At 44.4% G+C, this 57,671-nt stretch carries 45 protein-coding genes and 2 pseudogenes (1 of these 47 running past the window's edge); 10 read left to right on the forward strand and 37 right to left on the reverse strand.

Translation table 11 applies throughout. From position 1 onward, the window contains the following. Positions 1 to 628: 628 nt before the first annotated feature. Entirely contained in the window at positions 629 to 1,072 is a 444-nt protein-coding gene (locus tag DWW23_RS18890; protein WP_122355072.1) for a helix-turn-helix transcriptional regulator, read from the reverse strand. Between the two features lie 320 nt (positions 1,073 to 1,392). Here DWW23_RS18890 and DWW23_RS18895 point away from each other — a divergent pair, with 320 nt between their 5' ends. The 3 genes from DWW23_RS18895 to uxaC are packed head-to-tail and all read left to right on the forward strand — an operon-like array spanning position 1,393 to position 4,566. Further along, positions 1,393 to 2,436 (forward strand): sugar kinase, encoded by a 1,044-nt coding sequence (locus tag DWW23_RS18895; RefSeq protein ID WP_122355074.1) that lies wholly within the window; start codon positions 1,393 to 1,395, stop codon positions 2,434 to 2,436. Between the two features lie 54 nt (positions 2,437 to 2,490). Continuing rightward, a complete protein-coding gene (locus DWW23_RS18900) occupies positions 2,491 to 3,159 on the forward strand; it encodes a bifunctional 4-hydroxy-2-oxoglutarate aldolase/2-dehydro-3-deoxy-phosphogluconate aldolase (protein WP_122355076.1) in 669 nt (222 codons plus the stop codon). Positions 3,160 to 3,162: 3 nt separating this feature from the next. Beyond that, complete coding sequence (gene uxaC / locus DWW23_RS18905; RefSeq protein WP_122355078.1) at positions 3,163 to 4,566, forward strand: glucuronate isomerase; 1,404 nt, start codon at positions 3,163 to 3,165, stop codon at positions 4,564 to 4,566. A gap of 87 nt (positions 4,567 to 4,653) precedes the next feature. Here the strand turns inward: uxaC and DWW23_RS18910 are convergent, their stop codons facing one another. The 31 genes and pseudogenes from DWW23_RS18910 to DWW23_RS19060 form a co-directional block, all read right to left on the reverse strand. Then, entirely contained in the window at positions 4,654 to 7,404 is a 2,751-nt protein-coding gene (locus DWW23_RS18910; protein ID WP_147382631.1) for a hypothetical protein, read from the reverse strand. An 85-nt stretch (positions 7,405 to 7,489) separates the two neighbouring features. Continuing rightward, entirely contained in the window at positions 7,490 to 8,617 is a 1,128-nt protein-coding gene (locus tag DWW23_RS18915) for a DUF4998 domain-containing protein (RefSeq protein ID WP_122355082.1), read from the reverse strand. A gap of 27 nt (positions 8,618 to 8,644) precedes the next feature. Further along, positions 8,645 to 9,832 carry a DUF5000 domain-containing lipoprotein gene (locus tag DWW23_RS18920; RefSeq protein WP_122355084.1) on the reverse strand — a complete coding sequence of 396 codons (1,188 nt, stop codon included), beginning with the start codon at positions 9,830 to 9,832 and terminating at the stop codon, positions 8,645 to 8,647. A gap of 21 nt (positions 9,833 to 9,853) precedes the next feature. Then, positions 9,854 to 11,770: a RagB/SusD family nutrient uptake outer membrane protein gene (locus tag DWW23_RS18925; RefSeq protein ID WP_122355086.1), complete on the reverse strand. Its 1,917-nt coding sequence runs from the start codon at positions 11,768 to 11,770 to the stop codon at positions 9,854 to 9,856. 18 nt (positions 11,771 to 11,788) lie between these two features. Continuing rightward, entirely contained in the window at positions 11,789 to 15,031 is a 3,243-nt protein-coding gene (locus tag DWW23_RS18930; RefSeq protein ID WP_122355200.1) for a TonB-dependent receptor, read from the reverse strand. A gap of 454 nt (positions 15,032 to 15,485) precedes the next feature. Then, positions 15,486 to 17,450, reverse strand: a complete 1,965-nt coding sequence (locus tag DWW23_RS18935; RefSeq protein ID WP_122355088.1) for a S9 family peptidase — start codon at positions 17,448 to 17,450, stop codon at positions 15,486 to 15,488. 18 nt (positions 17,451 to 17,468) lie between these two features. Continuing rightward, the gene (locus DWW23_RS18940) at positions 17,469 to 18,959 is read right to left on the reverse strand and encodes a RagB/SusD family nutrient uptake outer membrane protein (RefSeq protein WP_122355090.1); all 1,491 of its coding nucleotides are present in this window, start codon (positions 18,957 to 18,959) and stop codon (positions 17,469 to 17,471) included. Between the two features lie 30 nt (positions 18,960 to 18,989). Next, positions 18,990 to 22,451 carry a TonB-dependent receptor gene (locus DWW23_RS18945; RefSeq protein WP_233564390.1) on the reverse strand — a complete coding sequence of 1,154 codons (3,462 nt, stop codon included), beginning with the start codon at positions 22,449 to 22,451 and terminating at the stop codon, positions 18,990 to 18,992. Between the two features lie 261 nt (positions 22,452 to 22,712). Continuing rightward, on the reverse strand, positions 22,713 to 23,681 hold the full coding sequence (locus DWW23_RS18950) for a FecR family protein (protein WP_158583211.1): 969 nt from the start codon (positions 23,679 to 23,681) through the stop codon (positions 22,713 to 22,715). A 52-nt stretch (positions 23,682 to 23,733) separates the two neighbouring features. After that, the gene (locus tag DWW23_RS18955; RefSeq protein WP_122355094.1) at positions 23,734 to 24,348 is read right to left on the reverse strand and encodes an RNA polymerase sigma factor; all 615 of its coding nucleotides are present in this window, start codon (positions 24,346 to 24,348) and stop codon (positions 23,734 to 23,736) included. 82 nt (positions 24,349 to 24,430) lie between these two features. Beyond that, complete coding sequence (locus DWW23_RS18960) at positions 24,431 to 28,060, reverse strand: tetratricopeptide repeat protein (protein ID WP_122355096.1); 3,630 nt, start codon at positions 28,058 to 28,060, stop codon at positions 24,431 to 24,433. Between the two features lie 47 nt (positions 28,061 to 28,107). After that, entirely contained in the window at positions 28,108 to 28,914 is an 807-nt protein-coding gene (locus DWW23_RS18965) for a metal ABC transporter permease (protein WP_122355202.1), read from the reverse strand. Positions 28,915 to 29,440: 526 nt separating this feature from the next. Beyond that, positions 29,441 to 29,875 (reverse strand): annotated as a pseudogene (gene mobA, locus DWW23_RS26780) (conjugal transfer protein MobA). An 815-nt stretch (positions 29,876 to 30,690) separates the two neighbouring features. Continuing rightward, positions 30,691 to 30,930 carry a hypothetical protein gene (locus DWW23_RS18975; protein ID WP_122355098.1) on the reverse strand — a complete coding sequence of 80 codons (240 nt, stop codon included), beginning with the start codon at positions 30,928 to 30,930 and terminating at the stop codon, positions 30,691 to 30,693. Positions 30,931 to 31,055: 125 nt separating this feature from the next. Then, a complete protein-coding gene (locus DWW23_RS18980) occupies positions 31,056 to 32,993 on the reverse strand; it encodes a ParB/RepB/Spo0J family partition protein (RefSeq protein WP_122355203.1) in 1,938 nt (645 codons plus the stop codon). A gap of 82 nt (positions 32,994 to 33,075) precedes the next feature. Then, a complete protein-coding gene (locus DWW23_RS18985; RefSeq protein WP_122355100.1) occupies positions 33,076 to 34,086 on the reverse strand; it encodes a fusion protein in 1,011 nt (336 codons plus the stop codon). Positions 34,087 to 34,117: 31 nt separating this feature from the next. Continuing rightward, positions 34,118 to 34,411: a hypothetical protein gene (locus DWW23_RS18990; RefSeq protein ID WP_122355204.1), complete on the reverse strand. Its 294-nt coding sequence runs from the start codon at positions 34,409 to 34,411 to the stop codon at positions 34,118 to 34,120. A 469-nt stretch (positions 34,412 to 34,880) separates the two neighbouring features. After that, on the reverse strand, positions 34,881 to 35,720 hold the full coding sequence (locus DWW23_RS18995) for an RteC domain-containing protein (RefSeq protein WP_122348859.1): 840 nt from the start codon (positions 35,718 to 35,720) through the stop codon (positions 34,881 to 34,883). Positions 35,721 to 35,722: 2 nt separating this feature from the next. Beyond that, entirely contained in the window at positions 35,723 to 36,472 is a 750-nt protein-coding gene (gene tatC, locus DWW23_RS19000; RefSeq protein ID WP_122355102.1) for a twin-arginine translocase subunit TatC, read from the reverse strand. A gap of 49 nt (positions 36,473 to 36,521) precedes the next feature. Continuing rightward, a complete protein-coding gene (locus DWW23_RS19005) occupies positions 36,522 to 36,713 on the reverse strand; it encodes a twin-arginine translocase TatA/TatE family subunit (RefSeq protein WP_182423189.1) in 192 nt (63 codons plus the stop codon). Positions 36,714 to 36,715: 2 nt separating this feature from the next. After that, positions 36,716 to 37,816: an iron-containing alcohol dehydrogenase gene (locus DWW23_RS19010; RefSeq protein WP_122355104.1), complete on the reverse strand. Its 1,101-nt coding sequence runs from the start codon at positions 37,814 to 37,816 to the stop codon at positions 36,716 to 36,718. Next, positions 37,816 to 39,228 carry an aldo/keto reductase gene (locus tag DWW23_RS19015; RefSeq protein ID WP_122355106.1) on the reverse strand — a complete coding sequence of 471 codons (1,413 nt, stop codon included), beginning with the start codon at positions 39,226 to 39,228 and terminating at the stop codon, positions 37,816 to 37,818. The genes DWW23_RS19010 and DWW23_RS19015 overlap by 1 nt, the downstream gene beginning before the upstream one ends. A gap of 14 nt (positions 39,229 to 39,242) precedes the next feature. Beyond that, the gene (locus DWW23_RS19020; RefSeq protein ID WP_122355206.1) at positions 39,243 to 40,733 is read right to left on the reverse strand and encodes a 4Fe-4S binding protein; all 1,491 of its coding nucleotides are present in this window, start codon (positions 40,731 to 40,733) and stop codon (positions 39,243 to 39,245) included. Positions 40,734 to 40,738: 5 nt separating this feature from the next. Continuing rightward, on the reverse strand, positions 40,739 to 41,875 hold the full coding sequence (locus DWW23_RS19025) for an NAD(P)-dependent alcohol dehydrogenase (RefSeq protein ID WP_122355108.1): 1,137 nt from the start codon (positions 41,873 to 41,875) through the stop codon (positions 40,739 to 40,741). A gap of 29 nt (positions 41,876 to 41,904) precedes the next feature. Further along, positions 41,905 to 42,483, reverse strand: a complete 579-nt coding sequence (locus DWW23_RS19030) for a flavodoxin (RefSeq protein WP_122355208.1) — start codon at positions 42,481 to 42,483, stop codon at positions 41,905 to 41,907. 19 nt (positions 42,484 to 42,502) lie between these two features. After that, complete coding sequence (locus tag DWW23_RS19035; protein ID WP_122355110.1) at positions 42,503 to 43,387, reverse strand: EFR1 family ferrodoxin; 885 nt, start codon at positions 43,385 to 43,387, stop codon at positions 42,503 to 42,505. Between the two features lie 225 nt (positions 43,388 to 43,612). Further along, a complete protein-coding gene (locus DWW23_RS19040; RefSeq protein ID WP_122355112.1) occupies positions 43,613 to 44,314 on the reverse strand; it encodes a flavodoxin in 702 nt (233 codons plus the stop codon). A 20-nt stretch (positions 44,315 to 44,334) separates the two neighbouring features. Next, positions 44,335 to 45,060: a flavodoxin gene (locus DWW23_RS19045; RefSeq protein WP_122355114.1), complete on the reverse strand. Its 726-nt coding sequence runs from the start codon at positions 45,058 to 45,060 to the stop codon at positions 44,335 to 44,337. A gap of 21 nt (positions 45,061 to 45,081) precedes the next feature. After that, positions 45,082 to 45,567 carry a cupin domain-containing protein gene (locus tag DWW23_RS19050; protein ID WP_122355116.1) on the reverse strand — a complete coding sequence of 162 codons (486 nt, stop codon included), beginning with the start codon at positions 45,565 to 45,567 and terminating at the stop codon, positions 45,082 to 45,084. Positions 45,568 to 45,576: 9 nt separating this feature from the next. After that, positions 45,577 to 47,268: an alpha/beta fold hydrolase gene (locus tag DWW23_RS19055; RefSeq protein ID WP_122355210.1), complete on the reverse strand. Its 1,692-nt coding sequence runs from the start codon at positions 47,266 to 47,268 to the stop codon at positions 45,577 to 45,579. A 112-nt stretch (positions 47,269 to 47,380) separates the two neighbouring features. Further along, positions 47,381 to 47,893, reverse strand: a complete 513-nt coding sequence (locus tag DWW23_RS19060; protein WP_122348870.1) for a transcriptional regulator — start codon at positions 47,891 to 47,893, stop codon at positions 47,381 to 47,383. A 159-nt stretch (positions 47,894 to 48,052) separates the two neighbouring features. On the opposite strand from DWW23_RS19060, the gene DWW23_RS19065 reads away from it, so the two are divergent. Next, positions 48,053 to 48,955 carry an AraC family transcriptional regulator gene (locus DWW23_RS19065; protein WP_122355118.1) on the forward strand — a complete coding sequence of 301 codons (903 nt, stop codon included), beginning with the start codon at positions 48,053 to 48,055 and terminating at the stop codon, positions 48,953 to 48,955. An 84-nt stretch (positions 48,956 to 49,039) separates the two neighbouring features. Here the strand turns inward: DWW23_RS19065 and DWW23_RS19070 are convergent, their stop codons facing one another. Continuing rightward, entirely contained in the window at positions 49,040 to 49,897 is an 858-nt protein-coding gene (locus tag DWW23_RS19070) for an AraC family transcriptional regulator (RefSeq protein ID WP_122355120.1), read from the reverse strand. A gap of 84 nt (positions 49,898 to 49,981) precedes the next feature. Between DWW23_RS19070 and DWW23_RS19075 the strand changes: the two genes are divergently transcribed. From DWW23_RS19075 to DWW23_RS19105, 6 genes and pseudogenes are all read left to right on the forward strand, one after another. Then, the gene (locus tag DWW23_RS19075; protein WP_187576767.1) at positions 49,982 to 50,860 is read left to right on the forward strand and encodes a glucose 1-dehydrogenase; all 879 of its coding nucleotides are present in this window, start codon (positions 49,982 to 49,984) and stop codon (positions 50,858 to 50,860) included. 17 nt (positions 50,861 to 50,877) lie between these two features. Beyond that, the gene (locus DWW23_RS19080; protein WP_122355122.1) at positions 50,878 to 51,837 is read left to right on the forward strand and encodes a DMT family transporter; all 960 of its coding nucleotides are present in this window, start codon (positions 50,878 to 50,880) and stop codon (positions 51,835 to 51,837) included. 26 nt (positions 51,838 to 51,863) lie between these two features. After that, positions 51,864 to 52,023: pseudogene (locus DWW23_RS19085) on the forward strand (helix-turn-helix domain-containing protein); the annotation flags it as partial. 514 nt (positions 52,024 to 52,537) lie between these two features. Continuing rightward, positions 52,538 to 53,170, forward strand: coding sequence for an RteC domain-containing protein (locus DWW23_RS19090; RefSeq protein WP_122348892.1), 633 nt, complete (start codon positions 52,538 to 52,540; stop codon positions 53,168 to 53,170). A 239-nt stretch (positions 53,171 to 53,409) separates the two neighbouring features. Further along, positions 53,410 to 53,574, forward strand: coding sequence for a helix-turn-helix domain-containing protein (locus DWW23_RS19100; protein ID WP_038610719.1), 165 nt, complete (start codon positions 53,410 to 53,412; stop codon positions 53,572 to 53,574). Positions 53,575 to 53,577: 3 nt separating this feature from the next. After that, positions 53,578 to 53,880 carry a helix-turn-helix domain-containing protein gene (locus DWW23_RS19105; RefSeq protein WP_038610716.1) on the forward strand — a complete coding sequence of 101 codons (303 nt, stop codon included), beginning with the start codon at positions 53,578 to 53,580 and terminating at the stop codon, positions 53,878 to 53,880. A gap of 63 nt (positions 53,881 to 53,943) precedes the next feature. Here DWW23_RS19105 and DWW23_RS19110 read toward each other — a convergent pair whose 3' ends face one another. The 4 genes from DWW23_RS19110 to DWW23_RS19125 all read right to left on the reverse strand — a co-directional run. Next, positions 53,944 to 55,173: a site-specific integrase gene (locus DWW23_RS19110; RefSeq protein WP_122355124.1), complete on the reverse strand. Its 1,230-nt coding sequence runs from the start codon at positions 55,171 to 55,173 to the stop codon at positions 53,944 to 53,946. 313 nt (positions 55,174 to 55,486) lie between these two features. Further along, positions 55,487 to 55,906, reverse strand: coding sequence for a phospholipase (locus tag DWW23_RS19115; protein ID WP_122355126.1), 420 nt, complete (start codon positions 55,904 to 55,906; stop codon positions 55,487 to 55,489). Between the two features lie 63 nt (positions 55,907 to 55,969). Further along, on the reverse strand, positions 55,970 to 57,199 hold the full coding sequence (locus DWW23_RS19120) for a 3-phosphoshikimate 1-carboxyvinyltransferase (RefSeq protein ID WP_122355128.1): 1,230 nt from the start codon (positions 57,197 to 57,199) through the stop codon (positions 55,970 to 55,972). A 122-nt stretch (positions 57,200 to 57,321) separates the two neighbouring features. Further along, positions 57,322 to 57,671: the end of a DUF4998 domain-containing protein gene (locus tag DWW23_RS19125; protein ID WP_122355130.1), read on the reverse strand. Its footprint extends 814 nt past the window's final position; 350 of the gene's 1,164 nt are visible here — the last part of the coding sequence; its start codon lies beyond the right edge, outside the window; its stop codon occupies positions 57,322 to 57,324.

Consider the following 57,671-nt stretch of genomic DNA (forward strand, 5'->3'; position numbering starts at 1 on the left):
AGCACACCGAAGTTGGCCTTCTGACGCAATAAGCGTTTGATGGCCCAATCGAAACGGATATACCGGTCCTGCAATTCTTTTCTTTCATTCTCTGCCATGGCTTTCGGATCTGAATTTTTCATAATTAAGTGTTTTATGTGTTACGTAATTCACAAAGATATACATCTTTCATAGATGAATAGACACATTCGGCCCTTTTTTATATCATAACACCTCATCCCACTCATTAAAAAACGCATCCCGTTAGCGGATATCCTACTTCCATTCGAATCTTCCTCTTACTTTTTTATCCGGAAACTATAGTCTATTTTCATGAAAGTAGTTGCTTTTTGTTGCCGGGATGCCCGTCTTAGCCCTTTTCACACCCCCATCCCAACGATGCTCACACCCGGGTGTCGAGGATATTGAGACCCGGGTGTCAAACAACATTAATTATTATATCTCTGACTTTTAACAATATAGTCATTCAAGAAAAGACACTGTCTATTCAACTTTCAAAATAGGCAATGATAGTCCTATGATAGTTGAATGATAGTTAAAAACGGGAACTATCATAAAATAACAAACTGATTATATATCACTTACACAGAATAATGATAGTATGATAGATGATATTACATTTTTCTATTTATTTCTTCTCGTTCAATAACTTCTCTAATAAGGCTACTTTCTCTTTTTCATTAGCCATCATACGTTCGTATAAGGAAGCGTTCTCTTTGGTAAGTTCGAGAATTTGTTCTACAGGATGAATCACTTTATTGTCATTCACTTCCCCATTATAGCCTACCCCAGTATTATTACTTCCACTTTCAAATTTATTATTCTCAATAACAATAGAAATCGGTGTTTCTTCCATATTCTCAATAACTTCCGGCGTAACTTTCAGGATAGCCGCAATTTTATCCATATATTCTTTTTTTATTACAGGCTGCTGTTCCAGTCGGGAAATACACTGTTGGTTGACGCCCAATTCATTGGCCAACGTCTCCTGTTTCATACCCTCATACTGACGTATCCTTCTGACATTAGTACCCTGATGAACATTCCTATCCTTTACATTTTCCGTATTCATATTATTATCTTATTTTAAGAGTGAAACAAATATATGAACAAATCTCCATATTTCGATGAAGATACAAGGATATAACAGAACGTCCCGCCTTTTTTCTCATTGCATTAAAGAGTAAAACACTCACACTCCGATAGTATTTTACAAATAAAGCCGCTATAGCCATTCAATATAAGGAACAGGAAAGGGAAATCGTTCTTAGCGCAGAATATAAACAAGACATGCCTGTTTTAATTCCATTTTGTGCAAATGTTTTCGCACACACATTGTAGGATATTAAATATAATCTACTACTTTTGCACTGGAATATAAAAGTTTATGCCATGGATAAAAAAGTAATCACCTTTGGAGAGATAATGCTTAGACTGGCCACACCAGATTATCTCCGTTTCAATCAGACAAATCAACTGAATGCTACCTTCGGAGGTGGCGAAGCAAACGTTGCCGTATCGTTGGCAAATTATGGAATCGACACTGAGTTCGTTACCCGTTTGCCGAAAAATGATATTGCACGTGCCTGCGTAATGGATTTACGTAAATACGGTGTCGGAACCTCTCACATCGTTTACGGAGGCGACCGTCTGGGTATCTATTTCCTGGAAACAGGAGCCGTAGCCCGCGCCAGTAAGGTTGTTTACGACCGTGCTCATTCTTCTATCGCTGAAATAGAACCGGGAATGATCAACTGGGAAGAAGTACTGAAAGATGCTTCCTGGTTCCACTGGACCGGTATCACTCCGGCTATCTCACAAGGTGCTGCCGATGCTTGTCTGGAAGCGATTCAGGCTGCCAATAAACTGGGCGTACCTGTATCCTGCGACCTGAACTACCGCAAAAATCTCTGGAAATACGGAAAGAAGGCTTCTGAAGTAATGCCCGAACTGGTTGCCGGTTGCGATGTGATCCTGGGCAACGAGGAAGATGCGGAAAAGGTATTCGGTATCAAGCCGGAAGGTTTCGATGTGGCACAGACTGAAGGCCAGGTGAATGCAGCCGAATTTGAATCGGTATGTACACAGCTGATGGCTAAATTCCCACGCGCAAAGAAAGTGATCATCACCTTGCGCGGTTCTATCAATGCCAACCACAATACATGGGGAGGCGTTTTATATGCGGATGGTAAACTGTATCAGTCTCGCCGTTACGATATTACCCACATCGTCGACCGTGTCGGTGGCGGTGACTCTTTCATGGGCGGCCTGATCTACGGTCTGCTTACTTATACGACTGACGACCAGAAAGCACTCGACTTTGCTGTTGCCGCTTCCTGCCTGAAACATACCATCTACGGCGACTTCAACCAGGTTACTGTCGACGAAGTGGAAAAACTGATGGAAGGCGACGGCTCAGGACGCGTTTCAAGATAGTTGACAGTTGAAAATTGACAGTTGACAGTAATATAATTAAGAATATACATAATTATGGCCAGATTTAATAAATTACAGGTATTGAATGCGATGATCAGCACCGGCATGGTACCTGTTTACTACAATAGTGATATAGAAACAGCGAAACAAGTAGTGAAAGCTTGTTATGATGGCGGTGTCCGTGCATTCGAATTTACAAACCGTGGTGATTTTGCGCACGAAGTATTTGCCGAACTGGTAAAATATGCAGCAAAAGAATGTCCGGAAATGATCCTGGGTATCGGTTCAATCGTCGATCCGGCTACTGCCGCATTGTTCCTGCAACTGGGAGCAAACTTCGTGGTAGGCCCGTTGTTCAATCCGGAAATTGCAAAAGTATGTAACCGCCGTCTGGTTCCTTATACTCCGGGATGCGGTTCTGTTTCCGAGATCGGTTTTGCCCAGGAAGTAGGATGCGACCTGTGCAAGGTATTCCCTGCCGGAAACGTAGGCGGCCCTTCCTTCGTAAAGAATATGAAAGCGCCGATGCCCTGGTCGCTGATCATGGCAACCGGAGCTGTAGAACCGACAGAAGAGAACCTGTCAGGCTGGTTCAAGGCCGGCGTTACCTGCGTGGGTATGGGTTCCAAACTATTCCCGAAAGAAGCGATCGCAGCAAAAGACTGGAAAGCAATCACAGACCTTTGTGTCAATGCATTAGAGATCATCAAAAAATACCGTTAAGTTATGAAACCATTTCTTGATTCAGATTTCCTGCTACAGACGGAGACAGCACAAAAGCTGTACCACGAGCATGCAGAAAAAATGCCGATCATCGACTATCACTGTCATTTGATCCCGCAACAAATAGCCGACAATTATCAATTTGCCGACCTGACAGAGATTTGGCTGGGCGGAGACCATTACAAATGGCGTGCCATGCGTGCAAACGGTGTTCCCGAAGAATATATTACCGGCAATAAACCGGCTTTTGAGAAATTCCAGAAATGGGCAGACACGCTGCAACATGCGATGCGTAACCCGCTTTACCACTGGACTCATCTGGAACTGAGCCGCATATTCGGTGTCGACAAGGTGTTGAATCCTTCCACGGCACGCGAAATATACGACGAATGTACCGCCAAACTGCAAACCCCGGAATTCCGTGCACAAGCCATCATGGAGCGCATGAATGTAGAGGTAGTCTGTACGACCGACGATCCGGTCGATTCACTGGAATATCACAAAGCCATCCGCAACACCCCGTTGAAGACCAAAGTTCTTCCTACCTGGCGTCCGGACAAAGCGATGGCGATCGACAATACGGTTGCCTACAACGAATATCTGGGTAAACTGGAAGCGGCATCCGACACGACAATCCTTTCTTTCAAGGATCTGCTGGGTGCTTTGCAGAAACGTCACGATTATTTTGCTGCCGAAGGCTGCCGCGTGTCCGACCACGGTCTGACCACGTTCTATGCCGCACCGTATACGAATGCCGAAATCGAAGCGATCTTCATGAAAGCACGTATGAACAAGGCTTTAACGGCTGAAGAAGTGGATAAATTCCGTTCTGCCATCCTGTATGAGCTGGCTGTTATGGATGCAAAAACCGACTGGGTACAGCAGTTCCACATCGGTCCGACGCGCAACAACAATGCCCGTATGTTCAAACTGTTAGGTCCTGATACCGGATACGATGCGATCGACGATGCACCGGTTGCGGTTCCGATGATCCATTTCCTGAGCCGCCTGGAAGAAGAAGGAATGTTGGCGAAGTCGATCTTCTACAACCTGAATCCGAAAGACAGCGCTGTCATGATGACTACAGCTTACAGCTTCAATGACGGCTCACAACCGGGCAAGATGCAGTATGGTGCAGGCTGGTGGTTCCTCGATCAGATACACGGTATGGAAGCTCAGATGAATACACTTTCCGACCTGGGCTTATTGAGCCGCTTTGTCGGTATGTTGACCGATTCACGCAGTTTCCTGTCTTATCCGCGTCACGAATATTTCCGCCGTATCCTTTGCAATATGCTGGGTAAGGAGGTAGAAAACGGCGAATTGCCTGTTTCTGAAATTCCTTTCATCGGCAAGATGGTAGAAGATATCAGCTATCAGAATGCGAAAGAGTATTTCGGATTCTAAAATCAAACATTTAAAATATGATGGAAGCGAAGGTTCGTAGAAACGAATCTTCGCTTTTTATGGGGATAAGGAATGTAAGAAATGCGGTTATTCTGTTATATCCATGTAATCTGAGTCTTTTTTCATTATCTGTATTGTTTTCGAAGCACGCATCAACTTCCCGCTGGGACTAATACCTTCTACTGTTATAGTATAATTGCCCGGAATATCCGCTGAATAAAAATCAAAGGAGACTTCTCCTTTACTCGTTTTTATACTAGGATTCCAATATATAGTCGTACGCAAATCGAAAGGTCCTTTTCTGCTATCTTCTATTGTTTCATAACGAGGTGAATAAAATTCTGTTATTATCTGGTAGCCTAAAGGAACAATTGTTTTTTTATTAAGATCATCGCGAGTAGGGAAACCTCCGTTACGAGCTTTTGTCGTAATTAATAAAGCTCCGCTTTTCACATAATCATTATCACTACTGATCATCTTGGATTGAACATAAAATGCACCTTGCGACCAAGGTTCTACTACTTCCAATTCCTCTATATATTCTTTAGGCATATTAACAATAAACTCATCATTAGCCCAATAAGGTTTGTCTTTAATTTCTTTTTTAGGTGGAGTAAAACCTATAGTAACTTCATCAACTTTATCACTTTCAGTAGACCTAAAAGCCTCTATAGGCATTCCATCTATTATTAACGGATACTTGCCCACTGAAGGCAAGGCTGTTAATAAAACAGCTAAAGATCCTGCATTAATCTTTTCTATTTTCTCTAAAGGTATTACACGCGAATCCCCTACCGAAAGAAATGATTTTCCCCGCTTTTTAGCTTTTACAACCACTTCATCCAAAAAGATCATCCGATCGCCGTACATTTTTTTATATTGCTCATTCGTATTACTCACATAATTTTCCAATTCACGATTATAGTCGTACCTCCACAACTGATGTCGGGATACAGGAGGATAAGAAACCGAATCCAACCTCAAATCCAAAGTTCTTGTTCCTTTTCCATCTTCTGTCAAGGCTTGTATCAGAAAACGTGTATTCTCCGGCATCTCCATCGATGTCAGATGAAAATGCCCCATCTCATCTGTTTCTGTTATCTCATAAGCCGCCGGAACAAATGTCGTTGCCGATACCAGATAACCACCCTTTTTACCTCGGATACCACCTCCGCCACCAACAGTTCCGGATATTTCAGGCCCAATTTCCAGTTGGCCTTTTGGATATTCGAGACTGTCTTTCAAAATTCTTCGTATATTATATCGGCCCCATCCCTGTGTCAGCATCAGGTAATCCAAATCCTCAGAACGTTGAAGATCACAACCGGAGAAATAGAATCCTGGATTCTCGATATTTCCTTTTAATTCGGATGTCAACAACATTGTCGAAATAATTGTACTTGCAGTATCCACTCTCACATCCTTATCTGAAGTAACTGATATTGACAAATCACCTTCAGGTATTATTTCGGTACCTCCTCTCAAACGAATAATAGAAGAAATCCTTTCCCTCGTTCCATAAACAGAACGATCTGTTTCTAATTCCGTATCAATCCCTTCTATTTTATTCAGATTAAAGAACAGACGCGCACTAAGAGGATTCCTATTGCTGTCGACCAGCAAAGCCTGTAGAACACCCGACGGCAGATCACTGCCTCTTATTTGCTGAAACTTCTGGCTGCCATCCCATGCTTTACAATAAAGTAGAGCTCCCCGTAATTGCAGCAATAAATATAGACCTTCCGGCACCGGTTGATCTGAAGCAGTAGCCACATAGAAATTTACTATTTCCCCTACCCGCTTAACTCCTAAAGAATAAACATTTTGCCGGGCAACTGGTAATTCAAAACGTTTTTTCATACCTGAACGATTTTTACATTCGGCATATAACCGTTCACCTGCTTGGGCATTCAACTGAAAAACTCCCATACCTAACGCATTACTATTAAAAATCGCCCTGATATTTCCTGAGGAATCTACCACGTTACCTTCGACTATTTCCCCCAGTCCGTCTGCTGATAATGATTTGAATCCAATCCGGGCATCATCCGTTTCGGCCGGAAAACTTCCCCCCTCCGGCCAAAAGGATACATCATATTCTTTCTCCGGATAAGGTACCGGCATATATTGTTTATGAAAACGACCGGAATAATCATATTCGATATATAATAAGCGATTAGACAACTCTTTTTCCGGCTGACAAGCAAAACGATATATAGAATCTTCTGACATCTTCAAAACCTTCATTTTTTCTTTACGATCCTGATACCGCATCTCTTTAGCCTCTATCTTCCGACTACTTTTTATTTCTTCCAACTGGATACGAGCATTTACTATCTCCGTCTTTTGGTCGTTAAAAGTAAACTCGGCCAACAAACGTATATCGGCAGATGACGGATTTCTTACATAAATATTCCGCCAATACATATAGTCTTCCCCCAACCCCTTCATAAAAGAGGTATAACTTCTCAAACGGTACGTGCCTTCCGGAAGTTCTTCCTGTAAACGGATATTCCCATAATAAGCACCGGAACGGGGTAATGTTTTGATACGCATCAACACTTTTCCTAAAGGATCAATCAATTCCGTGTAGACATATCGGCTGGTCGTATCCGGAATATGAGAAGTATAATCACACAAATAAGCACGAAACCAAATATTTTCTCCTCCGACATAATAGGATTTATCAGTCTGTACATATAGTTTTTCCTGCGGGTATATCTGAAGCTGTTTATTAAAGCACAAGAGAAGGCTATCTAACAATGGTTTATTTGTTGCCAATAGAGAATGAAAGATATTACAAACCAGTATAATCAAATAAAAGAACAATCGTTTCATTAGCCAGAAAAGTATTTTGGTAAAGGATGTACCAACGCAAAATGGTTGGTACATCCTAAAGTTAAATTAGTACTATGAAAAACGATCACTTGCCATAAATATACACTTCTGCAATGTTAGTAAAAGGTTCACGGTTACTATCTGGCAAGAGAATTTTAAGATAACAGCCCTGGCTTGTATCTATGGATCCGGGAATGGGTAATTCCAAACTATCACCATCACCGAACACTCCGGTTACCAACTGAACCCAATCTGTAGCATTGGCATCCTGACTATTTCCTACATAAATTTCAACACTTTTCGTATCGGTGGTACCGGAACGGCGATAAACTTCTATTTTCGACATTTCTTTCGGTGATTCCATATCTATAACAGCCCAATGCGGCAGAGGCGTATCACCATCCGTATAATTGGAGTGCCACCAGGTATCCAGTTTTCCGTCAATGATCGCGTCTTTTCCACCACCGTCGCTGGCTGTTTCATCGGAAACGGTTACCGTCCAGCCGCTACGGTCGAACTTGTATTCGGCAGGAAAAGCCTCGTCATACTTACTCCATGCCGTATAGAAAGTATCGATCGACTCTTCTTCCGGAATGAATAAAGAACGAAACTCAAATTCTTCACCCGCCTTGGCATCCGGACAGAATGTTGTATATTCTTCCGACGGCATCCGGATAATACTTTCCGTACCATCATTTTTTATGTATCTGACCTCATTGGCCAATAAGCCTTCCGCAGCGGAATACCATTCCACCGACGCCCCCTTGTCCGTAAGCGAGATATTTTTTATACGACGGTCCATTAGCGTTGCCAGATAATTCTCACCATAGGAAGTTCCAAAGTCCGTTACAGACAAAGAACGATGGTCGAAATTATCCACCAGTTGTACTGTGAATGTATATGACTTCTCTTCCATGTTATCCAATACGACCTCGATGCTGTCATAACTTGAATTAAAGGATACCGGAATAAGCAACGAATCCAATCCGTCGTTCCAATACAGATTCACCGATTTCACGTTCGGAGAATTATATGCCCTGCAAAAAAACAGAATACGCTCTTTTCCCGCAATAAACGCTATTGAATCCGGTTTAGGAGCATAAATGATCTCTCCGCCTTCAATATATTCTTTATGCACATCCATAAAATCTTCACAGGAAGTAATCAGGAGAGTGCATGCAATAAATACTAATAAACTATATATTCTTTTCATGGTTTATATATTCCTTTTTAATTTATACTATTCAACCACTTCCCCATACAGATCCACCTCTGCCGGATGAGTAAAGGCAGAGCCGCCCCAGGTACTCAATATCTTAAGACGGATATAACGTATCGGCTCCTGTGACAACTCAAAAGCAAATTCATGTCCTTCTTCAGCAGCCGTAATGTCTTCATCCGTCACTGTTCCGCTCGGAGATCCGGAAGGTTTGACAATCAGGCAATCCATCACTTTTTCCCATTCACTCCAGTCACCGCTCTGAGAAGGTGTTCCCGTTCCTTTGAACACATACACCTCGAAATCCAACGGATTTCCCCAGTTATAATACGAATCGGAATATTTACGCTGGAACATCACGACACGGCTGGGTTTCGCTACACATCCCAGATCGATAGTAAATGCGGCAGGCATGGAATTGGATGCCGAATGGCCGAAAGTATCATGGTCGTCGTCAATCAGATAGCTGTCCATCCCCTCCCAGTTGGTAAAGCTGGCATCAGATCCCAATTTCATAACGACCATTTTCTTTTTATTCAGTTTTTCTTCGAAAAGCGGTGTTATCTGACCTTCCGAAGGGAAAATAGTATCGGAAGCGTTGTCAAAGTTATCCCGCATGATCATCCCGAAATAACGAGGCTCGGCTTTATAGCCGCGCAAGCTATAACGGTTCGAATCAGCTTCCGAAGTCATAATACGCATAGTCTGCATTTGCCCCAGCGAATCCTGTGCAAGAAACTCCATCGTCAAGGGAGCTTTGTCTTCATTCCTCCAGTTATATTGGGCACCGCCAAAATCCTGTACGATCGATATTGTCTTGATGGCTTTGCTCAAAGAAGACTCCAACGGAGTAAAAGTCACTTCCACAGGATCCGACAATTCCTGAGCACGATTGATCACATAAATATTCGCTTTATTCGGGATGGTATCGTTATACCCTTCTATTTTGATCTTGTTCTCATAAAAAGAAGCGACTCTTTCCGTCTCTTTTCCATTCGTAAGCGTATAAACGGCTTTTACAGCCAGGATATCCTCCGAATTGGGAATGCGATAAGAAACGACGGCACCACCGGCTATCGGTTCCACATTTACATCGGTCACCACTCCGGGTTTTCCCAGACTTCCGGTTATAGGTTCCAGTGTCTTTTCCGAACAAGAGCAAAGCAATAGAACCGAAGTCAGCATACTGAAATAATATTTCGTTTTCATAATTCTGTATTACATTATTAATTACCACCCCGGATTCTGTACCAATTGCGGATTATTCACAATATCAGATTCTGGTATCGGGGCAAAATAGTTTTTATAAGTAAATGACTGCGTATAGACCGTAGTCAAAGTATAATAATCCACGACCTCTTTGGCATTGACATTCCAACCCTGTATCAGACGGTTCTGCTCTTTCTGGGCTGTTTTCCAGCGGCGGCTGTCCCAATAATAAACACCTTCACAAGCCAGTTCGATCTTACGTTCACGCTGAATGATTTCACGCATCCCTGCTTTGGTCGACGGTTTACTAGCCTGGTTCGAATATTTCTGCCAGCTTTCTACCACCCCTTTCAAACCGGCACGTTCGCGTACCATATCTATATACTTATAAACTTCCGCATCGGGAGCATCTTTCGACTCATTCATAGCTTCGGCGCATAGTAAGAGAAGGTCGGCAAAACGCATATCCGGGAAAGCAAAGTTTTCCCAACTGATATCATTGGCATTACGGAAACTGGAGTTGATCGAAACCAGCTTCTTCGGCCAATAACCTGTCGCATTATAATTACCCGGATTGGCTACCGATGAAAATTCACCGAACCGGTTTTTGGGATACAGACATTCTGCATCGTCATCCGGCACATTTTTATATGAGTTTCCATACCATTTACCACGGTCAAAACCTAATGTCGAATAAAAACGAGGTTCACGGTCAAAGTTCATAGCCGCAGTCTGCTCACCCTTCTGGATATAATATTTATGATCCTCGTCTCCGGTCCGTACATTGAAACGGTTCGAATAATCATAATTTTTATCCTCTTCGATGGGTACACCGTTCTTGGAATAGAACTGTTCGACCGTCGCCATCGAAACACTCATACGTGTCCCATAACTCAGAGAGGTTGCCTGTTCCAGATAACAAATACACTGTCCCTGCAGACCATCATTCAGCGGATAAGAAGAATTTCCCCATACCAACTCACAATTCCAGCGGTCACTTACAGAGCCACGCAGAGTCTGCACCAACCGGGTTTCATCCGAAAGAGTTTTAGTAGCCACATAATCGGAAGTCTGGTATAGACGGATACCGGCACTTTCACAAATATTGACTGCTTCTTTACAAGCCTCCGCTGCTTTTTGCCAACGTGTCTCATCATACGTCTGATTAAAGAACGGTTCTCCGTTATGATTACGGAAACTGTTGTAATCCGTATTCCCGTTATACAACGGACTGGCCCAATAGGTCAAAACTTTTGCTTTCAGCATATAAGCTGCCGGACGAGCAAAACGGCCTAATTCACTTGTCTGGTTTTCAATCACCAGAGGAAGCGGATCGCCTTCTATTACCTCATCCAGTAATTCCAGAATATAGGAAAAGCAATCATCGACTTTTTCACGATATACCCTGACACCTTGCGTCGATTCGTTCACCGGTATATTTTCACGCAACGGACAGATCGGTCCGTAATAGGTCAGCAGGTAGAAGTGCATATAGGCTTTGATCAGTTTCACTTCTGCAATCATACGCCTGATCTCGTACTGGTTCAGATCTTTTACACCGACAATTCCTTCCATAAAGGTATTACACTCACGAATACCTGCATACAAAGAACGGATCATGTCGCCTGTGCCGCCCCAATAATTGATCAAAGCACTGGTCGGACTATCGGTACCCAATCCGAATTTCATACCATTCTCTGTACTTCCTTCTTTATTGAAGATCATTTCCAGCGATCCGAATATTCCCGGATTTTCATTCCATCCGGCCGACTTAGGCATTCCCCAATAACAGGTAGCCAGATATTGTTCAGCTGTATACCGGTCTGAGAAAGCATTATCCAATGTCGGAACATTGTCCGGGACAACATCCAGATAGTTACAGGAGGCTATTGAAAAAGCAGTGCATATATATATTAAATATTGATATATCGATTTCATATTTTCCGTTTTATTAAATTAGAATCCTAAATTAAGTCCCACATTGATCACACGCTGAACAGGATAACCTAATCCGTTACCCGCCATTTCAGGATCCCATAGTTTGAATTTGCTCCAGCAAAGCAAGTTGGTTCCGCTCACATAAAAACGTAAGTTCTGAACCTTGAACTTCTTCACCAAATCTCTTGGCACGGTATAGCCGATTTCAACCGATTTCAACCGGAGGAAAGTAGCATCCTGCATAAACCAGGTACTTGTCTGATTGTTATTTTCAACTGTTTGATTAGCCAGACGGGGCCAGAAAGCATAAGGGTTCCTGTTGTTTTCAGACCAATAGCTATTGGCTATCACGTCCAGTACAGCATTTTGTCCCAACAAATTATCCTGATCGTTATCTCCCGCATCTCCATCCAAGAACGGAGTAATCTTTTTAAGATCCAGCCAGAAAGACTGACGTCCCGATCCCTGGAAAAAGAAAGAAGCATCTACTCCTTTATAACCTACCGACAGACCGAAACCATAGTTGATCTCCGGCGTCGTCGGATAACCGATAGGCACTTTATCCAATTCCGAGATTTTGCCGTCACCGTTTACATCACGATATTTGATATCACCGGCCATATATTCACCGAATTGGGTGGGAGAATTCCTTACCTCCTCTTCATCCACAAACAGACGTTCTGCTATATATCCCCAGGTTTGGGTCAACGATTTTCCTACTTTCGACAACCAGGGAGTCTCGCTGTAATCCGGCTCTTCCCATTCTACCGCTTCGCTCGTTGCGTAGGTTAATGTTCCGCGTCCTGTGATCCATAAATCTTTATTGAAACTCTTCTCATAGTTCAGTTCCATATCCACACCTTTTCCTTTTGCCTTTCCCAAATTAGCCTTTACATCAGGAATGATACCCATTGTATTCGGAATGATACGGTTCAGCAAAATATTTTCCCGTCGTTCCGTAAAATATTCAATATTAGCCGAAAGTCCGAATACCGTACGCATCTCCGCACCCACATTCAGCTTATAGGATTTTTCCCATCCGATTTCATCATTGGCATAGCGGTCTACAATAATTCCTCCCGGATTATAATTCAATTGAGTACCCCAATTCACTTTCCGTTTGTCGCTATTCAAAGTCACTTGCGACAGATAATAGAACCGGTCATTGCCATCCCCAATCTGATCCTGCCCTGTTAATCCATAAGATGCCTTGAATTTAAACTGATCGAACACATTCTTCAGAGGCTCGAAAAAGCTTTCTTTCGAGAGCATCCAGCCACCGGCTACAGAAGGGAAGAACCCCCAACGGTTATTTTTGGAGAAACGTTCCGAACCATTGTATCCAAAAACAAATTCACCGAAATAACGTCCGTCATAATTATAGGCTGCACGTCCGGCCAAACCGATATTACGACCAGGTAAAGATAATTGGAGGTTATCGGCTATACCGGTCTTTTTACTTTGCATCGTATAAACCAGCAAGCCATTTACTCCATGTTTGTCAAAATTACGGGTGTATTCCGCTGCTCCTTCCAGGTAGAAGTTCGTATTTACATATCTGTTTCCCGGGTTATAATTAATCCACTCCGTACCGGTACTCGGATTCAAACGATTCAATTTATACGAACTATCCAGCAGGTTATAAGATGATATGTTATAGAAGAAAGGATCATAAGCACGGTTTACCGAATATTCGGAATAACGGTCTATATTAATCTTTGCACGGATAGCAAGCCCTTCGGTCAACATATCCAACTTCTGCTTACCCTCGAACTGAACCAGCATCGTATTCTTACTGTAATCATTATATCCCTTCAAAGCCTGTGCATACGGGTTTACATAATTACCGGCACCATAGTTACCGAATAAGATATGCTTGGAATATGCGTACTGTTCATCCGGTTCATAATAAGGTTTGAACAATACGGGATTGGCCATCATCACTTCCTTGTACATGAAAGAACCGCCGCCGATAGGTCCTGTATATTCATCGAACGTTCCGCTCATACGCAATACCAACTCCGTCGTTTTTGTCAGGTTGATATTGATATTCGAACGGATCGAATATTTCATCAGGCTGATATTGGAATTAAAATTATTTCTTTTATCGACTTTCATGTTACCATTGTCTTTCGACACATTGGCAGCCACATAATAACGGGCAACCGTTCCACCACCGCTAAGGCTCAGATTGGCACGCTGGTTGGAGATCACATCGTTGAACATGGTATCGTACCAGTCCGTTGTCGGGAAGATATCGGGATATAATCCACGTTCGGTCATCGTTATTTTTTCTTCAGAATATAAAGCCAATCCCAGTGGGTCACGGGTTTTAATCGCTTCATTCTGCATCCGCATATAAGTAACAGGATTGGTCAGACCGATTTTTTTTGTCGGAGATGAGAATGAGTTTTCCACACGGGCGTTAATGGTTACTTTTCCTTCTCTACCTTCTTTCGTTGTAACGGAGATTACGCCATTCGCTCCGCGTGCACCGTATAATGCCGTAGCCGTAGCATCTTTCATGATCGAAAAGCTGGCAATATCATCTGTATTCAAACGGGCCAGGTCATCCGTACTCAATTCAATACCGTCGATTAGGATAAGCGGATCTTTCTTTGCTTCAGCACCAAAAGTCGTAATACCACGGATAAAGAAACTGGCGTTATCCTGTCCCGGCTCACCACTTGTCTGATAGGAGATCAATCCGGCAACACGACCGGCAAAAGCCGTTGTCAGGTTACTGCTCGGGATTTTTAACTCCGTCGGTTTCACTGTCGTAATGGCGGATACCACACTTTCTTTTTTCTGTTTGGCAAAAGCAACGACCGTTACTTCTTCCAGCTCGTCCGCCTTCGATTCCAGTACGACATTCAGGATTTTCTGCCCGGTATACTTAATTTCCTTGGTTTCCATACCGATATACGAAACAACCAGGGTGCTGTTAAGAGGACAATCATCAAATTCAAAGTTACCATCCATATCGGCAATAACTCCTTTCGTACTGCCTTTTATCTGTACTGTCGCACCAGGTAAAGGCTCTCCCCCCGCATCAGAGATTTTCCCTTTGAACTTTGACGTTTGTTGAACATTTGATACCACAGGGGAGATTTCGGCTTTTAGTTCCCCGGATGGTACCCACGCAATTGTTAATAAAAATACCGGTAATATCCATCCATATGAATATATTCCCGGCTTTGTGCACTGAATTTTCTGAAACAGATGGCATTTATCGCCATGCATCTTTCGCAATCTAATCATCACACTTACCAATTTAAGGTTAATAAATAAATATAGGTCTAAGAATTGTATAATGAATAAATCATTTAATCACCGCAGTTCTATGAGAACTATGGCATACAAATAACTGACTATATATTAGACTTATAAGTAAAATCAAGGAGTATGTGGAAATATATAAACCCTGTTTATAAGAATGATGATGATGATTTATGGTTAACAAATGTTATATTATTAGCTTACATTTTGCTCTAACATTATTTTTTATATAATTTTGTTTTCATAATGTGATAGATTATTTAATATGAAATAGTTCTCATAGAACTAATATTCAGAAAAACGTCCTCTCCTCCCTTTAAAAATCCATTTCCATAAGAACGATATAAAAACAAAAAGAGACTATCTCATTTTTGTTGAGGCAGTCTCTTTTTACTTAATTCTATTTTATACTATCATACAGTAACTTATAGTGCTATTATTTCCCGCTCTCTATTTCATCCAGGAAGCGGAAACATTCATAATAAAATTTCCGGTTATTATCGACACCTTTTATGCCATGTCCCAACCCTTCGAATTCCACATAGCGGTGAGGGAGGTTCAGATGTGTCAGTTTACGGTCCAGCAAACGCGAACCTTCGATATCCACACGGTTATCATGATTTCCATGTAACAACAGTAAAGGACCGGTCAGTTTCTCTGCATGATACAAAGGAGAACGGTCAATCAACCGGGCTGCATCCTTCACCGGATCACCTGCCTCAAGAGCTGTCCAGTCAGGGATATTGGAATGCATATGCTGGTAAATAATATCACAGAAACCGGCTGTCTCAATTCCAAAACCGAATTTAAAAGAGGCCTTATTCCCATTTACTTCGCCGGGGAATGTGACCAGACGCATCGTGGCATACCCTCCGTGGCTCATACCAAAGACTCCGATACGTTCCGCGGGAACATCCAGTTTTTTCGAGATATAATCCGCACAATAAATAATATCGATGATCTCGTTTCCACCCAGATCTTTATCATTCATAGCTGCAAAATCACGGCCGAAACCTGCACTACCGCGTGGAGAAGGGCTAAGAACCGTAATACCTGCTGCATTGAAAATTTCATATTCCGTATTATATCTGTTCTCACCACCGTAGAAAGATTCGATCATGATCAATTCCTTCCCTTTTGGAAGAGGATTCTTCGGCTTATAAAGATAAGCATGCAACATACGTGTTTTTCCGGTAGCCGGATCCACATCGAAAGTCGGGATAGAAAGACGTTCCACATCCGAGTGAACCAGTTTATCCTTCAGTGCCTCGGGTAAATCGAACACAACAGAGAGCTTCATGCTTTTTTTACCGACCTCCGCCTTCACAATCTGAAATACTACTGAAGTAGAATTTGCCAGCAGACTTACCTGATCGCCCTGAACCGCACCGATAGACAAAGACAGATCGGAGGATTGTTTGTATAACATCTTGCCGGTTTTGATATCCATCAACATCAATGATGTTTCTATCGGGTTACTTTGCAAGACGAACAAATATTTCTCATTCTTGATCGTTACAAAACGGGCATCTTCTATATCAGATGTAAAATGAGTCACCTGGCTCGCTTTCATCGTCCGGCGGTCAAAACGATACAGGTTCTTATATCCATCCTGATCGGAGAAGAAGAAACATTCATCACCGGATATCCATTTATCCATTACAGAGGTTCCTGCATAGCTACCCGGTTTGGAAGGGTCGGTCAGAACTGTTGTCCGTTTGGTTTCCGTATCGATATAAATAATATTTGCATAGGTACGGTCGGCATCTTTCAAAGCCAGCAGCATCAAACCTTTTCCGTCCGGTTGCCAGCTTACATCGCCCCAGGTATAACGAAAATCCGGTTTATCCTGGCAAACCAATTCATCTGCACCGGTCTTCAGGTCGAGAATACGCAATTCATCCAGTCTTTTTTCATTCTGGGCAAGTCTCGCCACATAAGCGATCTTTGTTTTATCCGGGTTAAAATCCCAGGCATAAATATAAGGTACACTTGTCAGTTTTTCCGGTTTAGGGGAAAGAAGATTGCTCCGGTAGATATTGATGATCTCTTCGTTGTTCTCATCCCCGATCCAATAGACATTCCCGTCTTTCTCATTATAGACAGGTTGCCAGCAATTACGTTTAGAGAAGTCGAGATCGACAACATCGGTTGCCTTCGACAAGTCGTTTTCCTTTGTTATATCCAACCACTGCAACTTATTCTGGTTGGAGGTTTTAAAAAAGAATAACTTCTGCCCGTCATCACTCAATGAAAACTGAGAATAAGGGAAGTCTTCAAAGAAAGGAGCAATGTCCACATTCCTCCCCTGGAATTTCAATACCAGGTCGGAGGCCTTCTGTTGAGCTGACGAGGCCGTACAGGCCATCGTCAGCATCAAAGCTACTATTAGTTTATTCATAATAAAAAAGTGTGTTTACTAATTTCTCCAATATTCATTCTGATCTTCAGCTGTCAGCTTCTTGTTATAAAACATTTCCGTATTCGGTATCGGCAACATGAAGCGCGGGCTGTTCGCCGGCAGTTCCTTCACGCCGGCCCATTGATCGGGACCGGTACGTTTCAACGGTTTGTGTAAACGTTTCATATCATTCAGAGCGAACCCTTCGCCGTATAACTCTTTTCTTCTTTCTTTCCAGATATCGTCTAAAGTCGCATCGGTCGGAGTGGCTCCGCGCATTTCCTGCAAAGTATTAAGCACTTTTTTGGCTTCTGCTGCATTACCGGCCTGCAACTCGGCTTCAGCCTTTATCAAATAGGCTTCTCCGATACGGCAAAAAGGATATTCGGCATCTCCGATATTTGCACGGTGTCCGAATTTACTGATAAAATAGCCATCCTCTTCATAAACATACCCCGGGAATAACTTACGGCTGTCGGTATCTTCAAACATATCACGGAAAGAAGCACTGGCACGTACCGTACTATATCCTTTCAACATATTGGTCGCCTTACTTTCTACATCTTTCGGATCTATTTTCGCTCCATATTCATATCCCTGGAAATCCGTACAGTACCAATAAAAAGAAGGAATGGAAGCATACAGGTTACAAGTGTTAGATGTAAAATTGAAAAACCATAACCATTCTTTATTATGATCTTTAAAACCGGCACGATATTCCGTTTGCGACATCAGATTTTCACCGGTATAAGAACCGGCAGCAAGGGTTGCATATTTTTCAGCATTCGTATAGTCACCCATATTCAGATAAGTACGGGCCAACAACAAAGCGACACCTTTCTGATTTACATACTGGGCATCCGTTCCCGTACAATGTTCGTATGCATATGTCAAGTCCGACAGGATTTGTTGATAGGCTTCTTTTACCGTTGTACGCGGTACGTTTTGTGTTTCATCACTGGAACCCGGTTCGAGACGTAACAGGATTCCCTTCGAATCCGGTTGATCCGTATAGGCACGAGCAAACAACTGGGTCAACACCAAAAAGTTATAAGCACGTAAACCGTAGGCCTGGGCAATCATATCCTCTTTCTCCGTACCTTCAGGTTTTAATGTTTCCGCACTGGCGATAATCGTATTGGCCTGATCGATCGATTTATAAGCAAAGCGCCAGATATAAGCGCAATAGCCGGTCCACCAGGGATCATCTACCGGTGTTTGTGCATATTGATAAGAGAAAACAAGCCAGTTATAGGTAGAAAAACCATAAGCGCCGCTGGTCATTGTCAAATCCTCTCCCATCAGGTCAGAGGTTACCGTAGCCAACGTATGATACCGATAATCTCCCAGTTGGGCATAAGCCCCCATTAATGCGGTCTTTGCTGCGGCTACGTCTGTCATGATCGCGTCATCCGATACGGAAGTGGAAGGCTCCTGATCCAACATATCATTTGAACAGGAATAGAATAACGGGAAAGCTATACCGAGCAATATATATTTTATTTTCATATTCGATTCTTTTTAATTATTCATTTATAATTAGAAATTCAGATTAAAGCCCATCGTAAATGTTCTGGGAACAGGAATGGCCGTTAATGCATTATATCCGCCGACTCCGAAAATATCGATATCGGAATATCCTTTCCAATCATCTTTGAACCAGGTGAAGAGATTATCCGCGCTAACGAAAACCCTTGCGCCTCTCAATACATTCGATACGGTTCCCAGGTTGGAAGGCAATGTATAAGACAATGTGATATTCTTCAGTTTAATGTTTGTCGCATCATACAGATAACGGGTAGAAACACCGTCAGAAGAATTTGTATTGTTGTTGACGTATTTCGGCACATTCGTAATGGTATTGGTCGGTGTCCAGGCCGACAACTCATCTTTATGCATCTGCGCACCTGCCTGATTTCCATCATGCATGATTTGTGAATACAGTGCATCGTAAACCATACCGCCCCAGCTATAAGCGAACAACAAAGACAAATCGAAACCTTTATAAGAAAGATTCGTATTCAAACCTCCATAAAAATCAGGAGTGGCACGTCCTTGTTTTTCATAAGTGGCCTGACTGTACACATTCGTTGTACCACGGTTGCCGTTTGCATCGACTTTCACCCATAACGGATCGCCATTAGCCGGATCGACGCCTACCCATGTCGGCATATAGAATTCATACTGGCTATATCCTTTCGACCAGATTTTCTTCGTGTCTGAAATAATCTGATCGTCTCCCACCAGGTCTTTAATCTCATCACGTATGGAAGACAGGTTCAGGTCAACGCTCCATTTGACAGGCGTATCTCTGAAGATATAAGCCCCCAAAGTTAGTTCCACACCATAATTGGAAACCTTCGCCATATTCATCATGATCGATTCGAAACCGTTTGAAGCAGCAAGCGGATATTTATAAAGCAAATCCTTTGAACTCTTGTGGAAATATTCGAACGATCCGTAAAAACGGTTCATAAAACGGAAATCGACACCCATATTGAACATTGCCTGCTTTTCCCATCTCAGATGCGGGTTGGCTAACTGGGTATGTCCTGTACCGGAAGAAGTTCCGTAAATATAATCGGCACCCGTATCCCATAAGCCTAAAGACTGGTAACGTTCCAATCCCTGATTATTACCGGAAGTACCATAACTTAAACGCAACTTCAACTGATCCAGCCAGGTGAGATCTTTCATAAAGTTCTCCTGTTCTATTCTCCAGGAAGCACCGGCACTCCAGAATGTTCCCCATTTATTATCCTGTCCGAAAACGGAAGAACCGTCACTACGCAAACTGACGGAGAAATTATATCGGTCATTATAAGTATATTCGATACGTCCCAGATAAGAGATCAACGTCTCTTTAGTCGTTTTGGATTGTGGGCTCAAAGCAGAAGCTCCGGAACTCAATTCATGCATACCGTTCAAAGGGAAGGAGGTAACACCTGCCTCTACTCTCTCATAATCACTTTGCCAATACTCGAAACCGACCATCGCATTCAAATTATGAACTTTTGCAAACTGAATCGAATAATTCAAGGTATTGGTCGATGTGTACATCACATCTGTCGTATTATAACGGTCTGCACGTCCGTTATAGGCAGGTCCGTTACCATGTTCTTTATTCCAGTATTTAGCTTCTGAATAATGAATATAGTCAGGAGAAAACACAGTCTTGAAATTCAGTCCTTTGTATAATTGAAAATCCAAAAATGCCGAAGCCAGGAAACGATAGTTCTTACTCCTGTTCATATCCATCTGCGGAATAGCTATCGGGTTAAAGTCCAGAGAAGTCGGATTGGTAAAATTATACTGTTTATTACCGGAAGCATCCAGGATCGGATTTCCATCGCGGTCGGTCAGATAAACCGGTACTCCGTTAGGGAAAAGCAATGCATTATAAAGAGGGCTTGCTCCTGCACCGCCGCCTACTTCCATATTCTGGACAGAATGAGAGAAGGTTACGTTCATGCCGGCTTTCAACCAGGATGTCACCTGTGAAGATATATTTCCTTTACCGGAATATCTTTTATATGAAGCAGAAGGAGTCACACCGTCCTGATCGTAATAACCGGCAGAAAAGAAATAATTGCTTTTATCGTTTCCACCTGTTACGTTCACATTATAATCCTGTGTCAGTGCAGTCTTGAAAATCTCGTCCTGCCAGTCGGTATCCACGATAATACGGGCACCGCTAACCAGATTCCCGTTTGCATCGATCGGCTGATCTACATTATATGGATTGAATGTGATCGCTCCCTGTGCAAACGTATTGGCCGACGAAGCAGCATCTGCCGCACTCATTCCGGCAGCCAGTTTCTGATCATAATGGGATTGCCATTTAGTACGATAAAATTCGGCCGAACTCATCATATCATAGGCCTTCGGTACGGATGAAAAGCCGAATTGCGCATTGAATGATACAGAGGCTTTACCTGACTTTCCATTCTTTGTCGTGATCAGGACAACACCGTTAGCAGCACGCGAACCATACAAAGAAGCTGCCGCTGCATCTTTCAATACGGTGATCGATTCGATATCCTGTGAGTTCAACGTGGCAAGTATACTGGATGAGTTATCGTTATCATCCGCCAGCTTGCTATATTTCGTATTGGCAGAAATAGGCACACCGTCCACTACGTACAAAGGTTCGTTCGATGCATTCAGAGAACCGGAACCCCGGATACGGAAAGAAGATGTCGATCCCGGCTGACCGGAAGAAGACATTACCTGCAAACCGGCCACCTGTCCCTGCAAAGATTTATCGAAAGAGGCACTGGGTGTCTGCAGTTTCGTGTTATCGATACTGGCTGCCGAACCGGTAAAAGCCGATTTCTTGCTGGTACCATAAGCTACTACTACAATTTCATCCAGATTCTGTGTATCTTCACTCAGGATAATATTCAATGATGTTTTACTTCCGACGGCTACTTCCTGCGGGATATAACCGATATAACTTACCTGCAACACGGCATTTTTGGGAACTTCCAGTTCAAAATCACCGTCGACTCCCGTGATCATACCGATAGTCGTGCCTTTCACGACAACATTCGCACCTATTACAGGTTCCCCCGAAGCATCCTTCACGATACCACTGATCTTTCTTGCCTGTTGTTTGATATCGGCAACCTGTGCTATTCTCTTACTGGAAGAAGAATACAAAACCACTATATGATCATCTATCCTATATGCAATACCTGTCCCTTTAAAAACCATATCAAGTATTGCCCCGATCTCTTCCTGTTCAGCCTTTACCGAAATATTATTCACTTTTATACCTTCCAGGGCGAGGTCATAAGCAAAAACAATGTCGGTTTGCTTTTTCAATGATTCAACAACATTCTTTAGTGTTGCATTCGTCAATGAAAGCTCTACGCTGAATTTCTGATTCAGATTTGCAGCAGCAAAAGTTGTCTGCACAGGAGCGATCATTAAACAACACAAAGAGGCCCCAACACACCAATGCATTACAGAAGATCGACTAATAGCTCTCTTTTTCATACTTTACCATTTTAAAAATTAACATAACACACATAACTCTTCCCACGATAATTCCATTCACAGAATGAAACTTTTAAGCACCGGAAAAGCAATTAGCTAAATACAATCACACTTATAAATATCAATTCGTTCCTTTTCCTTATATATTAATTACAACTAATGAAATAAAACTACCTAGCCAAAAATGTATTTTTTTTGATTTAATTTTTAAATAATGCAATACAAGAGGGTGAGAAGAGGGTAAAAAGAGGCTGCAAAGACTTAACGAATAGTATCTACGGGTATCCCCGTCATATAGGAAAGACGGCGAAGTGCATCGGAAGCACCTTTATGTTTTCTGAAAGAGAAGTTATAACGATTGTCTTTTATCGCTGTGGTATCCATTTTTATATTAACACCGTACAGGCTTTCTATGCTCTCGATTATAGAGGATACTTTAACGCCCGACATAGTTATCAAATCAAAGCGCCAGGAGATATATTCATCCACATTGACATGGCGGACTTCGATTCTATCTGTTTCCTCCGAACAGACTGCTTGTTGACCCGGTTTCAAAGTTACCAGTTTTTTCCCGTCGGCACGGAGCAGTTGTACAGAACCGGATTGTAACGTGGTTTTACTTATTGCCCCGTCAGGTGAGGTCGTTATACAAAAAGACGTTCCGACAACCTTTACCATCATTGCTTTGGTTTTCACGACAAACGGATGCAAAGTATCTTTTACGACTTCAAAAAAGGCCTCTCCCTGCAATTCCACCAGACGTTGATCGCCTGTAAATTCCGAAGGACAGGTTAAACTGGAGTGGGTGTTCAACCAGACCAACGTCCCATCCGGCAGGAAAACCTTTCTCACGGAATCCGGAGACTGGTTGACATAGACAATATCGGTATCCGGAGTGACTTTCGGCACCTTATATAATATCGAGATCGAGATGAAACCCAACAGGATAATAGCGGCAGCGACCGCCCAGCGTTTCCATAAATGATTAACCGTTTTTTTATTTATAGGAACGAAACGGTCTATCCGTTCATTAATGACAGATAATGAATCTTTCAGTTGGTCCGAAGTTCTATTACCCGGGGAGATACTATGTTTTGCATGCCAAATAGCTTTGAGATCGAAAAAAGCAGCCTTATTCTCAGGAGAAGTTTTCAGCCAATCCAACAATTGTAGCTTTTCTTCTTCTGTGGCAGTTCCCGAAAGATATCTGTAAACTATAGTTTCATCCATCATGTTATACCGTTTATATATATTATACAACGATGAAGCTCAAAATACCTATTCAAAATAGATTTTTTCCACCATTCGACAAAAATAAAAACAGGAGAGTCAGTCCTGCCTTATATCCTCCCAGCTTATCCCTCAATTGCTTTAAAGCCGAATAGATATGATTATCGACTGTACTTAAAGAAATCCCCAGCTTACGGCTAATCTCCTTACTGGGCATATCCTGCAAATAGCTCAACACAAAGACTTCGCGGCAACGGACAGGCAGGCTTTCGATCGCTGCCTGCAGATCGGCCCTCAAATCCTCATTGTAAAGCCGTCGAATGATGTCGCAAGAGTCCGGATCATAATAATCATAACCCATCTCCTCTATCTCTTTTTCGCAGGAAGAGTAATAATCATTCGCATGCTTCCTCTTCTTTAATATATTCAACGCGGAATTATATACGGAACGGAGTAAATATCCCCGGATGGAAAGTGTATCGTCCAACCCTTCCCTATGCAACCAAAGATTCAAAAAAACATCCTGCACAACATCTTCCGCATCATCGGCATCCAGCATCAGGTCGGCATAAAAGCGCACAGAAAGATAATGCAATTCATATATTTCATTAAATGCAGCACGATCTCCTCTCTTTAACCTTTCTACCAATGATACAACATTTGCCATTGAGTCACACCTGTTTTGACTACAAATATATTCTTTTCTAAAAGATACACAAAATCAAAAACAGAGTGAGATACTTTTATCATCATCTCTTGCGTGCTGCCGCTGCCGCTTCCTTGGCTTTCCGGGCCTCACGGCGGGCTTTCTCTTTTGCTTTCAGTGTTTCCTTATATGCTTTTTCTTTCTGCTTACGTTCTTTTTCCTTTTGTTTAAGCGTCTCTTTATACTCACGTTCTTTCTGCTTACGCAGTTCTTCGCGAGCTTTCATCTTTGCTTTACGGTCGGCCTCTGCCTGTTTTAGTTTACCCTTACGTTCCTGTTCGAGCTGTTTTTCACGATCGACTTTCGCTTTCAGAAGAGCTTTTTCTTCTTCTTCCTGTTTCTTCAACAGTTCGGCACGTTCTTTCGCTTTCTGCTCCTGCAATTCTTTTTCGGCTTTCTGCTGTGCTTCGAATTCCTTGCGGGCTTCTTCCTTACGGGCAGCCTCTTCCTCGGCTTCACGTTTGCGGATAGCTTCTATCTCTTTCAATGTAAGTTCTTTTCGTTCTTCCGGAGCCTGAACAGCAGGGACAGTATCCTGAGAAGCGGATATTATCGTCGTATCAGGAACCGAAGGTTGTACGGAAACCGTATCTGCCGGAGCTTTAATTTCCGGAACAGGAACGCTGACTACCGTATCCGGAACAGCGGTTTCCGGAATAGAATCTTTTGCAGCAGGTTGTTCTGCGGCTTTTTCTGTTTCTTCTACCGGCGTTTCTTTCTTACGTACCGATTTAATCTCTTTCGACGGGGTTTCACCTTCCGGTTGTTCTATTGCTTCCGGTTGCTCTTCATCCGGAGATTCCATACCGGTTTCAGCAGCTTCAGCCTCTGCTTCCTTTTGCTTTTCTTCTTCTACCAGCATACGATTTTTCCAGCGTGTAGCCAGTTCCGGTGCTTTCTCTCCGAAGTTTTCTTCAAAGAAGCTGATATATTCTTCCAAGGTCTTCCCACGCATCAACGTTTCGTAGTTGTCTTCAGAGATCGGAAGGATAGCCACATTCTTATCCAAAGCCTGGGCATAACCATCTTTACCGTAAATCATCTTATAATATTGCAGGATCTCTTCAATACCGGTGAATCCGCTAATATTTAACATAGACATCGGACCTGCTTCTTCAAAGGCGAGATCGAACTCCTTCACCATAAAGTTGGCAAAGTTATAGGCAGCCACCGCAAACAACAGCTGGTTCTTATCCACACTTCCGGTCGGATACATCAGGATCATACGGTACGGAGTATTTGCTTCGGCAGTAAATGTACGGGCCGAGTCTGCGGCAGACAACGATCCGTCTTCACCCAGGCCGAACCGCAGGTTCCAGGTCATACCTGTTATACTACCCTGCATCAGAGTACGGCCACGAAGGATTCCTTTCAGCATTTCACCAGCCAGCTCCGTCACATCGGCAGTAGGATATTTCTCTACCAACGCCTTCAGTGCTGCCTTGAAACCTTCGGCATCACCAGCCTGCACGTAAGTCAACGCATCCAGGAACATAAACTTAGGCATCAGGGTTGCCAGCGGATATTTGGCACTGACATTGCGGAAATTCCGGCGTACACTAACGGTATCGCTCGCCAGATAACTATTATAAGTTGCCTGATAGATAGAATCCTGGACGGAATCCATCATACGTATATTATATTCATAATTCGGATCGGAAATGGCAATCGTATAATCTTCATTCGGGAAGGCATTGATCATTTTTGCCTTATACTCGGCAGCCAAAGCCGTATTACCTGTACGAAGAGCCATCAGATAAACCTGATAATAACTTTCCAGACGATGCGAATTATCCGGGAAACGGCGTTCCAACTCTTCAAATGCTTCGATCGACAAAGGCAGATCTTCCAGTTTATCTTTATAGATCATAGCCATGTTATATAAACCGTCTTCGATAATTATATTCGAAGCATCCACTTCTTCCTGGGTAAAAGGCAATTGCTGCAAATAATACTCGCGTGATTTCGGGTCATCGGAAGCGACTTCCGGCAAACCGGCTTCCAGAGAATCGGCAGGCAAAGGTTGTCCGTCCGGTCCGACAACACCGGCTTCCCCCTCGGCCATTTCCGTCTCATCTAAAGGCTCTTCGTCAAACGTCGACATTTCTTTTTTACGTCGCCGCCAGTTATCTTCCAGCGTACGGCGTCCCCATTTACGTTGGAACTGAGCCTTCCCCTGCGATACCGTCGACGGATTATAGAAATAGAAAGCAGCACCACCCGATGAAGTCGGAAGAACAATTCCTCCTGTTTCCGTACCCGGGCGGTTTATACCGGTTCCTTTGGCTGCCTGATCAGCCAGGTAAGCCTCCTTTTCTGCTAAAGCCTTCGCTTCTTCTTCCTCCTTTTTAACCTGCTCGATGATTTTATCGATGGCTGCCAACCGTTCTGTTTCCGGCATCTTTGCCAATGTCTGCAAACTATCCTGCAGATGAACGGCTTCTACATGTACAACCAATTCATCAAGAACTGCAGACAGTTTCGAAACACGTTTAAAGTCTTTATATTCTTTCTGGATACCCGACAAAGCCCCGCTGAAACAAGGCTGGGCCTTTATATAATCGCGCATGGTAAAATAAAGATCCCCCAATTTAATCTGGCAAATCGCTTTTTCCAGCCCGTTCTGAGTACTTTTCTCAACGCCCAGTTCATAATTCTTTATCGCATTCGCCGTATCTTCCCTGTTCAGATAGACATTTCCCAACGCGTAATACACCTGATCCAGATAGTCTTTATTCTTATCGCTCTTCGCCATCCGGTGAAGCATCTTGACAACTTTCTGATAGTTAGCGCCTGAAAAGACTTCCGTCTGACGGATACGGGCGGCAAATTCCAGTTCGTAAGGAGGGCTGGCTTTAGCTACTTCGTTAAACATTTTATAAGCCAGTCCGTCCTGATCCTGTGCAGCATAAATTTGCCCTAACAGATATTTCATGCGGGTGCGCTGGAGCTTATTCTTTTCTGCTTTGATGGCTGTCTTAAAATAGGGGACGGCCTCATCGTACTGTTTACTTTTTACCAGATAATCGGCATAAACTGCGGCATACTGATTCAGGTTTTTCCGGGGAATCCCGTTGGTATTCAATTTCCCTAAAATATCTTCGGACTCATAGAACCAGTCCATCTCCGAATAACAGCGAGCCTGCCACAAACGGGCTTCAGCTACTACTTCTTCGTCTTGTGCATAATGCCGGGCAATATAGGAGAAGGTTGCAGATGCCTGCAGGAAGTCGGCATTATAGAATTGCCCCTGTCCGATCAGCAACCAGCATTTCTTCAGGAAAGGATTGTATTCTTCTTTTTCCTGGAAAGCGCGTTGTTTGGGATCGTTACGCCAACCCGGTTTTTTGGCCGGTTTCGCTTTGATCGAGTGGAGTTTGATGGCTTTATTGCCTTTCTCGATAGCACGGTCGAAAGGGCCGCCGGTCTCTTTCTTGTCTTTAGGTTGCGCACTGATCGGATACATGTGGATCATTTCGGAATAGCTTTCCTTATACCCGGTCTGCATGGAGTTCAAGGCTTCATCAAAAGAAGTCTTTCCGTTAAAATAGATGTTGTAACGGGATGTAAAAGAATGGTAGAACCGGCTTGCCTTGGTGTTTTTCTTCGTACTGCACGACCAAAGCAAGAGTACCACGAACAATGAAATTATATAGTAAAAACCTTTCTTCACGTATAATGTGCGCTCTTTATCATATAATAAACTGGAAAGAGACTGTTTTATTGCCTTTTCGTAAAGAATAATACAGCTTTAAGGATCAAAAAGATCATTACCAGCACCAGAATTATGAAAGCCCCCGAAGGCACGTTCAGGAAATAAGAAAGGACCAAACCGGTCACACAGCTCAGGAAACCAAGACCGATACTTCCCCAGATGATCTTTTTAAAGTCGGAGGTAAACAGATTAACCGTTATTTGCGGTAAGGTCAGCAAGCTCATTAATAACATAATACCGACCAGGCGGATAGAGAGTACGATGGTCAGTGCAATGAAGAACATCATCATATACTCGATCCATTTGACATGAATATGCTGCGTCTTGGCAAAGTCACTGTCGAAAGCGACATAAACAATTTCACGCAGGTAAAGGGAAAAGACCGCGATCAGAACAACAGCTAATGCAGCCACCCAGATGATGTCGGTCATAGAGATCGTCAGAATATTACCGAACAAATAAGCAGAGAGGTTCGGCGAATAGCCAGGGGTAAGGAAAATAAAAATAACCCCCAACGCCATACCTAACGCCCAGACACCGGCAATTGCCGAGTCTTCCCGAACGTTCTGCGTCTTGCTCGCCCACTCCACCCCGAAAGCGGACAGGACAGAAAAGAGCATCGCCATCAGGATGGGATTCGTCCCCAGGTAAAAACCAAGTCCCAGACCTCCGAAAGAGGCATGTGTTATACCGCCGCTAATAAATACCAGCCGACGTGCGACAACGTATGTCCCAACAATACCGCAGGTGATGGCAGTTAGCAAGCTGCCCAGCAAGGCATGTTGAAAAAAAGTATATTGTAATAGATCCATATTCATTCCGTATGATGGTTCGTCTTATTTGTGCAATCTTTTCTTTATATCCAGTACGAGGTGCAGAAAGTTTCACCAGTAAGAAACAACTATTTCACCGTATAGAAACAAGTGTTTCCCCTGATAAAACATAGTATTTTATTGTAATTTACTGTAAATCAGAAACAAATTACAGCATTTAAAAGATGCAGGTAACGATTTGGTTGCAAAAGTCTTGCTTTGGGTTACACTGTTTTGCATAGTTTCAAATAACTCATACAAATATAGTCATTGTTTGGAATATAGCCAAATTCACATATGATATTTTTCATATGTATTTGTATATTAACATTTTGTTTATTAATAGGCATAAGATTTGTATAAGGTTCTAAAATCTATATGTAGCCTTCAATCAGTTCGTTGTCAGAAGTATCGGCCACTATTTAGGGATACCATAAGACCTTTGCCGTATCGTCATCCACCTTTTTATTATAGGCAGTCACTCCGTAGGAGAAACTGCCCGATATGATATTCGGCACTATGGATATTATTCCTTTTTAGTAAGATACTCCTTTTCGTACCGTTTTGTAAGTTCAATAACCTGCCTGCATACTTCTTCCAGCTTACGGGTTTCTTCGGCGAGTTTATAGAGAAATGCAAGCGATTTCTTCTCCCCGTAAATGGTATGGATGGTCTTTACACATTGGTTATAGTTATTTCCTATCCTGCGGAATTGCTGATAGAAAGCGGTAAGCTGGGCGTAATACTCCTGCGCTTCCTTGTCAATCTTCACCACCTTGAACTCTCAGCCGAAGATGCGGGCGAAGATAAATTCGGCCTTGTTCTTCATACCCGATTGTTCAAACATCGTGAGGAATTTTTCATTTTCCTCACTGCTCAACCGCACAGAGTGGCGATGCACCCGTGGGTCCGCGAGCACTTTGTGCCCCGCTTTGTTTCTTACAAGCATTCTTTTCTTCATGACATGAATATTTTAGAAGGTTCGACTTGGGAGAACCGCCGTCCCCGAAAGACCTTTCGGGCGAGATTTTGAGGGCCTGAACTTCAAGTGAGGGCCTCAAAGTACACCTCGCTATATGCTGACGCATATTAAAATCCGGTCGGGCCGGATTAAGGGTCTGAAGCATTTGTCTTACGTTCTCTTTCGAGAACGGGCTGCGCTCTCCCGGCGACAAAGGTAGATAGTTTTTTCTGTCCGAGCATTATGGCGGTTCCCGCCAACAACCGCCAATAAATGACTTTGGAATTATGAATAGCTCTCTTGAGGTTTATTTGCAGCCGGATAGTCATTCGGCTACTTATTCGGATAGATGAAAAAACGGTTATCCGAATAAATGTTCGGGGAGTTTTCTTTTTGAAGAGCTATTCGATTAAGTATGTTTTCAGGCAAGCGTTCATAAGGCTGCCTATCCGCTTATACAGCCATACACATATAATGATATATAGACAAACAGATACTCGGATAGATGAATAGGAGCACAGATTATTAAACGGATGCTTACATAGACAACCGGATAGCTAAATAGCTATATAGCTGAATAGACAGATAGCTTTGTAGCTAAATAGCTATAAAACAAAACAGATAAGTGGACAGAGACCTGTCTGCCTGACTAAACAGATAAAGGTTGCTCTTATATGTTATCATTCAACCATTTCTAATCTTATAACTTTCTTGATATTCTATTCAACTGCGTAAGAATATTAAAAGTCGGGCAATCCCATAAGGACGGCCCGACTTTTTAATACGGTCACTTGTCAGGTGTGGGGTGTGGCAGGTCAGTCCACCGGTTCTCCGCCATAGCACAGACGGCAGATGTCACTATGGATTTCACGCATGATGTACTCCTGCATCCGTTTGCTGATGCGGCGGTTTTTGGAACGCATGAACAGTCTGTTTTCTATCAGACTGCAAAACTTCGTGCCTTCCTCGTCCACGATACAGAGTATCTGGTTCTCAAGGAAAAAATCCATGTCTGTGGAGTATTCCACGTTCGGGGAGATTCTTATGTATTTCATACGGTTACAATTATTTGGTGATTACGGTGGCGGTGTGGGTGGGGTCATACGCCCTTGTCCGTCTTGTCATTTTTGGAAAGAAAAGCCATACCGGATTTTATTTCCGGCATGGCTTTATTGGCATTTTAGGCCGCCTTATCACTTCCAGCGTTCCCTTTTTTCGTTCCGGTGAGTTTCCTCTCCTGCTTTTCTTCAGTCGGCTGCGCTTCGGCTTTTTGTGCTGGCGCCTTTTCCGCTTTCTTCATCTCCTTTATCCTCTCTCCCAAACGTTCGTGCCTTTTCTGATATTCTTCCTCGTGGGTGGCTTTGGCAAGTCCGTACTGGTCGGGGAAGTGCATGTTTGCGAAGTCCCTCAGTAGCTTGGATGCGTTATTGTCTCCGTAGCCGCCCTCGCAGAGGGAGTGGATGATGAAATCGCGTTTGATGACCGTCCTTTGTGCGTCCGTCAGTTTGGCTACAATCTTCATCCGCTGTTTCTCGTCCAACGGTATCGGCTGGTCTTTGATGCCGCAAAGCGGATAATGCTTCCTTTGCAGTTTGGTCAGCATGATGAAATAAAGCATTCTGTCCTCGTATTGCGTAAACGGACTTTCGGGATAGTCATTCTCACGGACTATCTTTTTCGTATCGGCAACAATCTTCTCGGTGGAGAGTTGTTTGAAACGCTTGTCCCGCTCCTGCAATGTCTCAATGGTGACGGGGGCGGTTTCCTTCCTGTTTATCTCCACATAGCAAAGTTCGGGTTCTGTCTGTCCCACTTTGACGTACGTCTTTATCCTGCCCTCTTCCTTTTTACGGTTGAGTTCTTCCACCTTTCGGGCGTATTCCTCGTTTTTCTGTTCAAAGGTCTGTACCGCTTGTTCATACTCTGTCGGTTCGGAGAACTGCTCCTTTTGCGGTGCTTCGGGTGCTTTGGGAAATTCCCTTGCCGACACGTTGTAATCGAGTTCTTTGATTTCATGCCCTTTCTTGTCCAATTTTTGGAGTGCCGTGTCGTTACGGCTTCCGTAATAAGGTCGGGCGATCACCAGCTTCGGATCGGATTTCAACAGTTTCTCCGTTTCCTTTGCCACATGCGCTGCGTTCTTGGCTTCCAGACATTTGCGGTTGGTACAATGTCCGCACCCGTTATGTTCGGCAAAAAGGTTGTAGTTGGCTGCGTTGTGTGCACACGCCTTGCATTCCGTCTTGTCGAACTTGTATTGTTCAAGGTCGGTTGTATAATATTTCTCAAAATGTTTCTTGAACAGATTGAGCGTGTAACCGCTCCAATCGTCCCTATTGCCCTGCTTCAGGTGGTTCTCGTACACGTCCTTTTGGATGTTGGCTTCATAGGTGCTTATTTCCTCGGCCACACTGACGGTGATTGTCCCGTTATCCAGCAGTTCACCGATAGGTGCATACAATTCGTTCAGTTTCAAACGTGTATAGATATATTTCTCGCTTCGTCCGAAACGTCCTGCCAATGAATAAATATCATATCTGCCCTTTTCAAGCAGGCGTTTGAACGCTTTCGCTTCCTCGGTGGGGCGTACCTGCTCACGCTGTAAATTTTCACTTAGTGACATATCTTCCGCTTCATCGTCTGTTACATTATTATATATGGTCGCCTTTATCGTCTTTGCCCCTGCAAGCAATGAGGCACGGTAGCGACGTTCACCGTAGATGATTTCGTAACCTCCTGCCGTGCGTGGGCGTACGGCTATGGCCTGCAAGACGCCTACTTCCCGAATGCTGTCCGCAAGTTCCTGCAAGGATGTGTCATTGAACGTCTTGCGGTGGTTGTCCGCACTTGGGCGTACGGCTGTGATGTCAAGGTCTGTTTCAGCCGTTGCCGTTGCAAGCGGTGTCTTGGGCGTGGTTTGTTGCGGTGTTTCTTCCACAACGGTGGGAACGGTTACGGTTTCGGGTGCTTCCGTCACTCCGGCAGTTGTGGGTATGTCCTTCCCACAGATTAACGTCATTGGCTTGGGGATGATTGCCAAAGCGGTTACTTTTACTGCCGTTTCTTTCTCTGATTTCTGAACTTTGTTGTTCTTCCGTGCATTCTTGTTCGTTTTCATAACTATAAACTTTAATGAGTTGATATTGATTGAATTACTTTCGATAGGTAGGGCGGTTTGTTCCGCCCTGCCTTTTCCGTCTCTATGCGTTGGCATACGTTGCGAGTGTCTCACGTACTTTCTGTTCCTGCTTCCTGCTGTATATCCATCCTGCACGCCTTTCACCGTTGTGGGTGAGGTTCGCACGGAACAGACCGTTCAAGCCTTTCAAAACGTCCTTTATCGGCTTGGTGTCCCCGAATACGGCTATCGCCTTTTCGCTGTATTCCACAATTTCAAGATTGAGCGTTGAGAGGTCTGCGGATGTTGTCGGCTGTGCTTCGGTTTCCCTTTGCGGTGCTTTCAGACAAATGTTGGCTTCACTCCCTGCGGTGTGGGCGTATCGTTCGATGAACTTTTCAAGGTCGTAAATCCGCTCTTTTGAAATCGTCCAACCGCTGTACTTGTTGCGTCCCAAATACATACCGTCCCCCATGCTGTAATTTTCACGGTGTTCGTACTCCTTGTCGTTCCTTGCCAGATAAGCCGTTCCCTCAAAATTGGCGGCATATTTGCGCATTTCGGAAAAGAGGTTTCGTGTATGGGTGGAAAAGCCCAAAATCACGGTTCTTTCTATACGGTAGTCGTAGTAGTCCGTATAGCTGTCACACTCGCTCACCCGTAATTCACCGATAATGGCGGCTTTCGCATCCGAAGGGATAAGGGGGCGCAAGCGTTCCGCTCCGATTTTTGCGGTGTGTTCGTTCCTCTGCCGTTCTTCCTCCGCTTTTCTGTCATCCTCCGTTTTCTTCTCCCTTGCCTTGGTGAGCAGGGCGGCTGTTTCCAACGGATCTAAAAACTTGGGGTTCGCATCGTCATAATACATGCCTATCCCGAATTTTTCCGACAAGGGCCGGATAAGGTCGGAAGTATGAAATTCGTACGTCCGCAAATTGACAAGATGATAGGTTATTCCCCACGTGCTGCGGCTTACTTCATACACTACATAGCTGTCGTAGCTGTAACCTTCCAGCATTACCACTTGATTGACTGAAACGGTCTGTTCGTCTCTGTCATAGCTTCTGTTCGCTCCCAATAAATGTACTTTGTTCATAATGAGTTGTTTTAATGATTAATATTTCGGTTCAGAGTATCACGCAAAAAAGAATGATGAAAAGGAGAAGCGCGAAGAGGGAAAGGAAAGCGGAAAGAATGCGCCACACGGCACGGATGAGGAAAAACACCACCGCCAAAACTACCAACGTGGGCAGAATACCGCCTAAACCCGTCACCACACCACTGACGAAGGCACACACGAAACGCACCGCCACATATACCACGAAACCGACCAACGGCCACTTCACCCGGATTTTTATGCCGGTTGGAGCGGAGCCGAAGCCTCGTTTCAAATCTTGCTGTATTTCTGTTCTCTTTTTCATAACATTGACTTTTTTTTTATGCCTTGTCGGTGGCTTCACCTTGCTCGTTTCAGGGGGCAGATACGGACGGGGAGAAAATATGCAAGGCTTTTGGTGAAAAATTTTCAACCGCCCCGCTGGACGGATTGAAAAATTTTTGCCAAAACCCGTAGGGCGCAAAGCGGCCTTGCAGATTTTTAGGGGCCCCGGCCGTAGCTTCGCACCCTGAACCATGCAAGGGGAAGTCATGACGGGGTAATAAAAATGAGGAAATCGTTATTTGAGGAAAAAGAGATAAGGAAATACAGCAAGATTCGAGAGGATTGCTATCGTCTCAATCAGTATATGACCATTCGCAACATGGTGTTAAACCCAACCGATTGAAACCATTTGGATGAGAGTTATTGTATAAGGGAAGACTTTCACGTATGGTTATGTGAGAGGTTTGGGCTGAAATACCCAGACCTACTTGATTTAAAGTCTTAGGTTATTATTTCTTTTTATGCCCTTGTGTCCAGCTTTGCATCCGTTTGGTTAATGCTTCTTTCAATGAATCCAAGAAAGGTGTCTTATTATTACGGATACGCATATCGCTGAATGTGCGTGAATGGTTAGAGTCCAATTCAATATTAAAAACGGTCTGGATATAGTTAAAAAGTTTTGCCAAAGGAATATCACCAAAGACTTTACGGCTATCCCAAGCGTAAATCTGTTCATAAAGTTCTGTTTTTGTCGCAACCCACGTGATACGGACGCGAGGTAAAGATTGTTCTAACCGGCGATTTTCCAATGCTTCAAGTTCCTTATTCAGATATACCATCAACATCTCGTTAGCTTTCAGCCTGGCGACCTTGAAATCACAATTAGTAGAAAACATCGGATCACGTTCGTAATGGAACGATTCCAGATAAAGAGCCGTGTCGATACGTCCTCGCAAATAGTAGATTGAATCCAAATGCGTCAAGCCTGAACGGTAATAACGCACGAAATCCGAGCGTTTTGTGTTGTAACGATTGATAGCCTTGATTTCATCAATCAGATAAGCCCGCTGTGAATCTACTCCTACCGGACGATTCATTTCGATATTATAGACCTTACGATAGTAAAGCAATCGGTAAAACAAACGAGGTTTTATTTCTTTGAAGAATTCTATTTCTTCCGCTTCATCTTTGAATGTATAGGAACCTATAAACTCTTTTACCTGTTGAAAAGCATTAGCCAATACTTGTGAGGCTTCAAGAGATTTCTTCATGATATTCAAGTCTGCGGACTCGATTTTCTTCAATTTCTTTTCAATCTCTTTTTCGAGATTATTGATAAACTCATTCATTTCTAATTTAGAACTTTATGATGTTTAGACTGTTTTACAATCAAAATGCTAATCTCATACAATACCCACATCGGCAATGCAACCAGCGAGAGCGTGAACACGTCCGATGCCGGGGTAATAACCGCAGCGATTACGAGAACAATCACGACGGCGTGTTTCCGATAGTGGCGCATGAAATCCGCTGAAAGAAACCCCAACTTGGTGAACAGCCACGATAGTATCGGAATATCGAAAACAATGCCCATTGCAAGACACATCATTACAAGTGTCGAGATATACGAATCGAGTGCGATCAGATTATCCACCTCGCCGCTCACCTGATAAGTTCCTAAAAAGCGGAATGTCAGCGGAAAGATCAAAAAGTAGCTGACGAGTACCCCCAGAGAGAACATCGCATAACCGCCTCCGACCATCCGCACTACATATCGTCGTTCATTATCATAGAGTGCCGGGGAAACGAACCGGAACAACTGGTAGAGCATATAAGGCGAAGCGCACAGTACTCCGGCACATAGGGCTGTCTTCATGTGGATGATGAACTGCTGCGCCAGCCCCATATTGATAAGCCGTACGGAAAACGGTTCCACCGCACCTCCCGCCCATACCGCCATGCGGTCGAGCAGCCGGTAGGTAACGAATCCGTCGTCTTTCGGTGCAAGTACGATGGCGAACAATTCTTCCTTGAAACAGAACGCCGCGATGCCGAATACGACGGCTACGGCGACAATCTTCACGATTGCCACCCGCAGCACATCTAAATGTTCCCAGCAAAGATTGTGTGTGCGTCCCCGTTACCATCGGTTATTTCTTTTGCTCGGTATCCTCAATCTCTTTTTCCACGCTGTTCATCCCCTCTTTGAAGGAACGCACGCCCTTACCGATTCCCTTCATTAGTTCGGGGATTTTTTTGCCGCCGAAAAACAGCAATACTACCAATACGATCAGTAGCACTTCCTGCATACCGATACCGCCGATAAATAGTGGTGTCATCATTATTATTTGCGAATTAACCCGTTTATCATTTCAAAGATTTCATTTTCATCAAGTTCCGTATCGCAAGGAATACAGCCGACTTGTTCACGGTTGATTATGCCATCGTAATACATATCCACCCCGAAATCGGAAAACAACGCTACCAGCTTCCTCGAAGATTCCTCTATGGAAGAATCGAAACCGAATACGTCGAGATAGTATTTTCCGACATCCTCCGCATGGCGTTTTCCCATCGCTTCGAGGAATCTCGGAAAAATAGACGTCAGGCTTCTACGGTAAGAACTGCCGAATAACTTTTCCGGAAGAAATTCCAACTCGTAAATGTCGTATGCGTAAGCCTCCTCTTTTCCTATGCCCATTCTGGACGAAGTGGAAAGAGATGCGCCCATCATAATAATACCTCTTGCATCAAGGTCATTCGGATTTTTCAGTAAAGTCTTCGTCGCTTCGAGTACGTTTTTGATATAAGAAATTCCTGCATCGTAGGACATCCGGTTTTTGTCACCCAAAATACACGCCGATAGTTGAACCAGTGTAACAAGTCCCGTATATGCGGTCATCTCTTTGTCTAAAGTCAGGGAATATTTGGGACAAAGAATAGCATAGTCGGCCGGTATGCCGTATGCCGTTCCGAAATCGTCCGTCTTCGAATCGACGGATACAGCCCCAAGTCCATTCTCCGAACCGCTGGACGGATAGGTCGGTATCAATACGAGCGGCAGTCGTTGCAGCCCGTAAGAAGGTTTCCCTTTCAGGTAATCCCACAAATCGGATTCATGGTAAAAGCCGAAAGTCATCAATTTGGCACTATCCATCACACTTGCGCCTCCGGCTCCGACAATCAGGGTTACGCCGTTGGACTTGGCAAACCGAATACCCTCTTGTATTTTGGAAAATTCCCTTGAAGAAGCTCCATATTCCACAAAATGAATGTCGGCATCGGTCAATGTTCGGATTATATCATCGTAGCACCCATTTCGTTTTACGGAACCGCTACCGTAAACAAACATCACTTTATGCCCTTTAGTCACTTCTGCGATAGTCTCCCGTATATCATTACGAAAGAGCAGTTTCGTATCGTTTCTGAAAATAAAATCTTTCATTATAATGTCTCTTGTTTAAGTTGTTCCACAAAGAAGTTTATTCGCTGCATTTGTGCCGGGATATTGATGCTTTGCGGGCAATGGTGTACGCATTGGTCGCAGCCGATGCAATGGTCGGCCTGCCGCAATTTCGGCACGGAACGGTCGTATCCGACGAGAAATGCCCATCGAGCTTTCCGATAATTCTCGTCCTGCGAAGAGACGGGAATATTCCCTTCGTTGATGCACTTATTGTAATGTGCGAATATGGCAGGAATATTCAATCCGTATGGACAAGGCATACAATACTGGCAGGCGGTACAGGGAACCGACGGGTATTTCAGCATAGTCTGCGCCGTATCTTCCAAGAGTGCCAACTCCTCTTCTGTACAAGGATCGAGCGGCGAGAAGGTACGGATATTGTCCTGCAAATGTTCCATATAGGTCATGCCGCTCAATACGGTCAATACCTTTGGAAACGAACCCGCAAAACGAAATGCCCACGAAGCGATACTATCTTCCGGGCAACGCTGTTTGAGCCTGCCGTTCAGGTAGTTGGTCAGCGTGGTAAGTCTGCCGCCCAACAGCGGCTCCATTACAATAGCCGGTATATCACGTTTCTCCAACTCGGCATAGAGGTATTCCGCGTTGAAATTCATACCTGAAGCGTGCCGGTAGTCCATATAGTTCAGTTGGATTTGCACAAAATCCCATTTGAACTCATCGTGTCGGGAGAGCAGGTAATCGAACACTTTCACATCCCCGTGATAGGAGAAACCCAAATGCCGGATACGCCCCGCTTCCCGTTCTTTAAGCAGAAAGTCGAGCAGTCCGTTATCAAAAAAACGCTCCATCAAAAAAGGCATACCGCTCCCGATACCTACTATATGGAGCAGGTAATAATCGAAGTAATCGGCCTGCAACTCCTCGAACGACCGGCGGTACATCTTTACCGAAGCATCGAACAGCTCTTCGGGAGACAACCCTTGCCCGGCCAAACGGTGGTTCGACATCTTCGTTGTCAGATAGTACGAATTGCGCGGATGGCGCTTCAATGCTGTTCCGGTGGCTTTCTCTGAAAGCCCGCGACAATAGGGAGGAGCCGTATCGAAATAATTCACTCCATGCGCTAGAGCATAATCTACCAATCCGTTGACTGCTTCTTGGTCGATAACTTCTCCGGTTCCATCCGGCGACGGCATCATAGGCCAGCGCATACAGCCATAGCCGAGTAGCGAAATCTGCTCTCCCGTTTTCGGATCGATACGATAGGTCATCTTATCGGTCGGGACTTCGCCTTGTGCGCTACCTCCGGTTCCGGCATCCCGAAAGGAACATCCCGCAACCGTCGTTGCAGACACTGCAGTAACTCCGGCTCCCAACCGCTTCAGGAACTCACGCCGGTCTATCCTATGTTTATCTGTTTTTTCCATACTGTTATCTGATTTTATATGATTCTATGGGCTTCGTGTCCCTCGACATAAATGGCACTGAACGGACGTGCCGGACACAGATTTTCACACGCACCGCACCCGATACACCGTTCGGTATCCACCATCGGTATCAAGGGCGAGAAATCATCGTCGGGGATGGAGGGTATCATCGAGATTGCTCCCGCCGGACAATGTCTGGCGCAATTACCGCATTGCACGCCGTCTGTCAGGACAACGCAATTCTCCTTTACCCATACGGCATGGCCGATCTGTATAGCGGACTTTTCTTCAGCAGAAACCTTTCGGATTGCTCCAGCCGGGCAAACCTCCGAACATTTCGTACATTCGGGACGACAATAACCGCGTTCATAAGAAGATTCCGGTTGCATAAGCGTTTCCAACCGGGAGGAAGGGCGCAGTACCCCGTTCGGGCAGACCGACACGCATAACTGGCAGCCCGTGCAACGACGATTCATATTACACAGGCTACCTGCTCCGGGAGGGACAAGAGGTGTGGTGCGCTTCGGAATTTTCTTGTCGAGAATAACAGCCAGCCCGCCGTCCACATTCTTTTCCTGCGCTTTGGCCGCAGCAGTACCGAGAAGAAGAGCAACCCCGGTGAGGAAATGGCGTCGGGAAGGATTCTGTTCCTCTGTTTTAGATGATAGCACGGCTGCCCGTTCCCGTCGTCGGGTATAAGAGATGGCCCCGTGTTTGCAGGCATCGAGACAATCCATGCAAGCCACACAACGCGAATGGTCTATCTCGTGATTCTTGTAGTCGATACAAGACGCCTTGCATTTTCGGGCGCACAAACTGCACGAGGTGCATTTCTTGGGATCAATGACCGGACGTAAAAGTGCATATTTCGAGAGCAAACCAAGTACAGTACCTACCGGACAAACCGTATTGCAGTAGGTACGTCCGTTACGCCATGCCAAGACAAATAACAGGATACAAGTAACAATGGCTATAATGAATGTCGGCAGGCTTCTCATCCAGACCTCCGTTTCATAAAAGGTGTAACTTTCGGCTCTCTCGGCAAGGTAGGCCAAGAGGTTGTTTCCCCATCCATAAAACGGAGCCAGTAAATTTTGGGCAATCCGACCGTAAGCACTGTACGGAGCTATCAAGGCGACCAGCGAACCTGCGCCTGCTGCTATCGCCACGAGGAAAAGAGCCAATACGCCGTACCTGATTCCAGATTTTGCCGGAGAATAGGAAAAACGGTTTTTTCCTTTTTTACGCCGACTGCCTACCCACGAAACAATATCCTGCATGACACCCAGCGGGCAGATGACGGAGCAATAAATGCGACCGAAAAGCAGTGTCAGCACAACGAGCAGAGCCACGACACCTACATTCAAGGCCAGCAGAGCAGGTAAGAATTGTATTTTTGCCATCCATCCCATCCATGTATGCCACCCTCCCGTGAAGTCGAGAAACAGCAACGTGACAGACACAAAAAAGATGATTGCCAGTATAGCCCTTATTTTCCGTAACATAGCTATCATTTAAGGGTTTTCATATCTATCACATACCTGAATTTTACATCTCCATCCACGACCTTCTGATAGGCTTCAGTAATCGTTTTTCCGTCAGCCGGAATAATTTCGACTTCAGGATAGATACCGTTGGCGACCGAATAGTCTAACATCTCCTGCGTCTCCTTGATTCCCCCAATCTGGGAACCGAAAATCTTGCGATTGGAGTTCATTACGATGGCATTTACCGGAATACTCGGCATATTGGCTGCCGAGGGGATTCCGACGATAGCGAGCTGACCGTCCAGCTTCAACATTTTCACATACATTACCGGATCATACTTGGCGGGAATGGTGGAGAGAATGAAATCGTATTGCTTGTTCAACCCTTGCAATTCATCGCTGTTGTTCACATTGACATAACGGGTAGCCCCCATGCGTGCGGCATCCGCACGTTTTGCTTCCGTTACATCGAATACGGTCACATCAGCTCCCAATTTCACAAGATACTGCACAGCCAAGTGTCCCAACCCGCCGAATCCGGCGACACTGACCTTATCACCTTTCTTGATACCTACATTACGGATAGGCGAATAGGTCGTGATTCCGGCGCAGAGTAGTGGCGCGACTTTTTCGATTTCGGCATTTGCCGGAATCTTGATGGCGAAGTCTTCCGCTACAACGTAGTTGTCGGAATAACCGCCCTGCGTCGGCTCGTTACCGTTATAGCGGTCTATGTCATGGTAGGTCATGATAGCCCCTTCCTCGCAATACTGCTCCAGATCATGTTCGCAAGCCTCGCAATGACGGCATGAACCGATCATGCACCCGATACCGGCATAGTCGCCTACCTTGAATTTCGTGACGTTGCGGCCTACTTTCACCACACGTCCGGCAATCTCGTGTCCGGGAACCATCGGGTATTTTTCAGGCCCCCAATCCTCGCGGACATGGTGGATGTCGCTATGACAGATACCCGCGTAGAGAATTTCAATCTGGATTTCATTATCGCCGACAGCGTGGCGAGTAAATGCGTATGGTTTGAACTGACCGTCGTTCTTGAAAACGGCGAATCCTTTGGTCAGCACGCCTCCGACACCTTGTGCCGAGGCTGTCATTGTGCATACTGTACACATAATTGCTAAAATGATATTTCGTTTCATATTGATATTATTGCTTATTCTCATTGGTATTATTGGATGATATGGATGTCGCGCAACCAACTTTCTACGCCACCGCCCGTATAGGTACGCAGATGAACCGAAGCGGGCGTCACCTCATGAATCTTGTCGATGGATTGCTGGAGATATTCTGTCGAGCCGTAAGTGAAGAACGGGATAACGATCTTACCTTCGAGGTCGTAGTTTTCGAGGAACGTACAGACGACCATTGCCGGATTGTGCCACCATATCGGCGAACCGACAAAAATCACATCGTATTCGTCGATATTTTCAGGCAGATTGCCGACACCGGGACGCAGGTTGTTGTACGATTCGTTCTGGATACGGTCGCTGTCGTCATAGGGATTCGAGGCATAAGGTTCGGACGCCTCGATACGATAAACGTCCGCACCGGTCGCCGCCACGATCTCCTCGGCTCTCCGCTGGGTATTGCCCGTAGCGGAAAAGTAAGCCACTAAAATTTTGCGGCTACCATCGTATTCGATCTCATCGGAAGGATAATCCGCATCGAAATCATCCTTGTCACACGCGCTTGCCAGCGTCATTATAGCCAGTACCATAAATACATAATAAAAAAATGTTCGTTTCATAATCATATTGTTTTTGAAGTTATTGTCTGTTGGCTCTTATAATGTCATTCAGTGAAATATCCGGATGGCGGTATCGCGCATCGGGATTTTTCTCTCCCGCACGGAGTGTGATGGCTTTTTGCGGACAATTCTGAACGCAGGAGAGGCAATATTCACAGGCTCCTTTGCATTGAACACCTTCGCCCGTCAAGGTGTAGTTCCGGCGCGGGCATACCTTTACACAGATTCCACAGCCGATACAGTTTTCCTTGATGACAAGCAACTTTTCGGCGGAAGGGGAAAGAGTGTGTCCCGCACGTTGCATGAACTCGGCGTGCTGCTGTCGTTCCTCCTCGGTAACGGGTTGTATCCAGTGCTTGCGTGCCTGTATGTCCTGCATGATTTCGGCTATTTGCTTGTCTTCCTGCTTGTCGATTTTTACCTGTTCATTCATATCGAATGACGGGAGAAAGTTATCCACCATTTTCAGGGTGGTGATATAGTCGAAGCGCGTCCCGTTTTCTGTTGCCAGATTGTTCCACAATTCGGTCGCGCTGCACTTGCGGTTGCCGTAGGTAAGGATGGAAAACAGGTAAGGGGCTTTCAGCCGGGCTTTCCGGATAAACTCCTGCACCATTTGCGGGGCAAGATGTCCGTAAATGGGGTAAACGATACCTATTTCATCCGCCTCGAACTCCAGCTTGTCCTGCCTGATAATCTGCGGAATACTCAACGGATTTTCCGCGAATTTCCGAGCCACGTAGAGGCAGTTCCCGGTTCCCGTGAAATAGAATACCAGACGTCTCTTTTTCTCTTCCGTGCAGGACGTGATAGAGGAGAGCCCGGATGCGGTCAATGCCAACCCTGCCAATGTAGTTCCCATACATTTGAGAGCTTCTCTTCTGGTTATTTTTTCATTGTTCATATTCGTATTAAAACTACTTGTTATTCATTTCTTTATCTGATGCAAAATTACGTCAGACCAGCAAGGGAGACCTTATATGAATTACGGATTGGCGTATAATTATTACAGATTGAAATTATACTTGAAAAAGTATCCTCATTTAACTTTATATATCCCTTATTAAGCAAGTTACCCGGCCGGAAATCCGGTCGGGTAACTTATTGGATAGGTTTGAACCGTTATCATTTATTCGGCCATTCCGATTCTTTTCAGCCAGTTCAAGACATTAGGTTTCGCTTCGCTGACACGGTCACGGGGAATTGCATAACCATCCAACACGGAGGCTTTAGGCTCCAACTCCCGTATGGTCTTGATGGCATCCGAGAAACGGCTGCCGCCATGCGTACAGAAAGGGATAACGGTTTTACCACCGAAGTCGTATTCGTCGAAGAACGAGTATAGCGGCATCGGCATATCGTACCACCAGTTGGGGAATCCAATGAAGACCACATCGTAGTCATTGAGATTTTTGATGTGTGTAGCCAGCTTTGGACGGGCATTGTTGTCTATCTCGACCTTTGCCGCATCGATCAATGCCTTATGCGAGCCGGGATAGGTGTGTACGGTCTTTATCTCGAAAAGGTCGCTACCCGTAGCTTCCCCGATGACGGATGCGATGTATTGCGTATTCCCCATTACTTTACCATTGGAAATAAGGCGGCTGGCTCCGGAAGAAGCATCCACTCCATCCGTTTCGGGAACGGAGAAATAAACCACCAAAGCTTTTCCTTTAGTATTTTGAGAGGTCGATTTTACTTGTTGCCCGGATAGGGATTGCGCTACATTTGTACTCTCCGATACGGTCTCGTTCCCAGCAGCCCAACAATAGGCCGTTATCGTACAAGCAATGATTGCCAGTACACTCATTGTTATAATTCCTTTTTTCATTTTTTACTTGTTTTATAAGTCTATTCAATAATTCCAATTCGACGCAACCAGCCTTCCGTACCGTTTGCACTGCCCGGCATATCAATACCCGCATCGTCGGGACGCCCCGGCGTCGTAATGTCGTCCGCATCGAGGTCTTCGGGAAGTGTTTCCGGAATATGCTTTGAGCCAGGTGTTACCTTATAAATTTTCTGCATGGATTCGTTCAGATAGGTAGTAGCTCCATAGGTAAAGAACGGAATGACAACCTTATCTTTCAAGTCGTATGCTTCGAGGAACGTGCAGACTACCATCGCAGGTTGATGCCACCAACAAGGCGAACCGACGAAAATCGTATCATATTTCGCAATCGTTTCCTCATCAAGCAGGTTCGCCACTCCGGGACGCAGGTCGTTGTAGGCTTCACGCTGGATGCGGTCGCTGTCATCGTAAGGATTTGCGGCATACGGTTCGGCAGCCTCAATCCGATGGATGTCAGCACCCGTAAGCTCCACGATTCGTTCCGCTACGGCCCCGGTGTGTCCTTCAGCGGAGAAGTAAACCACAAGCATATTGCCGTTCCTGGACGGAGTATTGGGTTCATCTGGGTTAGTCGGATTTTCAAAATCATCGGGATTTTCTTCATCGCCCGGTTCTTCGGGAGTGGAGGGTTGCTCCGTTGGCGACATAGGATCATCATCGGGAGAACAAGCGGCCATAGTCGTCAGAGAAAGGAGCAAGAGCGGGATAAAAAGTAACTTTTTCATATTCAATCTGTTTTTTGATGTTTATTTATGGTTGTACTCTTCTTCGGCTACGGGAGCATACCACTGGGTAGCACCCAAATGAACCTTTGTATTGATTGCTATATGCGTGAATCCGCTGTCGGAAGCCGCCCCGTGCCAATGCACCACGTCTGCCGGAATAGCGACCACGTCACCGGGATTCAAAACTTGTATGGGTTTCCCCTTTTCCTGATAGTAACCTTTTCCGGCAGTGGCGATCAGAATCTGGCCGCCCGGATGCGAGTGCCAACTGTTTCGGGCTTTCGGCTCGAATATCACATCGGACACTACTACATCGAATGTTTCACTGTCGGTCATCAACCGTTGGAGGTAGGCCGTGCCGTTGAAATTAGTACCTTCAATGACATTTCCTTTGGGAAAGATGGAAGAAGGTGCGGCAGGCTGGATTGTTTCAACCTTGTTTTCTGGTTTCGGGGTACAAGCACCGAGTGCCGCAACCAGTAAAAATAAGCAAGTTATCTTTTTCATATCGAATCGTTATTTTAGATATTGTTTGAAGAAAGCGTCCAGTTTCGGAAGTGTGATTTTCAGATATTCCGGCTGGTCATACAAATCCACGTGCGTTGCTGCGGGTACGACGAACAGCTCTTTCGGTTCGGCAGCTTTCTCGTATGCGTCTTCCGAGAAATATTTCGACACCGCATTTTCTCCCACGATGAAAAGTACAGGGCGCGGCGATATGGTCTCGATTTGCGCGAACGGGAAGAAGTTCATCATCGGCGCAAGGCTCGTGTAGGAGTAATAACCCGTAGAGTTGGGATGCTGTCCGCGCTCGGGATTGTCGTAATAATCGAGGAAATCGATGGCAAACTTCGGCGTATTCTCATCCACTTTTTCAGGTAGGGCGCGAATATCCCGACGTGTGGCTCCGCCATATTCCGCCGTGCGCTGACGACCGATCTCATCGAGAATCGCCATACGCTGCTCGTAGGTCTGCGTGTCGCCCACACCCTGACGGCGGGCACGTCCCATGTCGTACATACTGATGGTGGCAAGAGCCTTGATACGATGGTCTATCTGCGTAGCACTGACAGAATAACATCCTCCGCCACAGATACCGATTACGCCGATTTTGTCGGCATCAACAGCCGGGTGGTTCGTGAGAAAATCGACCGCCGCGCTGAAATCTTCCACCCTCACTTCGGGCGATTCCATACGACGCGGATAACCGCCGCTCTCACCGTAATAGGACGCATCGAACGCCAATGTCACATAACCCATTTCCGCCAGAAGGCGGGCATGAAGTCCTGAAGTCTGCTCCTTGACACCACCGAAAGGATGCCCAACGATGATGGCGGCATATTTCTTTGCCGAATCATAGTTTGCAGGGAAATAAAGATCGCCGACCACATCAATCAGGAAACGGTTGTGGAAAGTCACTTTTTGTTTCTTCACGCCATTCTCGACTGTCTCGACCAGTGTTTCCGGGTTGGCAATCAATTCTTTGCTTTGCAACAATTCGTTCAAAACCAGTCTGCCGCCATCGGCTTCGCTGCGTCCGACGTGCTTTTCGACAATGGCCAGCACACCGCGTAATTCATCCGGTGTTACACCTACATTCAGCGCAATACCCATGTGTCCTTTCAGCATTGGTTCTACGCCTTTACCCAACGAGGCTATCACGGCAACGGTCGTCAGCTCTCGTTCGGCATAGGTCAATACATCCCGCTCGAAAAGGTCGGCAAAGAGATGTTCTTTGAGGAATACCTCGATTTCCGGAGCCAGTACAGCATAGTCGGCTTTCGGTGCATCTGACGGAACGCCTGAAATTTCTGCGAGAATGTCACGTCCGCGTTCATACTTACGGCGGGTATCGGTTATCGGCGACGCTTCACGTCCCCAATCGTCTTCGATACCTTTTGCCTTACGCTCGTCGAGTACCGCAACTAACGTTTGCAGTCCGCGCAGGGCACGGGGAAAACCACAATAGGCGTAGGCGTGTACCATCACTTCTTTCAGCTCACTGACGGTCATGCCGTCATTCAACCCGTCAATAAGGGCGGTTGTCAGTTTGTCGAGGTCTCCCGTACTTGTAAGGGCTGCGACCTCTGCAATGTGTTGTCGTTTACTGTCCATAACTTGTTCTGCTTTCGGTGTTTGAGAGGCTGCGATTCCGCATCCGAAAAAAACACCGAATAGGGTTGTCATAATTTTCAATTTTATTTTCATAATCTCTATCATTTTATTTATCTGTTTTACCTGATGCAAAATTAGGCTGGAATTTTCGCCCAGACTGGTCATGAATTACGGTTTGAAGGATAATTATTACGGTTTTTATAGTTCACTGACTGCAAAAACGTACACAGTAATTGAGTAGCAATTCGATATGCGAAGCGATGATCGTTGCGCTATGCCGGTCGATGGCATGGTGCAACTCTTCTCCGATTTCCCGCAGATTATCGGTTATGATTCTCCTTTCGTGCTCCGACAATGCACCCTTACAGCAGCAGCGTTTCGGGTAGGTCTCGATACGGTTTTCAAGCGATGTGTCGCATAACAAATCGGGATGAAACAACACACCCGAATAGCATCCGGTATGTCGATGCCGGTTCGAGGGTATTTCAACCGTTTCGCCGGGATAAACCAGTCGCAGCCACTCTTTTTCAGATGCTTTTTCTTGCTCTGAATCGTTGTAATACAACAGTCCGTAAAAATTGCACATCATCCGGATATCCTCGGTCAGATTTGCTTTTGACAAATCGACCATACAGATCAACGGATGCAGTGTTTCATGCCCCGTCAATTTATTGAACCTATCAATGGTCATAAGTCCCGAATTATTCATTTGTATCATTGTTCTTTCTTTTATTCAGTTTTCCACGATGCAAAATTACAGGTTGTCCGAGTGCTTCATAGGGTATGAATTACGGTTTCATGTATAATTATTACAGATTGGAACCGATAAGCCAAAGATATTTTCTACATTTGCATAGAAACAATGAAAGAGACTGTTATGGAGAAGATTATGCAACTGAAAACGATAAAGGAGTACAATGATTACATGGGTATGGAAACGAGGCATCCGTTGGTTAGCGTCATAGAAGGAAGCCGTATGCCGCACCCTGTACCCCATGCACGCAAGCACGTGGGAATGTATGTGGTCTTCCTGAAAGAATTACGATGTACGGACGATTTGACCTATGGCCGACGCTCCTACGATTTTCAAGAAAATACGTTGGTGTTTATCGCTCCGGGGCAAGTGTTCGGACATGAAGCCGACGGAACGACTTTTACCGGTTCGGGCTGGTGTCTGCTGTTCCATCCCGACTTGCTGCGGGGCACGCCGCTCGGCCGCCATATGCAGGATTATACTTTTTTCTCCTATGCCGCCAATGAAGCGTTGCACCTCTCCAAGCAGGAGCAGCAGACCGTCATCGACTGTCTGACAAAAATCGACGAGGAGACATATGACAAGGCAGATCGCCACAGCAACCTGATTATCGCTTCTGCCATCGAATTGTTGCTCAACTATTGCATCCGTTTCTATGACCGACAATTCATTACCCGCAAAAAAGAGAACAAGGATACGCTCGGTTCTTTCGAAGCCTTGCTGAATGACTATTTCATTTCGGATAAACCCTCTAAATTCGGTACACCAACCGTTGCTTATTGTGCTGACCAGTTGCATCTGTCTGCGAATTATTTCGGAGATTTGATTAAAAAAGAGACCGGTTTATCTGCACAAGAATATATATTGGCAAAAACAATGGATACAGCAAAAGAGCTGCTTGCCGATCCTACAAAATCTGTCAGTGATGTGGCTTATGCTTTGGGGTATCAATATCCGCAGTATTTCAGCAAGGCTTTCAAGCGTGTCGTGGGATGTTCGCCGAATGAATACAGAAAATTAAATTAACTTATAAATAACTATGTAATAATTGATTAAGAAAAAATACTTATGATTCTTCCTTTAGCATTCATCTTGTTACCGACATAATAATCATTTTTCTTCGCTAATAGGTAAATGTGTATCGCAATACTTCTTTCTATATTGCAAAGGAGTCATATTATGATATTGCTGAAACAACTTGCTCAAGTAGCACGGGTCGGTATAGCCCATTCTGTTTGAAATCTCTTTAATGCTCATTTGAGTGCCGACAAGCATGTCTTCCACCGTTTTCAACCTGCTTTTTTGGATGTACTGTTTGAAATCCTCTCCAAAATTCCGTTTAAAGAAACGTCCTGCATAAGTGGGGGAAAGGTGAAATTTTTCAGCCACAATATTCAATTTCAGGAGTTCGGGCTGGTGGATATGCTGCCTGATGTATTTTAGCATATACTGTGCCTTGCTACTGTCCGCATTATCATGCTCCGGGGCCAATGTGGAAAGATTTCTTACAGCAAGCACAATGACACTGTTCACGTAGTAGTTCAGCAGATAGCCCGACATCATTTTCTTTTCAGATACCTCCCTGACAATTAGCTCAATCAAACTGTGAAGCATTTCCGCATCACTCTGTTGAAACCGGATACAGTATCCGGCTTGTATGTCGAGAGCCCCTTCAGCATATCTGTTTATATAATCGGTCACATAATTCTCCGTGAACCGGATAAACAAATAACGACTATGTGAACAAGTCCGAAACAGGTGAACTCTATTGGGCGGTATCAGGCATAAGTCGGCGGCACAATAGTTATGATGTTCTTCCCCGCCATTTACGGAATTGACAACAAAACTTCCGGTACCTTCCAGAATATAAGCCATTTCGAAAAAAGAATGCTGGTGCTCTCCAATCGGAAATGTATCGTGCTCCCTTAAAAGTATTTCAACCGGCTGATATAGATTTTCTTTCCACATAGCTTATTTTTCCATGTTTATGGTACAAAAATACAATAATCTTCATTTCCATGACATTTAACTTTGCACAAAAAAAACAGAAACATGAGAATATTAAAATTTATAGTAACATTTATTTTACTTATGGGAAGTGTATCTAATAGTTTAGCACAAGTATCTTCAGGAAGGCTGAAAGATAAAGTTGCAATTGTAACGGGAGCTGCATCCGGCAATGGAAAGGCAATAGCTGTCTTATTCGCCAATGAGGGAGCAAAAGTTATTCTGGCAGACATCAACGGTATAGAAGTAAGGAAGATTGCAGACACGTTGCAACAAAACCAATCGGACGTTATACCGGTTGAAGTGGATGTAACCAGAGAAGATGATGTACAGCGGATGATAAACTCGGCTTTAGAGCGATTTGGACGGATTGATATTCTGGTAAACAATGCCGGAGTTTTTGATGAACTTCTTCCGGCAGGCGAGGTCAGCGATGAGATTTGGGACAGAGTGATTTCTACAAATCTTACAGCGCCGATGCGTGGAATCCGTGCCGTTATTCCTGTATTTGAAAAACAAGGAGGAGGAGTCATTGTGAATACAGCTTCCATTGCCGGCTTTACGGGAGCAAGGGGTGGAGGGGCAGCCTACGTAGCCTCCAAGCATGGCCTGATAGGACTGACAAAAAATGTGGCATTTAATTATAAGGACAAGAATATCCGTTGTAATGCGGTGGCACCGGGCAGAGTCGAGACAAACCTGCGGGTAAACAGTGAGAACTTAATCGGATCAAAAACGGCTCATGACAAATCCATTGATAATTGGAGAGACATCGAGACCAAAGTTTCGGAAGGTTATATCACTAATATGCGGAAATGCACTCCTGATGAGATAGCCAAAGTTGTACTTTTTCTGGCATCTGACGAGGCCTCTTTTGTCAACGGTTCCATATTTGTAGCAGACGGAGGTTGGACTTCTTATTAAAGACATAACAATAGCATATGGAAAAGATTTGTTGGAAAGGACATGCCGCCATGTTCGGGGCAAATGCCATGTGGGGGTTGATGTCTCCCATGTCCAAATTTATCATGTTGGGAGGAGCTGTTACGCCTCTTGTCGTAACTGATTTACGTATCGGGGGTGCGATGGTTCTCTTCTGGATAGCTTCTTTTTTTCAAAAACCGGAACATGTCAGCCATAAAGACTTGGCAAGCCTGTTTGTTGCCGCCCTTTTAGGTATTGTATTCAATCAAGGTTGTTTCATATTCGGTGTCAGTCTAAGCTCACCCGGTGATGCCTCCATTATTACTACCAGTATGCCTCTATGGGCTATGGTACTGGCTGCATTGATACTGAAAGAGCCCATTACGGGCAAGAAGGTGCTGGGCATTGCGGCCGGAGCGAGCGGTGCATTGCTGCTGATACTCGGAAACGGGCAGCATGAGCAAGGAGCATCGGCAGCAACCGCGGGTGGCACAATGATATGGGGCGATTTGCTGGTGTTGCTGGCACAGTTCTGCTATGCCCTTTACATCGTATTGTATAAGGATTTCGTGAACAAATATTCGCTGGTGACCATTATGAAGTGGATGTTCACCTATTCGTTCATATGTGTCCTTCCGTTTTCAGCCGGCAGCCTGATGCGTACAGATTGGAGCAGCCTGCATCTTCCCGAACTGGGTGGCTTGTCCTTTATTGTCGTGGGAGCTACCTTCATCAGCTACATGCTGATTGTGGTCGGACAGAAGAATCTCCGTCCCACCGTGGCGGGTATGTACAACTATATCCAACCACTTATTGCCTGCATTGTTGCCGTTTGTTGGGGTATGGACTCTTTCAATTTCATCAAGGGCATGGCTGTTATCTTCATTTTCGGTGGTGTCTATCTGGTTACTTCGAGCCGGAGCAGGAAGGAACTGGAGTCCTATAAAGCTATACGTACAAAGGAGAAAGTCGGATGAATATGATGAGAAAATACATCTTAGGATTAGTAAAAACAATGGATGCAGCAAAAGAATTGCTTGCTGAGCCTACAAAATCTGTCAGTAATGTTCCTTACGCTTTGAGGTATCAATATCCAGTACTTCAGCAAGGCTTTCAAGCGTATCGCGGGATGTTCTCCGAATGAATACAGAACATTTAATTAGGATATTATTTGATTTTTGAAAAAGCCTAAAAAATAGAGAAATGGAATACCGATATTTGTTTTCTTTATTAGTTAAATAGATTGTTATGTAATAGATTATTATATGATAAACATACCGTAGTCGGTATTTATTGAGACAATATTAAAAATCATGTAATTTTATCCCGTTTTTTTCTGAAAAGAGAAAAACGGGTATTTTATTATGGCTCAATAGGTCAATAATTACGCTTTATCTGCTATTAATACCCTATATCCATCTGAATGAAAACAAATACCGAGTGTACAATTATTTGGGGGAGAAATACTATTTAATTCTAATTCAATATAACTTGCTATTTATCAGTATGTAATATAAATTAAAATATAATCATACCGACCTCGTTTTTAGCTATCTATATAATCCCGAACTTTGCAAAAGATAAAAATGAGGATATATGGAAGTTTGTACTTACTCTTGACGTTTTTATGATAATTTAGTCGGAGGCGATGATTTATAAAACCTAAAATGTGATATGATGAAAATATTAACAAATGCACTCCTTTTCAACCTATTTGCCTCCTACTTGGAGGGCATGGTACAAGTAGCGGAAGAATTGCCTGCTGCTTATGATAATTTTGTAACTCTGCTTGGAGGACTTCCACAAAGCGAGAACCTAATATTGAAGTTACGTCGCTTGAATTATACCAAAATAGAGCTGGTTTCTATGCAAATAGCATCGGAGCAAATGTTGGAGAAAAGGCATATTTTGTACGATGTGTTTATCGGTAAGGCATTATCTCTTCTCGATACAGAGATAGAAATGGTTAAAGAGTTATTTAAATTGGGGAATATTATCCCCGAATTGAAATCGGAAATAATGAAAGATACAAAAGATAAATCTGTTATCATGTTGACCTGGAACGGTACAGACAGTGATTTGATTGAACTGGTGGCTGCGTTGATGGCAGCCGGTGCAATAAGCTCGAAAAATGGTGGCAAACTGACTGTGATAAGTGTAATTCGGGCTTTTGAGGATATGTTTCATCTGAAAATAAATGCATTATATACCAAACGGGGAAAAGTGTTTGATCGTTGTACAGACACTACTCCTTTTATTGATTCCTTGCGTGTAAGCTATAACCGGATGCTGGAGAAACGGTTAATTTAAAAGTCATACGCCAACGGATGTCAAAATCCGACTTTGATTCCGCACATTTGTTTTTACCGGAGAGTATGACTTATTTTGCCGGAGAAAACATCAAAATGTATAAACTAAAAACATCATGTATGGAACTGACTATTATTGAAACAAGCGCGTATCTGGAAATGAGGAAACAGTTCAGTCTGCTGGCGGTACAGTTGGAAGACTTCCGTAAAAAGGTTGCCTCACCCGCACCGGATAAATGATTGGACGCACAAGAGGTATGTCTGGCTCTGAAAATATCGAAGAGATGCCTGCAAAATTACAGGGACAACGGCCTTATCCCTTATTCAAACATAGGTGGGAAATTCTTCTATCGGGAAACGGATATTCAGGAGATATTGAGTGAAGGACTTGTAAAAAGGAAATAGGCTATGGCAGACATTATCACAAAGGATTCGGAAGAGTTCAAGGAACTGACCGGATGGATAAGGAGAGCGGGTAAGGCGGCTGAGGAAGCCACGGCAAGAATACGTCCCACGATTGCGGATGAGCATTACCTGACTGGAGATGATGTGTGCGAGAGACTGCACATCTCACGGCGGACGCTACAAACCTTGCGTGACGAAAACATGGTGTCCTATACTACCATCGGCGGAAAGATTCTTTATCCCGAAAGCGGACTGTATGAGGTGTTAAAAAAGAACTATCGGGATTTCCGAAGGTTCAGGAAATAAAGAAAAGACAAAAGGAATGTCCCTCCGGCCTACCGGCTGAAGGGGCATTCCTTTTGGTCGGTCTTAGACGGCCAGTTTGTAAACATGGCCTATCTTCTCGCAAAGTTTGTCGGTATCTTCGCCCACTTTCGGATTGATAAGCTCAGCATATACCTGCGTGGAAAGGATGGAGTTATGCCCTAATACCTTTTGCAGAGTTTCCAACGGCATCCCTTTGAGAATGGCCAGAACTGCAAATGTATGACGTCCGATATGCGGGGTGATTTCGGTATGGCAATCGCACTTCTTGCCGATGATTCTGAGGCTGAGGAACATCGTGTTGTATTCGCCTACGGGGAAAACACAATCGGGGGAATCCTTCTTCTCGTCCACACCCCTGTATTTCTCAATAAGCTCAATGGCTATGGGCAATAACTTCACGACATAGGCCACTCCGGTTTTTATACGGTTGCCCATCAGCCATGTGCCTCCGTCGGAATCGGTATGGATGTTGTCATAAGTAATGGCTTTAAGGTCGGCATATGCAAGACCGGTGAAGCACATGAAGAGAAACATGTCCCGCATGGCACGCTGGCGTTTGTATTTCAGATCCACATGGATGATTCTCTGTAATTCCTCTTCAGTAAGAAAAGACCTTTTCTTGTATTCCGGCTTACACTCGAAGGATGTGAAAGGATGGACTCTCAACCACCCCTTTTCCTGCGCTATGTACATCAGCCATTTCAGGGTGTTGACACGGTTGAAAGCGGTGGCATTCGCATTACCTGCCGTGCCGAGCATCCATGTGTAATAGTCCTCAATGAACGACTTCTCAAGCTCGTCAATAGCTATATCCTCGATGTTCTTTTTGGTTTTCATGAAAAGCAAAAGACTTTTGTAGTCGGCAACCAGTCCACGGTAAGTGCTTTCCGCCTTTCCTTTGCCTATCTTTTCTTTATACGATTCAATCTGTTCTCTGAAGAGCACCATAAGAGTATGGCATTCCTCTGCGAAACCTGCATAACGGTTATATACTTTCTTGGCCGTAACAAAACAGTCATGGTCGCAAATGTACTGATAGTGCTTTGTTATCTGCGCCTTGATGTTGTCAAGTTCTTGATTCAGCGTGCGTGCTTCCTCGGACTTGCCTTTCGCACGGTTGGCTTTTACGTCCCATAAGGAAAGGGACACTGTTCTTTTGCTGCTGAAACCCGCTTGGGTTCCATTGACTGTGATGCGTCCCATTATCGGGGCCTTACCATTTTTTACTGACTGGTTCTTGGTGTAGAACAATACTTTGAATGTGCTTCGCATAACTCAACTTTTTTTAGTTACAAATTTACTTTCTGTTGAGTTATCTGATACTATGCAAAAACAAGCAATAGGCTGAAATATAATATATTACACTTCTTTTTATAGCATATTTGGCGGAGTTACGATTTGGTAACCTAACTCCTTTCCAAATCTGCTTTTTTTTGCTTTCCTTTTGCCTCCCTGCTAAAAATATGTTTTATAACCATTTGATTTTTAGCGTAGTTGCATTATCCTTGCACATCGTTTAAAAATACTTGGTTTCATTAGGGAGAAACAATATTTATGTCGAACACTTGTCGACGCTCTCTGCCGTTTAATGTATTCTTCTCTCACCGACAATAAGGAATGCTTCATCCTTCAGTGCATCCGGCAGGTTCACGCCACGAAGCTGCAGGCTACGGAGCCATCCGGCCACCTCTTCCGACTGCAGGGTATAAAGCACTTCGCGGAATTCATCGACGGCATCCTCTTCATACTCATCTCCCTCCAGTCCCCGGAAACGATCCAGTTCCTCGTCATCGTAATATTCGATCTCTTTGCTGACGGCAGCCAACAGACTGTCACGCTCACAGGTCTCATGCTGGCCGCAACATTCTTCGGGAATTTCACGCGCTTCAGGTATCTCGCTGATCTCCCCGCGTTCCAGCATCTGCTGTAATTTTTTATTCCTGAAATAACCGGCTATGGCTGCAATAACGCCCAGCACGATAACACCAATGATAATATACCACATATTAGTTGACAGTTGACAGTTGACAGTTGATAATTACAAATGCCTGGACTGTCTGTTATATTATTAAATTTCAGTTATATCGAACCCTGCCTGCTTTAAGTCTTCCCAATAAGCAGGATAACTCTTCGTCACCACTTCCGGCTCGGCTATTTTTAATCCCTGCGGCAAAATGAGTGCAGCCGGGGCAAATGCCATTGCCATACGGTGGTCTTCATAGGTCGCAATAACCGGGTCCGTTTCCGGTTCGCACCGTTCCCCGTTCCACTCCAGGATACTGTCATTACTGTCAGTTAGCAGATAACCCAGTTTGCGAAGTTCTGTTTTCAGTGCTTCGATACGGTCGGTTTCTTTTATCTTCAGACTCTGAAGTCCGGTGAAACGGAAGGGGATATTTAGTAACACGCAACAGACAACAAAGGTTTGAGCCAAATCCGGTTCATTGACGAAATTATAGAGTAGCTTCTTTGTCACATTACCGGTATGTTTCAACCGGACACCCCGATCTGTGAAGACCGTTCCGACACCCAGTTGCGCAAACAGTTTCGCACCGGCGGCATCGCCCTGCAAGCTGTTTTTGAAAAGACCGAGTAGTTCTATTTCGGCATTTTTCGACAAAGCCATAATGGAATACCAGTAAGAGGCGGCACTCCAATCCGACTCCACGGTAAAACGGATCGGTTCATATTCCTGAGGAAGTATCCTGATCGTCTGTCCGTTCCAGGTTGCTTTCACCCCGAACTGTTCCATCAATTGTAACGTCAGATCGATATAAGGGCGGGAGATAATATTTCCTTCCAGATTTAATGTCAATCCATTCTCCATCAGAGGTGCAACCATCAACAGAGCCGAAATATACTGCGAACTGACGCCTCCTGCCAACGATATCTCACCTCCCTGCAAAGCGCTTCCGAAAATACGCAAAGGTGGATAACCTTCCTTCTCGATATATTCAATGCGGGCACCTAATGAGTTGAGTGCATCGACCAGCAGTTTGATCGGGCGGTTTTTCATCCGCTCCGTTCCTGTGATCGTCCATTCACCCACTATTTTAGAAAGGAAAGCAGTAAGGAAGCGCATGGCGGTCCCGGCAGCCTTTATATCGAAATCACGACTATCGGAGTTCAGCGCCCTGACCATCACCTCCGTATCATCACAGTCGGAAAGGTTCTGTATATCATAAGGGCTATAACTCAGGGCATTCAATATCAATGCACGGTTACTGATGCTTTTGGAAGCAGGAAGTTGTACGGAAGCCCGGATAGCTCCTTCCGGGCTTTTTATGAGATATTTCATTGCTTTTGTCTGTTCTTTAAATTAGAAGACAAAAGTACGGAAAATTCCGGATAGTTAGGTGACCTTTTCTTTTATAATACAAACAAGGAGATACCTTAACGGCATCCCCTTCGCTTTTTACATCACTCTGTTCCTAACACATATACCTCTGATATAGAAGCAGACGGAGAACGATGACTTTCCGTAATGACTAACTTCATGTATCGGGCCTTCTTCGTTTCTCCCAATACAATCGTCCTGGCATTCGGATTTTCCGTTTTTTCAAATTCCACTTTTCCGACAATTTCCCAACTATGGTTATCCGTACTGATTTCAATATGAGCGGTCTTCAAATCCGTATTACTCTGCCTTTTAGCGATAGTTACACATTTTACGTTTTTTACCGTATTCATATCAATCGAAATATAATGCGGTAACTGAGCCGTAGTAGCCTCCCATTCACTATGCCAAAACGTTGAAGGATCATTATCTA

It is taken from the genome of Parabacteroides sp. AF14-59, from assembly GCF_003479515.1.
GTDB lineage: Bacteria > Bacteroidota > Bacteroidia > Bacteroidales > Tannerellaceae > Parabacteroides > Parabacteroides faecis.

Coding starts and splice junctions, on each gene's coding strand:
- DWW23_RS18890 (WP_122355072.1), bottom strand. CDS start 1,072: ATGAATACGGAAAATGTAAAGGATAGGAATGTTCATCAGGGTACTAAT.
- DWW23_RS18895 (WP_122355074.1), top strand. CDS start 1,393: ATGGATAAAAAAGTAATCACCTTTGGAGAGATAATGCTTAGACTGGCC.
- DWW23_RS18900 (WP_122355076.1), top strand. CDS start 2,491: ATGGCCAGATTTAATAAATTACAGGTATTGAATGCGATGATCAGCACC.
- uxaC (WP_122355078.1), top strand. CDS start 3,163: ATGAAACCATTTCTTGATTCAGATTTCCTGCTACAGACGGAGACAGCA.
- DWW23_RS18910 (WP_147382631.1), bottom strand. CDS start 7,404: ATGAAACGATTGTTCTTTTATTTGATTATACTGGTTTGTAATATCTTT.
- DWW23_RS18915 (WP_122355082.1), bottom strand. CDS start 8,617: ATGAAAAGAATATATAGTTTATTAGTATTTATTGCATGCACTCTCCTG.
- DWW23_RS18920 (WP_122355084.1), bottom strand. CDS start 9,832: ATGAAAACGAAATATTATTTCAGTATGCTGACTTCGGTTCTATTGCTT.
- DWW23_RS18925 (WP_122355086.1), bottom strand. CDS start 11,770: ATGAAATCGATATATCAATATTTAATATATATATGCACTGCTTTTTCA.
- DWW23_RS18930 (WP_122355200.1), bottom strand. CDS start 15,031: ATGATTAGATTGCGAAAGATGCATGGCGATAAATGCCATCTGTTTCAG.
- DWW23_RS18935 (WP_122355088.1), bottom strand. CDS start 17,450: ATGAATAAACTAATAGTAGCTTTGATGCTGACGATGGCCTGTACGGCC.
- DWW23_RS18940 (WP_122355090.1), bottom strand. CDS start 18,959: ATGAAAATAAAATATATATTGCTCGGTATAGCTTTCCCGTTATTCTAT.
- DWW23_RS18945 (WP_233564390.1), bottom strand. CDS start 22,451: ATGAAAAAGAGAGCTATTAGTCGATCTTCTGTAATGCATTGGTGTGTT.
- DWW23_RS18950 (WP_158583211.1), bottom strand. CDS start 23,681: ATGGATGAAACTATAGTTTACAGATATCTTTCGGGAACTGCCACAGAA.
- DWW23_RS18955 (WP_122355094.1), bottom strand. CDS start 24,348: ATGGCAAATGTTGTATCATTGGTAGAAAGGTTAAAGAGAGGAGATCGT.
- DWW23_RS18965 (WP_122355202.1), bottom strand. CDS start 28,914: ATGGATCTATTACAATATACTTTTTTTCAACATGCCTTGCTGGGCAGC.
- DWW23_RS18975 (WP_122355098.1), bottom strand. CDS start 30,930: ATGAAATACATAAGAATCTCCCCGAACGTGGAATACTCCACAGACATG.
- DWW23_RS18980 (WP_122355203.1), bottom strand. CDS start 32,993: ATGAAAACGAACAAGAATGCACGGAAGAACAACAAAGTTCAGAAATCA.
- DWW23_RS18985 (WP_122355100.1), bottom strand. CDS start 34,086: ATGAACAAAGTACATTTATTGGGAGCGAACAGAAGCTATGACAGAGAC.
- DWW23_RS18990 (WP_122355204.1), bottom strand. CDS start 34,411: ATGAAAAAGAGAACAGAAATACAGCAAGATTTGAAACGAGGCTTCGGC.
- DWW23_RS18995 (WP_122348859.1), bottom strand. CDS start 35,720: ATGAATGAGTTTATCAATAATCTCGAAAAAGAGATTGAAAAGAAATTG.
- DWW23_RS19005 (WP_182423189.1), bottom strand. CDS start 36,713: ATGATGACACCACTATTTATCGGCGGTATCGGTATGCAGGAAGTGCTA.
- DWW23_RS19010 (WP_122355104.1), bottom strand. CDS start 37,816: ATGAAAGATTTTATTTTCAGAAACGATACGAAACTGCTCTTTCGTAAT.
- DWW23_RS19015 (WP_122355106.1), bottom strand. CDS start 39,228: ATGGAAAAAACAGATAAACATAGGATAGACCGGCGTGAGTTCCTGAAG.
- DWW23_RS19020 (WP_122355206.1), bottom strand. CDS start 40,733: ATGTTACGGAAAATAAGGGCTATACTGGCAATCATCTTTTTTGTGTCT.
- DWW23_RS19025 (WP_122355108.1), bottom strand. CDS start 41,875: ATGAAACGAAATATCATTTTAGCAATTATGTGTACAGTATGCACAATG.
- DWW23_RS19030 (WP_122355208.1), bottom strand. CDS start 42,483: ATGAAACGAACATTTTTTTATTATGTATTTATGGTACTGGCTATAATG.
- DWW23_RS19035 (WP_122355110.1), bottom strand. CDS start 43,387: ATGAACAATGAAAAAATAACCAGAAGAGAAGCTCTCAAATGTATGGGA.
- DWW23_RS19040 (WP_122355112.1), bottom strand. CDS start 44,314: ATGAAAAAAGGAATTATAACAATGAGTGTACTGGCAATCATTGCTTGT.
- DWW23_RS19045 (WP_122355114.1), bottom strand. CDS start 45,060: ATGAAAAAGTTACTTTTTATCCCGCTCTTGCTCCTTTCTCTGACGACT.
- DWW23_RS19050 (WP_122355116.1), bottom strand. CDS start 45,567: ATGAAAAAGATAACTTGCTTATTTTTACTGGTTGCGGCACTCGGTGCT.
- DWW23_RS19055 (WP_122355210.1), bottom strand. CDS start 47,268: ATGAAAATAAAATTGAAAATTATGACAACCCTATTCGGTGTTTTTTTC.
- DWW23_RS19060 (WP_122348870.1), bottom strand. CDS start 47,893: ATGATACAAATGAATAATTCGGGACTTATGACCATTGATAGGTTCAAT.
- DWW23_RS19065 (WP_122355118.1), top strand. CDS start 48,053: ATGGAGAAGATTATGCAACTGAAAACGATAAAGGAGTACAATGATTAC.
- DWW23_RS19070 (WP_122355120.1), bottom strand. CDS start 49,897: ATGTGGAAAGAAAATCTATATCAGCCGGTTGAAATACTTTTAAGGGAG.
- DWW23_RS19075 (WP_187576767.1), top strand. CDS start 49,982: ATGAGAATATTAAAATTTATAGTAACATTTATTTTACTTATGGGAAGT.
- DWW23_RS19080 (WP_122355122.1), top strand. CDS start 50,878: ATGGAAAAGATTTGTTGGAAAGGACATGCCGCCATGTTCGGGGCAAAT.
- DWW23_RS19090 (WP_122348892.1), top strand. CDS start 52,538: ATGAAAATATTAACAAATGCACTCCTTTTCAACCTATTTGCCTCCTAC.
- DWW23_RS19105 (WP_038610716.1), top strand. CDS start 53,578: ATGGCAGACATTATCACAAAGGATTCGGAAGAGTTCAAGGAACTGACC.
- DWW23_RS19110 (WP_122355124.1), bottom strand. CDS start 55,173: ATGCGAAGCACATTCAAAGTATTGTTCTACACCAAGAACCAGTCAGTA.
- DWW23_RS19115 (WP_122355126.1), bottom strand. CDS start 55,906: ATGTGGTATATTATCATTGGTGTTATCGTGCTGGGCGTTATTGCAGCC.
- DWW23_RS19120 (WP_122355128.1), bottom strand. CDS start 57,199: ATGAAATATCTCATAAAAAGCCCGGAAGGAGCTATCCGGGCTTCCGTA.